This is a genomic window from Bacillus sp. MUM 13, from assembly GCF_001866725.1.
Taxonomy (GTDB): domain Bacteria; phylum Bacillota; class Bacilli; order Bacillales; family DSM-1321; genus Peribacillus.
This window is the reverse complement of the sequence record NZ_MLYQ01000027.1, coordinates 57,502-115,172: the sequence shown is the minus strand read 5'-3', so window position 1 is coordinate 115,172 and position 57,671 is coordinate 57,502. Positions and strand designations below refer to the sequence as shown.

Sequence of the window (57,671 nt, the reverse complement as noted above, 5' to 3'; positions counted from 1 at the left end):
ACAGAGAGCTGTAAACCCTCCCATTCTATATCCTTTGTTAGCATACAATAGCCGACATTTAATGTCAATGTGCGTATAGGGAAAATTGTCAGGCGTCAAGAATAATTAACTAAATGTTCACAATTAGTTTTTTGGTATACTATTGACTTTTTTGCAATGATAGTAATTCCCCCTCTCCCAGAGGCTATTCTATTATGATTGTCACTTCTATCCTGTCTTCCCTGCCGCTTTTTTTAGCGAATACAATGGCTCTGTATACCCCCGGTTCCGGAAGGTCTTTTTTCAGAATTTCCTTTTTTATCAGACCATGAGGAGCATTGACTGACCAATCCATATAACCTGCAAATCTGAAGCTGTCTGCATCATATAGGGCAATCCCGAATTCATCGGCTCCCCTCGGCAGGTACATTTCGTATCTGTATGTTCCCTCTTTATCTCCGGGCGAAAATTCAAAGCCCATAACACGCGGATAATTCGGCTCTTCTTTTACATACAAAAACGGCATACTGATTCTATTGGTTCCTTCAAGCATCGTTAAATAACCATCATAGATCCCTTTATTCAGCTGCCGGGGATTCACTTGAAGCCCTGCTTTAATTTCCTTCTTCTCACCCGGGCCCACTTCAAACGATGAAGGAAGATCCCAGGTCAGCCCTTTTTCTTTATGAGGAAGGATAAAGGAGTAATGCTTTTTTGTTTTCCCCGTATTTTCGATAACAATCGTTTCTTCATGTTCATCGGTTCCTTCAGACTTTGTGAACATCCCAAAGCTGAGCGAGCTCGGATAAAGCAGCGTGTCCGCCTTAATGGCCTGATCTATCCGTATTCTGCCCGCTCCCTGTTCATATGTGTGATATAGCTCTTTCCCCTTTTTATATAGCGGCATTGCCGTACTCATCAGTGCGGATTTCACCTGCTCTGGTGTCCACTCCGGGTGCTTTTGCAAAAGCAGTGCGCAAGCTCCGGCGACATGCGGGGCTGCCATGCTTGTTCCCTGCAGTGATTGATATCCCGAAGGAACTGTACTGTCAATGGCCACACCAGGTGCAAGCAAATCCGGCTTGATTCCCCACGTCACAGTAACAGGACCGCGGGATGAGAAATCAGCAAGTTTATCTTGTTCTTTCTTATATATAATACGTATCATTGCATTCTTATCTTTTTCTGTAAGGACTTTCAGCATTTCCCCGTCTCTTTTCGAAATGGCAGCAGCAGGGATACGGGATGGCTTTTCCAGGTTCCCCATGAAAAGGCCGCTTGTATTATTATAGACTAAAACAGCGGCAGCGCCTGATTGTTCAGCATTTCTCACTTTCTCCGAAAAAGTAAGAGTTCCCCTTTTGACTAAGACCACTTTTCCTTTTGCGTGCTTCAGATCCTCTTTTCTTCCAAGTCCTCCAAATAGAACGCTTTGTGAAGATGTAAGTTTCCATTTTTCCGAACCTTGAAGGGGGAGCATGGTCATTTCCTTTCTCCCGTTCCCAATGCCAGCCATTAATACAGGCGTTGTCAAAGGAGGTGTCGAAGCCCCGACAGATATGGCCTTTTCAGCTGTTCCGGGAGATCCGACTGTCCATATGTCGGGCCCGGAATTGCCATTAGAGGTAACTGCAACAATCCCTTTGTCCACAGCTTCATTTAAAGCAAGCGAAATAGGCAGGTCAGGACCGTTCACTTCATTTCCTAACGAGAGATTGATGACATCCATTTTATCTTCAATGGCAGCATCTATTGCAGCAAGCACCTGTTCCGTGTCTCCTGCTCCGCCAGGACCGAGTGCCCTGTATGCAGATATTTCAGCTTCAGGGGCAACACCTTTCATCTTTCCATTTGCCGCAATAATTCCTGCGACATGGGTGCCGTGAATAGTAGAGAGATCTCCCTGGTTTTTCGTTTCCATAGGATCTCTGTCACCATCGACCAGATCCCTGCCGCCCTTGTAGGATCTTTTCAAGTCGGGATGGGTATAGTCAATGCCTGTATCAATAACCCCCACCTTCACTCCACTGCCGGTAATTCTCCGGTTTTTATCATCAAAATAGTTCCGGACTTTATCTGCACCGATAAAAGGAATGCTTTCATCACCCTCTGCATGATAAATAGATACTTCCGTAACAAACTTGACCTTCATTTCTCTTTTAAGGCTTGAGATTTCCGAGGTCTTTCCTGAAACGGAAAAACCATTTATGGCATGTTTATAGACTTTACGTAAATGAAGGGAGGGATATTTTTTCAGTACAGAAGATATGTCTGATACAGTAGCCTTATTATCGAGCGCAACGATCGCTCTGATGACTTTGGACTGCGACGCAACCGGCAGCGGCGGCAGCTCAATTGCAGCGAGCGGACAGTAAGACGGCAGAAGAAATTGAACAGACAACAAAAGCAGTATGCATTTTTTCAGCACAGAAATAGTCCCCCTTTTCCCCTTATGTTTTCTCCTAGGCCAAAGGCTATGCATGGTAATTGAAATAAATCGTTCCAGGCAGGCACGCTTTTTAAGCGGTATTTTTGTTTGGTAGGGGAAAAACAGAAAAAAGAAGCTGTCTCATTAGCCTTGTTTGGACTTTCGAGACAGCTTCCTCTATATAATTATTGCCGAAACGGCTCAGGAGCCGTATCTGTTTTTTTGAAATAATAACGTATCGCTTCAGCTATGCGCCGAGAGGCATGCCCATCTCCATAGGGATTTGACGCCTTTGACATAGCACGGTGTTCATCGTCATCCGTCAGCAGGTCCATGGCCATACGGAAAATGGTATCCTCTTTGGTTCCGGCAAGCTTCAGTGTGCCCGCTTCAATTCCTTCCGGACGCTCAGTCGTATCCCGCAGCACGAGGACTGGAACTCCCAAAGACGGGGCTTCCTCCTGCACGCCGCCTGAATCGGTAAGAATTAAATAAGATCTGGCTGCAAAATTATGAAAATCAAGTACATCCAGCGGATCAATCAGGTGAATACGGGGATCATCCCCCAGTATTTCCCCGGCCAATTCCCTGACTGCCGGATTTAAATGCACAGGGTAAACAACCTGTACATCACTTTGTTCCGCCAGAATTCTCTTCACTGCACGGAAGATATTCCGCATCGGTTCTCCGAGATTTTCACGGCGGTGTGCTGTCAGAAGAATCAGGCGGTCACTGCCTATCTTGCTGAGAACAGGATGCGAATACTCTTCTCTGACAGTCGTTTTCAGGGCATCTGACGCTGTGTTGCCTGTTATGAAGATTTGGCCTTTTTTATTTTCATTACGAAGGTTGCCGGCGGCTTTATTTGTAGGGGCAAAATGAAGATCTGCCATTACCCCGGTAAGCTGGCGGTTCATCTCCTCAGGAAATGGAGAGTATTTATTCCAGGTCCTCAATCCCGCTTCCACGTGCCCCACTTCAATTTGGTTATAAAAAGCTGCAAGGCTTGCGGCAAATGTTGTGGTAGTATCTCCATGAACCAACACGATGTCAGGCTTGGCTTCCTTCATTACAGCATCAAGGCCCTCAAGTCCTTTTACGGTAATATCCACAAGTGTCTGCCTGTCCTTCATAATATTCAGGTCATAATCAGGCTCTATGGAAAAAAGGGTAAGAACCTGGTCCAGCATTTGCCTGTGCTGGGCTGTAACCGCAACAATAGGTGTAAATTCTTCCGGGTGCTTTTGGAATTCAAGGACAAGCGGAGCCATTTTCACAGCTTCAGGCCTTGTCCCAAAAATCGTCATAACCTTGATTGGCCCTGTCATCATATACACCTCAGCAAATGAATTTATTTTGTTCCGAACAATCTGTCTCCAGCATCCCCCAGGCCTGGAACGATGTAGCCATGGTCATTTAATTTTTCATCAAGTCCGGCAATGTAGATATCTACATCTGGATGTGCTTCGCTTAAGGCTTCAACGCCTTCAGGAGCTGCAATCAGGCACATGAATTTAATATTCACGGCACCGCGCTTTTTAATGGAATGAATGGCTTCAATGGCTGATCCGCCTGTAGCAAGCATCGGATCAACAACAATGCACTCTCTTTCAGCCAAATCGCTCGGAAGCTTCACATAATATTCAACCGGCTTCAATGTTTCCGGGTCGCGGTATAGACCGACATGGCCTACCTTTGCAGCAGGGATCAGTTTCAAAATTCCATCAACCATACCGATGCCGGCGCGAAGGATAGGAATGATGCCCAGTTTTTTTCCTGAAAGCATTTTGAATTTTGCTTTGCTTACCGGCGTTTCAATTTCAACATCCTCCAATGGAAGATCTCTCGTAATTTCAAATGCCATCAGCGTTGCCACTTCATCTACAAGCTCGCGGAATTCTTTTGTACCTGTATGTATATCACGTATATAGGCAAGTTTGTGCTGAATAAGCGGATGATCAAAAACATATACCTTAGCCATCAAGATCTCTCCTTCTACTTCCGAAATTTTGTGTGTGCCATTCTTGCGGTTTTCCTGCATGCCAAAACATCATGGTCCAGGGAAAATTCACTTCTACTCATTTTACAGAAAAACAATTCATACTTCAACAAAAGCTTCAGGAGATTTGTTTTCCATTTTTCTGTAAAAAAACCGCTCCCTAAAAAGGGAACGGCTGGGGTATCAATATTCAGGATATAAACTGTATTTGCCAGAAAGAGCAGAAACTCTTTCCTTAGCTTCTTCCAGCTTACTTTGGTCTTCAGGGTTCTTAAGCACAAGACCAATGATTGATGCGATTTCATCCATATCTTCAAGGCCAAATCCGCGCGTTGTTACGGCAGCTGTGCCAATCCTTATGCCGCTCGTTACAAACGGGCTTTCCTTATCAAATGGAATCGTATTCTTATTAACTGTGATACCGATATCATCCAAAGCCTTTTCTGCTACCTTTCCAGTCAGGGAAACTGAAGTCAGATCAAGAAGCAATAAGTGGTTATCCGTTCCGCCTGACACTAAAGTAAGCCCTTCTTTAACCAAAGAGCTGCCAAGGCGCTTGGCGTTATTAATGATATCCTGTGAATATTGTTTAAAATCATCCTGAAGCGCTTCTCCGAATGCCACCGCCTTAGCAGCAATAACATGCATAAGCGGGCCGCCCTGAATTCCAGGGAAGATGGATTTATCAATTTTCTTTGCAAACTCTTCCTTGCAGAGAATCATCCCGCCGCGCGGGCCGCGAAGTGTTTTATGGGTCGTTGTCGTAACAAAATCAGCGTATGGCACAGGGCTCTGGTGAAGGCCTGCAGCTACAAGTCCGGCGATGTGAGCCATATCTACCATTAAGTAGGCACCCACTTCATCCGCTATTTCCCTGAAGCGTTTGAAATCAATGGCGCGCGGATATGCACTTGCGCCTGCGACAATCAGCTTCGGCTTGTGCTGGCGCGCTTTTTCCAAAACATCGTCATAATTGATCTGCTGATTTTCCTGGTCGACTCCGTATTCAACAAAGTTATATTGGACGCCGCTGAAATTCACCGGGCTTCCATGTGTTAAATGGCCGCCATGTGATAAGTTCATTCCAAGAACCGTGTCGCCTTGCTCAAGAATGGTGAAGTATACTGCCATATTGGCCTGTGCGCCAGAATGCGGCTGGACATTGACATGCTCGGCACCGAAGATTTCTTTCGCGCGGTCACGGGCTAAATCTTCCACAACATCAACAAATTCACAGCCGCCATAATAGCGTTTGCCAGGATAGCCTTCTGCATATTTATTTGTCAATACAGACCCTTGAGCTTCCATTACAGCTTCACTTACGAAGTTTTCAGATGCAATTAATTCAATCTTGCTTCTTTGTCTTCCTAATTCTTCTTGAATCGCTTTAAAAACCTGCTCATCTTGCTTCGCTAAACGGTTCATTGGAAATCCTCCTCTTATAGGCCCATTCATTATGTATTATGTGTAAACAATTCCATAAGAAATGCCTTTTCTCATTTCTCTTTCAATCACTTTCATTTTAACATGTTCAATTCGGGAACGGTAGTATTACCTTCAGATAACTTCACCATAAACGAACAATTAAAGGAGCAAAATATTAAACGTTCGTTATTTTTTGCACTCTTTTTCTTTTTTTCCATTAAACATAAGGACAGTTGAAGATACCTCTGTTAAACTGATGTTTTGGCGCATTTTATTTACTGCATTTATATAAAGTGAAACTTCTGCCAAGCGGGGCTTTTCCTTCCCGCTGACAGATAGTGATTTAGAAACAGAAACAGGGGGCACGTCATGAGAAACAAGGTAATGATTGCATTAATGCTCGCCACTTCCCTGGCAGCAATGGAAGGAACGATTGTCAGCACAGCTGTTCCCAGCATCACTAACGACCTTTCGCGAATACATCTTGTAAGCTGGGTTTATGCTGCTTACATGCTGGCCACAGCCGTTTCCACTCCTATCTTCGGAAAGCTTGCCGATTTATTCGGCCGAAAAAAAATCATCATTTATGGAATCGGGATCTTTTTGCTGGGTTCGGCTCTGTGCGGCATGGCCCAGACGATGGAACAGCTCATTATCTGCCGCGCCATCCAAGGGATTGGAGCAGGCTCTGTTATGCCGGTTACCATGACAATTATCGGAGGGCTGTATACAGAACAAAAAGACCGGGCAAAAGGGCAGGGCTGGGTCAGCGCTGTTTGGGGAATTTCCGGAGTTGTCGGTCCTTTAATAGGCGGATTTCTCGTGGATCAATTATCCTGGCGCTATATCTTCTATTTAAATATTCCGTTTGGCATCAGCTCCATCATCATCATTCTGAAGTACTATAAGGAAAATATCAGCAAAACCAAACAGCATATTGACTATAAAGGAGCGTCTATCCTTTCGCTTGGCACAATCAGCATTTTGTACGCTTTATTAAACGGAAGCAGCAAGCAGGATTGGGGCAGCCCTCTTATCTTATTTCTGTTCATATTTTCAGCTTTGTCTTTCTTCCTTTTTTACAAAGTGGAGAAAAGCTCTCCAGAACCGATCATACCGCTTAATCTGCTGGGCAGCCGCAGTTTAATTCCTATCAACATGCTGACACTATTTGCCGGAATGATCGTCATCAGCATCACAGTCTACCTGCCTATATGGAGCCAGGGTGTACTCGGGAAGAATGCTACGCAAGCCGGGCTGATCCTGACACCAATGCCTGTAGCCTGGACGGCCGGCTCTTTCCTTGCAGGACATCTGGTAGGAAGAATCAGCAGCAGAACCATCATACGTATTGGAACAATCATCTTAATCGGAGCAACATTCCTGTTGTTTTCAATATCCAGCACCTCCCCAGATATTGCGATATACTGCGGAATGGGACTTCTTGGCTTGGGAATGGGTATTGTCACTCCAATCATTATGCTGCTGGTTCAGTCTGCTGTTGAACCGCAAAAGCTGGGTACAGCAATCGGGCTGAATTCCTTCATTAACACATTCAGCCAGACACTGGGATCTGCCATATTCGGCATGATCTTCAACCTGGCTACAGCAGGCATAGCAGGAGGGCAAAAGGGTGCCGGCCAACCGCATCTGTCCATTGACTCTCATCAGGAGAACGTGAGTGAAACATTCGCCTCAGGCATACATCTCATATTTCTCGGCACCTTCATTCTCGCGATATGCGCCTTTTGTATTTCATTGGTGATTTCGAAGAACAAGGCTGTTAAAACAGCTTCATAGTTCTTTACTGGAGAAGCAGCTCTCATTTCCTCAAAAGGGGATCGGGCACTTCTCCTTTTTGCTTTTTCTCTGGCACAAAAAAACCCCTTATAAAAGGAGTTTTTAGGTACAGCTATTATTATCAATGGATCGTTCATATACAGCACGCTGCCCGCCAATCAGCTTCGGCCTCGATTTTGCCATGGTTACATGGGCCTGCCCGATTTCCTTTAAGGATGCCCGGATCGGGACGGCCACATGCTTTAAATGCATGCCGATGAAGGTGTCCCCGATATCGATTCCCGCATCCGCCTTAATATGCTCCACAACGACAGCATCAGCAAGGTGCTGATGGGCATATGCGGCCATTGCCCCGCCTGCATGCCGGACAGGAATGACCGAAACCTCTTCATATCCATATTTCTGTGCCGTTTTCTTTGATAAAACAAGAGCCCGGTTTAGATGCTCGCAGCACTGAAAGGCCAGTAGTGCGCCAGTGCGCTGATGAAAGGACTCCAATTCACTAAAAAGCATTTCAGCCACATCGAGGGTTCCTTGGGTGCCAATTACATTTCCTGTTACTTCACTCGTGCTGCATCCGATGACAAGCAAATCATTTTCATTCAGCTTGGCCGCATCTTGAAACTCATTCAGCAGATCGTGAAATTGATTTCTCCAGATTTCCCGATTTCCAAGAGTATGGTTTTCCATAAAACACCCCTCCTTCTCCTAAATGCTCCGGTCTTCATATTCCTTAATTTTTCTGAGTCTATTGCTGTGGCGTCCGCCTTCTTCGAACTCAGAATCCAGCCAGGCAGCCGCTATTTCCCTGGCAAGTCCAGGCCCGACCACACGCTCTCCCATAGCCAGGACATTGCTGTCATTATGCTGCCGAGTCAGTTTCGCACTGTACACATCATGCACTAGAGCACAGCGGATCCCTTTTACTTTATTCGCAGCAATACTCATTCCAATGCCCGTTCCGCATATTAAAATGCCTTTATCAAAATCACCCCTGGCCACCTTTTCAGCTACGGGAAGCGCATAATCGGGATAATCCACCGATTCACAGCCGCTGCATCCAAAATCCTCAAATTGAATATTCATTTCAGCCATCAAGTTCTTTATTTCTTCCCGAATATGATTTCCGCCGTGATCTGAAGCGATTGCTACTTTCATGTTCTTCCCCCTGACTTTTCCATAAAGTGACATACTCCGCTAATGGCTAGCCCGATAAATCTTTTCGGACAGTTATCCCCTGTTTAGACTTCTTCTCCATCAAATCTTGAAATGACTCAGCCAATTATAGCGTGGCAATTTATTTTCCTGCCCTTATTTTGGCACAAAAAAAAGCAAAGATAAAGGTAATTGAAAACAAAAGAACCCCGCACAGCAGGGTTCACATTTTCTTCTATAGCTGGAACTGCGTGATTGTCTGCTTCAGCTTTTCCGCCTGTTGTTTCAGCTCAAAAGCCAGCCTGTCCACATCTTCAATAACACTTGTCTGATCTTGGGCTGAGCTTGTTACTTCGAGCGCACCGGCAGATGTTTCCTGTGCAATCGCAGCAACTTCCTGGGACTGGCGGGAAGTGGTTTGAATGTTTTCCATTTGCCTGTCCACTAATAGAGTGATATCCTGAACCGCTGATGCCACACTATGCACCGTTTCAGTCATTTCCTCAATTGCCCTGTTTGTTTTCGAACCTTTTTCGGCTTCTGTGTTAGCCGTTTCAACCTGCTCGCTGATTTGCGTGACAACGCTTTGGACATCATTTTGAATCGTCTGGATCAAGGCGGATATCCCCTGTACGGCTTTAGCGCTTTCATCTGCCAGAAGGCGAACCTCCTCAGCAACAACAGCAAACCCTTTTCCATGCTCCCCGGCCCTTGCCGCTTCAATGGACGCATTCAAGGCCAAAAGATTGGTCTGTCCTGCAATGTTTCCTACCAGCTGAATGATGCGCTCGATTTTTTGCGCATTTTCCTCCAGACGCCTAACCGCCTGGAGCGCGTCCTGATTTTCATGGGCAAGCTGCTGGATGCCTGTCACAAGAGAGTGAATAACTTCTTTGCTGCTTAAAAGATCTGACACCATTTCTCTTGAGGTTTCCGCTGAAGAGTTCGCTTTATTTTGAACCTCTTTTGCAATGGTAATCACATCTTCAACAGATTCTGCCGTATGCTGGATAGAAACGGCCGATTGATCTGCTCCCTTTGCAATTTCCTCAATGGTTCTGGAAATGCTTTCTGCTCGGGTTGATGCCTCTGCAGACTTATGCGAAATGGAAATAACTTTTTCATTTGTTTCCTGAAAATTTGTTTCTATATTTTGGACCATGTCTCTTAAGTTAAAAAGCATGTGATTAAATGCTTTTCCTAATGAACGGATTTCATCATCCGATTTTGGAAGCTCGGCATCTCTGCTAATATCCCCCTGGGATGCCCTAAGTGCTGCGGTTTCAAGCTTCTTCAATGGCTTTACAATGAGTGCCGCTGCAAAAAATGCAAGAATTCCAGACCAAATGACTCCCATGAAAAGAGTCAGGATGGTGAACATTCTTTCATCCATACTCTTAAAAAACATCGGATGTACATAATAAATGAATAATTCGCTCGTCGCATACGTAATTAACGCAAGTGAAGTAATAAACAATACTAACTGTTTTCTCAAACCAAACTTATAATGCTTTTTTTCCGGCACTGAAAGCTCCCCCTGCGGACATTCTACTCTTCAAGCTTATTAATCAGCCTGCTGATCGCTTCCTGAAGTTCTTCGAATGTTTCCCGATAAATTTTTTGCGATCCCCCATAAGGATCTGATATGTCTCTATCATATTTATCGTCATAAACAAATTCTTTTAAAGTAAAAGTTTTGTCCATCGCAGCCGGAAATGAATTTACAAGGATGGATTTATGTCCTTCAGTCATGGTAAAGATATGGGTTGCCCAGCTTATTGCATCTGCGGTAAGAGGCGAAGAGGAATGTCCCTGCCCCATTTCATTGTCTTCAAGCACCTGTTTTGCATGCATCGAGGCTTCCATTCCTTCAGTTGCATATACTCCTGCAGACTTCACTTCAATGCCAGGAATTCCTTTATTTTTCAAAATGGCTTCAGCCATCGGGCTTCTGCAGGTATTTCCTGTACAAACAAATAAAACACGGATCATGCCGGCATTCCTCCTTTTGGATTTATTATAATCCATAATGCTTCATCTTCAAAAGCTCGCGGTTTTATTCTAATTATCCTTTTGGTACTCCTGTCTGCGCGCCTCTTTTCATAATTATCAATGAACATTTTTGCACAATGATACCGTTTGGGCCAAAATTTGTGCACACTGACGTTGTAAACTTCCAGTTAATTGGATAAACACCCGAATTCACCTGTCATTCGAGCCAATTCAAAAATAGCTCTTAAAAAGGCTGTTTTCGTATACTTTGTTGCGTGAAACAAGGGGTTGATTTCCGCTCCAGGATGCTTCGCTTTCCGCGGGGCATGCGCTGAGCCTCCTCGACTTGCGTCTGCGGGGTCTCACCTGTCACGCTGATCCCGCAGGAGTCTCCGCACCTTCTGCTCCAATCAACCTGCTATAACAACGGAATTGCCTCGAGAACTATTTAAGTAACAACAATCTTTAAGAAAAGAGCCAAAATAAAAAAGCCCGGAGACTAAGCATTGCTTTGTCCCCAAGCTTTATACGTTTATAAATTTTAAATGGAAAATAGCAGTTTTAATCCAAATGCGCAAAGAATGCTGCCCCCAAGAATCTCGCTGTACACTCCCAAAAGGCCCTGAACCTTTCTGCCAACAAGCAGGCCGGCCCAGGTAAGAATGGTTGCGGCTGCACCAAAGCAGATAATGGTCAAAATTGTCCTTGCCCCGTAAATCCCAAGGGTCAGACCCACCGAAAAACTGTCCAGGCTCACACTCAGCGAGAATATAAATAAACCCACTCCTACAGGAGCAAGCAGACTGCCCTCACCCCCTCTTAATCCTGAAAAAAACATCTGGATTCCAAGGATTACAAGCAAAAGTCCGCCTGCATATGCAGCAATCGTGCCGAAATGACCGGAAATATACCGGCCTGCAACCATGCCGAGCATAGGCATCCATATATGAAAAAAGCCGACTGTCAAACCGATGAATAAGATTTGCTTCAGCCTAAGCTTAAACATTCCCATTCCTAAACCAACTGAAAAAGCGTCCATTCCCAGCGCAAATGCCATGATCAGCAATGTCAGTAATTCCCCTGATATTCCATTCAATCTTCCTACCCCCTTGGACGTGCCTATTTCATATTATGCATGTCCGGGAATAAAAAGAATTAAAAAAACAAGCCGCACTGGACAGCTTTGCTGGTCCAGGAGGCTTGCACGCAAGAGATAAAAAATCGATCAATATTTATCATTTTGTGAAATTACATGATGTCCCGCTGCCTTATAAAGCCTGTTCATGACTGCTTCGCCAATTCCCTGTTCAGGAAAAACCTCGCTTAAAATGATATCAGCATCCAGTTCATCGAATTTCCTTAAAGTATCATACAATCCTTGAGCTACCGTTCTTAAATCAGCAAGCTTTCCCGGAGAAAGAATATAGTCTGCATGATAGTATCCGATATGTTCAGCAGCAGCTATAATCCCAACCTTCAATCCCTCTGACTGTTTACGATCTGCGATGTTCTGCAGAAATTCCATATCCCCTTTTACCAGTTCAAGCGGTGCTTTTGGGGCATAGTGGGTATATTTCATTCCAGGTGCCTTCGGAGCGGCCGCTGCATCCTTCAGCGAAGAATCCAGAATCACAGTACCGATTGTTTCTTCAATCTCTTTCTTTGTAATGCCCCCTGGCCTTAAAATAACCGGAGTAGCTGACGTACAGTCAATCACGGTAGACTCGACCCCTACACCTGTAGGGCCGCCATCCACAATGCCGGCAATCTTTCCTATTAAATCAGATTCCACATGTCCCGCAGAGGTAGGACTTGGCTTTCCAGAGGTATTTGCACTAGGGGCAGCGATCGGCAGCCCGCTTTTTGCAATCAGGCTTAGTGCAACAGGATGGTCCGGCATTCTTACACCTACAGTATTCAATCCAGCTGTCACAATTTCCGAAAGGACACCTTGACGTTTTTCTAGAATAATAGTCAATGGTCCTGGCCAAAACTTATTCATTAACGTTTTAGCTGCCTCTGGTACGCTCGCTACGATTTCATTGAGCTGTTCTTTAGAAGCGATATGAACAATTAGCGGATTATCGCTTGGACGGCCTTTTGCCAGGAAAACTTTTTTCACAGCTTCATCGCTTTTTGCATTGGCTCCTAATCCGTAAACTGTTTCAGTAGGAAAGGCAACTACCTCATTTTTCTGCAGCAAAACAGCGGCATTTTTTAATTGTGGATAACTATCTGACTTGTCCACATTATTATCCACCGTCCAAATATTTGTTTTCATTGTTAACACCTTCACTTTATTTGTGCATTTCATCGGCAAAAATACTTACTAAAGTTAATTTCCCCTTTGAAATTCCGTATTTTTATCTTTTTGGTACTTTGAAAGTATAAAAGAAGAAAAAAAGGAATACAAGCGTTATCCACAAATTGTGCATAACTATGAGGATAATGTGGACAACTATGTGGATATTTGACAATTTTAAATCATTTGACACATATCCACAGCTTTTTCCTGTAGATAACTTTTTCCCGGCAAATATACATAGCATTTTAAAGGAAAATACACATACTGCCTTCTTACTCAAAAAATCAGCTGCAGATTTTGTTAGCTTGCCGCTTATTTTGTCACAAACGAAAGATTCAGGGAGCATTAGCCAAGCGTCCTTTGTTTCCCGCCTGCAACACTGCTCCCCAGCACAGAAATCAATAAATGTTTTAGAAAATGTCAGAGAATATTTCGGCAAAAAATGATTTGACTACAACAGGCTGTTCTTCACTGCTTGCAAAGACATCGTCATGCTTTTCATTTTCTTCCTGGTAATTGGCATTCAGCGGCGTGACTGACGATGATTCAGATTCTGCCTTGTCATCGGAAGCAGCTGTCTGTGAAGAATGCTTATCCGATTCCTTTAAATCCGGTACCCCGGCAGAATTACTTTTTTCTTCTGCTACAGGCGTCTTTACATCAGGCTCATTTTGATCTTCCTTCATCGGACTCTGGCTGACTGCTGTGCCGTTTGAAAAATCAAGGAAGCATAAAGGCGGGAACAGTACACACCACCAATTAGCTCCTTCACCGTCACCCAGCGTGATAACCACTGCCTCATAATCTCCAGCAGGATATAGATATTGGCCGTATAGTTTGGTCGGGAAATCCGCCTTGCCAAACCGTACCTTCACAGCTTGGTCCAAACCCTGTTTTTTCATCATTTCTTCTGCCCTTTTTTGAATATCGGGCAGATGTGAAACAATCACTTTCCTTGCCTCTTTAATGGAGGTTAACTGGCCCACCCAGCCTGTAATATCCTGGTTGACCTTGTCTCTGATAGACCTTTTGATCTCCTGGTCTTCTTCTTTATCACTGTTGGCTAAAATCCGGAGCCTGATTGCCTGATCTGGAATTACAACCGAATTCTTTGCCGATGCTGTTTCTGTTTTAGGCATATATAAACTTGAGATTGTTCCTAAAGTTAAGATTAATAGATAGATAATGGCTAAATGTTTTCTTTTCATGTTCTCTCCCCCTCAACAGCCAGTCTGTCCAGAAGAGGGATATCTTAAACTACTAAATTGATTCATTTAAGAATGTTTTCGTAAACGCAGCTGCTACCTGAACAAGGGGTCCATTTCCGCTTCAGGATGCTCGCTTTCCGCGGGGCGGGCGGTGAGCCTCCGCTGCGCCCGTTCCGCTCATCCCGCAGGAGTCTCACACCTCAATCAACCTAAGAGATCGCCTCTCTTAAAAAAATGAGCCTTTTTAAAAAAGAAAAAGGGGTCTGGCCCCTTTTCTTTCATCTTACTTTATTTCGGCGAAAACCATCCGGTCCTTGCCGTTAATATCATTGATGACTGAAACATCGGCAGCGGGGAAAGTTCCCTGCAAAAGTGCAGCTACAGCCTTTCCCTGGCCCGCTCCAATTTCAAAGCCAATGAGTCCCGGCTTTTTAATAGCTTTGGGAAGCTGCTCCATAAATCGCCGGTAAAAATCCAGACCATCCGCTCCTGCAAATAACGCACGGTGCGGCTCATGGCCCGTAACAACAATAGACATATCTTTCTTGTCTTCTATCGGAATATACGGCGGGTTTGACAGGATGATGTCAAACCTTCTCCCATCTGCAATCAGGGGCAATAGCATATCTCCTGAAACAAAGCTTACATCTGCCTTCAGCTCTTCGCTGTTCTTTCTTGCTGCCTCAAGGGAGGGCACTGCAATATCCGTTGCAGTAACATTCAATTCAGGAACTTCAAGCTTCATGGTGATGGCAATAGCACCGCTTCCAGTCCCGATATCTGCGAGCTCCAAATCGTTCCTGCCCGGAAAGATTCCAGGAATTTTCCCGATGGTATGATAAATCAGCTCTTCCGTTTCAGGTCTTGGGATAAGGACCTCTTCATTCACCATAAATGTCCTGCCGTAAAACTCCTCTGATCCTATTATATATTGAACAGGCTTGCCATCAGCATGTCGCTTTACAGCCTTTTCGAAGGATAAGCCAGCTTCTTTCGGCAGCAAGTCCTGCAGGCTGGCGAGCAATTGGGACCTGCTCATGCCCAGGATATGCTTCAGCAGGATTTCACCGGCATTTTCATCGCGTCCATTTTCTTTTAAAAAAGAAGAAGCCCAATTCAGGGCTTCATATACTTTCGTAAATGAATTAGTCATCCGAATTTTCCAGTCTTGAAGATTGATCTTCAAGGATCAGAGCATCAATCACTTCATCAAGCTTTCCTTCAATGATTTGATCAAGCTTCTGAATGGTTAATCCAATCCGGTGGTCCGTAACCCGGTTTTGAGGGAAATTATATGTTCTGATCCGTTCAGAACGGTCTCCTGTTCCAACCGCAAGCTTTCTGTTTTGATCATATTCTGCCTGTGCTTCACGCTGAAATTTGTCATACACGCGGGCACGAAGAACCTTCATCGCTTTTTCCTTATTTTTTATTTGAGATTTTTCATCCTGGATGGAAACGACAGTATTCGTCGGAAGATGGGTAAGGCGGACAGCCGACATGGTGGTATTAACGCTCTGCCCTCCAGGACCGCTTGATGCAAAGGTATCCACACGGATATCTTTATCATGTATCTCAATTTCAACCTCTTCAGCCTCAGGCAAAACCGCTACCGTTGCCGTTGAAGTATGGATACGGCCTCCTGACTCGGTTTCCGGAACACGCTGAACACGGTGGGCGCCATTTTCAAACTTCAGCTTGGAATATGCTCCTTTTCCGTTGATCATGAAGATAATTTCTTTAAAGCCGCCAAGTCCTGTGGGGCTCGATTCCATGACTTCCGTCTTCCAGCCCTGTACCTCCGCAAAACGGCTGTACATTCTGTAAAGGCTTCCTGCAAATAATGCAGCTTCATCCCCTCCTGCAGCTCCCCTTATTTCCATGATTACGTTTTTATCATCATTCGGGTCTTTTGGAATCAAGAGGATTTTCAGCTTTTCTTCCCAATCTGTCAATGAATCTTCAAGCTCACTGAGTTCTTCTTTTACCATTTCGCGCATTTCCGGATCAAGCTTTTCCTCAAGCATGGCCTTAGCGTCCCCATGCTGCTCTTTCACCTGCTTATATTCCTTGTATGCCATCACGGTGTCCTGAATGTCCGATTGCTCTTTTGAGTACTCTCTCAGCTTCTTCGAGTCATTAATGATTTCCGGATCGCTTAGCAATTCATTTAATCTTTCATATCTATCTTCAACAGCCTGTAATCGATCAAACACAATATTCACCTCATAATATTTCCGGCTTTTCTTCTGGCCGCTCACGATGAGTTAGGCCAAAAAAGGTGCCTGATTGGTCAATGGGCGTTCAAGGCATATGTTTTCCTATGCCATTTCAGTTTCTCCATATAGTGTCATTATAGTATAGGTGAAGAATACACGTCAAAGACAATCAAACACATCAATGGAGCAGAAAAGCCTGTTTCTGCCTAATTATGCGCTATTTGCTATATCGCTGTATGTTCTTTTTAGCTTTCCCATAAAAGAAATGAAAATTACCTGCTGCCTCATACGTCCTGTTCAGCCTTCAAACAGTCTCTATCAGAAAAAATGAAGCCAAAATGTTCTGCAGACTGCTTGTCATTGCAGGCATGGTCCTTAAAATAAAATAAAAAAAAACTGCACAAAGACATTCGTCTTCACGCAGTAATCTATAATTTTGTGCTTTTCCATTCTTTTTCCTTTAGCCTATCTGAACTTCCCGGCACTTCGTGATGATGTCTGCATCTCGGTTCATAGCTTTCCGATGCGCCAACAAGAATGACAGGATCATCATGGGAAGCAGGGGAACCATTAATAAGCCGCTGTGTTCTGCTTGCAGGGGATCCGCATACTGCACACACTGCCTGCAGCTTGGTAACTGATTCAGCCAAAGCCATTAAGTCCGGCACAGGGCCAAATGGTTCGCCGCGGAAATCCTGGTCAAGGCCTGCCAGAATGACGTGATAGCCGCTATCAGCAAGATGCTGCGCTACGTCCACAATTTCATCGTCAAAAAACTGCACTTCATCTATGGCCACAACATCCAGGTCTTCATGGATATATTGAAAAATTTCTGTAGAATGTGAAATTGGTTTTGCTATTACCGATGTACCGCTATGTGACACAACAGCTTCTTTTGCATAGCGATTATCCAAAACCGGCTTAAAGACAGCAATCTGCTGTTTAGCAAATTGAGCGCGGCTGACTCTTTTTATTAATTCCTCGGATTTTCCGGAAAACATGCTTCCGCAAATGAGCTCCATCCAGCCAGATTGTTTCATTACGTACATTGAAACAGCCTCTCCCTTCACACAGTAATAAACTTTCTGAAAAACCACGACCGGGCAGGCCGGAATAAGGCGGGAAAATCATGAGGACTGCCGTTTCTTCAAAAAGGGGGGTATAGGTCTTAAACTCCCCATTTTCGCCTCTTTTACCCGTGGTTTATGTAGCATATGTCTTCTATCTTGCATGAAAAAAACAGGCAAGAAATTGCACTTGCCTGTTTCTGAAGTTTCTTCTTATTACTTAAGGCCGTATTTTTTGTTGAAACGGTCAACACGTCCGCCAGCTTCAGCGAATTTTTGACGTCCAGTGTAGAATGGATGACATTCAGCGCAAGTTTCAACGCGGATATCTTCTTTTACTGAACCAGTTTCAAACTTGTTTCCGCAAGAGCATGTTACTGTTGCAGTTTTATAATTTGGATGAATTCCAGCTTTCATCTTTTTCAGCTCCTTCTGCCCTGAATCATTCGAAACAGAGTTATATAAGGCGAGGATTTATAACTCCTCACAGATATTGTAAAAACACATGAACTCATTATATCAACTATAAACTAGCTTTGCAACTGTTTAATAGAGAATACTAAGAACGTTTTGTTCCTTGAGGGCTCTTTTTCATTTCTTCCTCAAGCTTGGCAAAAAATTCTTCATTGCCCTTCGTTTGTCTCAAGCGGCGCAGAAACTTCTCAGCAAAGTCGGGTGTATCAGACATCGTTTTGCGGATGGCCCATAGTTTATCAAGACGATCCTTGGGAATGAGAAGCTCTTCCTTTCGGGTACCGGAACGGCGGATGTCAATGGCTGGGAAGATGCGTTTCTCTGCAAGAGAGCGATCCAGGTGAAGCTCCATATTTCCTGTTCCTTTAAACTCCTCATAAATCACATCGTCCATCCGTGAACCTGTGTCCACAAGGGCTGTAGCGAGAATGGTCAAGCTGCCGCCTTCTTCAATATTCCTCGCTGCCCCAAAGAAGCGTTTAGGACGATGGAAGGCTGCAGGGTCAATACCGCCTGACAGTGTACGTCCGCTCGGCGGAATGACAAGGTTATAAGCGCGCGCAAGACGAGTTATGCTATCCATTAAAATGATGACATCCCGCTTATGCTCAACAAGGCGCATGGCTCTTTCCAAAACAAGTTCCGCCACTTTAATGTGGTTTTCAGGAACTTCATCGAAAGTGGAACTGACCACATCCCCAGCAACAGAACGCTCAATATCCGTCACTTCCTCAGGGCGTTCATCAATCAGCAGAACGATCAATTCAGCTTCAGGGTGATTGGTTGTGATTGAGTTTGCAATTTCCTTGATCAGCATCGTTTTACCGGCTTTAGGAGGCGCAACGATTAATCCCCTCTGCCCGAATCCAACTGGTGCAAGAACATCCATAATCCTCGTCGATATATGTTTCGGCTCGGTTTCAAGCTTGATTTGGCGATCAGGGTAAAGAGGAGTCAATCCCGGAAAATGGACACGTTCTTTAGCCGATTCCGGGTTGTCCCCGTTCACAGCCTCTACATGCAGAAGCCCATAATACCGTTCATTCTCCTTAGGAGGCCTTACTTTCCCTGACACCTTATCTCCATTGCGAAGATCAAATCTTCGGATTTGCGATGCGGAAATGTAAATGTCCTCCGAGCTCGGAGAATAGTTGATTGGGCGCAGAAAACCAAAACCCTCAGAAGGGATGATTTCAAGAACGCCTTCCATGAAAAGCAGCCCGTCTTGTTCAGCCTGGGCTTTAAGTATTGCAAAGATAAGCTCTTTTTTTGATAGTTTACTGTAATAGGAAACTTTATACTGGCGGGCATGCTCGTATAAGTCCTTTAGCTTCATCGTCTCTAAATTAGAAATTGTTAAATTCATTATGACACCACACTTTATTTAATTAAAACGTTTACACCCGCTTCGCGAAAGAAGAATTTGGATAGTAAAAATTTATTTTTTATTTTGCCGGCAAGGCTTTTTTCTTTTGTAGAAGAGATATTTACTTTCTTACAAGTTAATGAAGAAGTTAATTGAAGGCTTCTTGAAGTTAGGAGTAGTAAGCAGAATTTCTTTTTAAGAAAACTTTTGAAAACAAAACCTATTTTACTTTTTTTGCTTTAATTATTCAACTTTTATTTTTTTACAGCGAAAGCGAGCGATAAAATCCGCCCGCTTTTTTTTGACAGGAGGCACAGCGCCCTTAATCGGCAGGAGCGCTTCCCGTCTTGATATATAAAGGATTCGCTGCAGGAACAAGTGACATCCCGCAGCAGCCAGGTGTATATTCAGGAAATCAGTAGTTGGAAAGATTTGGCTTTCTTTTAAGGCTATGCCTTCCATCAATGAAGCGAACCGTCCCGGATTTGGCACGCATGACAAGGGAATGTGTGATGCCGTGCTGGCCTTTAAACTGAACGCCTTTCAGAAGCTCACCGTCTGTTACACCTGTTGCAGCAAATATAGCATCATCACCGCGCACAAGGTCTTCCATCCTCAAGGTGCTGTTTACATCCAGTCCCATTTTGATGCATCGCTCTAACTCTGCATCGCTCTGCGGCAGCAGTTTCCCCTGTATTTCTCCGCCCAGGCACTTTAGGGCTACTGCAGCGATAACTCCCTCAGGAGCTCCGCCAGAGCCAAACAGAATATCTACGCCTGTCATGTCAAAGGCCGTATTGATGGCACCGGCAATATCACCTTCGTTAATGAGCTTGATGCGCGCTCCGGCCTCTCTTAACTCATGGACAATATCTGCATGGCGGTCCCTGTTCAATACAGTGGCCACTACATCTTCAATATCTTTATTTTTGGCCTTTGCCACTGCTTTAAGGTTGTCCAGAACCGAGGCATTAATATCGATTTGGCCAACTGCTTCAGGTCCGACTGCAATTTTATCCATATACATATCAGGGGCATGCAAAAGGTTTCCGTGATCTGCAATGGCAAGCACAGCCAGCGCATTCCACCCTCCTGCAGCTACGATGTTTGTACCTTCGAGCGGATCTACCGCAACATCAACAAGCGGCCCGGTGCCTAAGCCAAGCTTTTCTCCTATATACAGCATCGGCGCTTCGTCCATTTCCCCTTCGCCGATTACCACTGTGCCCTGCATTGGAATCGTGTTGAATACATCCCTCATGGCAGTAGTAGCTGCATCATCCGCTTCGTCTTTTTTGCCTCTTCCCATCCAGCGTGCTGAAGCCAATGCTGCCAGCTCAGTCACCCGGACAAGCTCCATTGATAGACTTCTTTCCATGTGAGAATCCCCCTAAGTATGTCTAATCTGATTTTTCACGTAAATTAGTATAACACAATAAAGCGAGTACTTTAACACAAATAGGTTTAGAGAAGTTAGGAGATAACGTGTACGCTTTAATGCTTGAGCTGCTCTACTTCCAGAGCAGTCATCTTCTCGCGCCAAATCGTGGCACCAAGTCCTGACAGCTTTTCTACGAGGTGGCTGTATCCGCGGTCAATATGTTCCACCCCTGTTACCTCGGTGATTCCTTCTGCCATAAGGCCGGCAATGACAAGAGCCGCACCTGCCCGCAAATCACTTGCTTTTACCTTTGCACCCTGCAGCTGTACGGGTCCATTTATAATGGCAGCCCTTCCTTCCACCTTAATGGAAGCGTTCATTCTTCTCAGCTCGTCAATATGTTTAAAGCGCGCTCCATATATTGTATCCGTTACGACACTTGAGCCTTCCGCCTTTGTCAGCAATGACGTGAACGGCTGCTGCAGATCAGTTGGAAATCCAGGGTATACAAGGGTCTTTATATCGACTGACTTGAATTTTTGCCCTGGTGAAACAAAAATCTGGTCATCCCCCGCTTCTATATTGACGCCCATTTCCCTAAGCTTTGCTGTCAATGATTCAAGATGCTGCGGAATGACATTATCAATCAGGATTCCATCTCCCGCTGCTGCTGCCAGGATCATGAAGGTTCCAGCTTCAATCCGGTCCGGAATGATTGTATGCTTGCACCCGCTTAGTGATTCGACACCATCAATTCTGATAATATCCGTGCCCGCTCCTTTGATTTTCGCTCCCATATTTGTCAGAAGGGTCGCTACATCAATGATTTCAGGTTCCTTCGCAGCATTCTCAATAACAGTGCGGCCTTTAGCCAGCACAGCAGCAAGCATGATATTGATGGTTGCGCCGACACTTACAACATCAAGATAAATCCTTGCCCCTCTTAACTCGTCCGCTCTCAGGTAAATCGCTCCCTGCTCATTGGTCACCTGTGCCCCAAGCGCTTCAAAGCCTTTGATATGCTGATCGATCGGGCGCGGTCCCAAGTGACAGCCTCCAGGCAGCCCAATCACTGCCTTTTTGAACTTGCCAAGCATGGCGCCCATAAGGTAGTAAGAAGCACGAAGCATCTTCACACGCCCATTTGGGAGCGGCATGGAAATCATTTTGCCCGGGTCGACTGTCATTTCTCCATCCTTAAATTCAACCTCTCCTCCTATTTCTTCAAGAAGAGACTTTAATGTCTGCACATCCGATATATCAGGAAGGCCCTCAATCGTAACTGGGGAATCTCCCAGGATTGTAGCTGGAATAAGAGCAACTGCACTGTTTTTAGCACCGCTGACGCGAATATTTCCTTTTAGAGGATATCCTCCGGCAATTTTAATTTTTTCCATGTTAATACTCCCTTCTACGCTATGCACTGAAGAAGATAGGCTAATGAAAGGCCTGAAACATCAGGCGTATTTTCCCAAAAACCTTTTTTCCAAAAACCGACATCATTCATGTTCTATTGTAATAGTTTACACAAAAATAGAAAAGTCATGTAAAAAAATGAAAAAATTTTACATTTTGCAGAATTTAAGGAAGAATATACAGAAGGGTTTAGGGAGAGTGCTAATCTCCTGAAAAGAAGTTGCCTTTTCACTCAAGGATTCATTAATAGTATCATTCGGCACACTAATGAAATTTCCTTTGCACCCTTTTGCATTCAGCAGAATACTTTTGCGGCAGCAGGAATCGCTGCAGTTGCTGCTCCAAAATCCATCTTAATCTTCTGATTCAGGCATTGATAAAAAATTCCTCTTCGTTTTCAAAAGCATTTTCAATTAAGTGTACAGGATGAGAAGCCGGATTTCCATTTTTCGGGATTGCATAAAATAAAAAAAGCCCTTCCCTTCCTGCCAGATGCGGAGCAATTGTGCAGAGGCTGCCAATAATTCCTAGGCTTGAAGGGAGAGGCTCTATATACGAGAATTGTAATAAAATGATTTACGCCTTGCCGTCAGAACCGAAGTCACGGATTTTCGCGATAACAGTTTCCTTGATCGCTTCACGGCCCGGCCCCATATACTTGCGGGGATCGTAAACCTTCACATCTTTGGTTAATATTTCTCTTACAGCATGTGTAAACACGAGCTGATTTTCCGTATTCACATTAATTTTTGAGGTGCCCAGGGAAATCGCCCTCTGGATGTCTTTAAGCGGGATGCCTGTTCCTCCATGAAGGACAAGCGGGGTATTAGTCAAGTCCCGCACTTCTTCCATTTCTTTAAAGCCCAGATTAGGATCACCCTTATATGGGCCATGAACAGATCCCAGGGCAGGAGCGAAACAGTCAACTCCGGTTTGTTTAACGAGCTCCTCACATTCTTTCGGATCCGCGTAAATGACTCCATCTGCAACAATGTCGTCTTCCTGTCCGCCAACCGTTCCTACCTCTGCTTCTACTGAAACATTCTTGGAATGTGCATATTCTACAACTTTTTTAGTCTCTTCGATATTCTCTTCAATTGGATGGTGGGAAGCATCTATCATTACTGAAGTAAAGCCTGCATCAATGGCCTTTTTGCAGTTTTCGAAGCTTGAACCATGATCTAGATGAATGGCAACAGGAACTGTGATTTCCATATCTTCAAGTAAGCCTTGAACCATCATGACCGTTGTTTTGAATCCGCCCATATGACGGGCAGCGCCTTCTGATACACCAAGGATTACAGGAGATTTTTCTTGTTGGGCAGCAGCTAATATTGCTTGTGTCCATTCAAGGTTATTAATATTGAATTGGCCTACAGCATATTTTTCTTCAAGAGCTTTGTTGAGCATTTCTTTCATGGATACTAAAGGCATGTAATTTCCTCCTACCAGTCATTAATCCTGCAAGTTAGCATTCTATCTAGATATTACATCCGGCTTTCTATCGGCACCGCCAATCGGCCGAGTAATACCGTTCCATATTAAGCATATCAAGATGATCCCAAAACAGCAACAAATTATCTGAACTGTTATATTAGAGGATAAATTCAGAAAAAAACCTTAAAAAACGGCAATCTTATAAAAAGAGAGCCGCGGGGTTTGAGCATACTTTCTATTTCCCGATGAATGGCAAAGATTAATTAGATTTGACAGGCAGATATTCCCTTACCGCTGCCCGGATATCATCAATGTCAAAAGGCTTGGCAAAGTGTGTCATTGCACCTAGATCCTTCGCTTCCTGTATCATATCCAGTTCACCATAAGCAGTCATGATGATTACCCGGATATCAGGATCGACTTGTTTCATACGCTTCAGAATTTCAATTCCATCCATCCCCGGTATTTTCATATCTAATAGCACCAAATCCGGAGAATGGGTATTCACAACATCCAGGGCCTGAATTCCATTTGCAGCCTGAAAGGTTTCGTAGCCCTCTTTATGAAGCACTTCATTGAGCAAAATTCTAATCCCGAATTGGTCGTCAACAATTAATATTTTTCCTTTCATTCTCTCACCTCTTTCTTATTTGAAGGCTCTGCTAAATTTTCCTGCTGATTCTTCGGCTCAAGACTTCAGGGGCTGCGCAAGCCAACTCACAGCCTGAGTCCTGCAGGGTCTCTCCTCCCGCGCTATTTTCACAGGAGTCAAACGAACCCACTTAATCAACAAATGTAACTTAACAAAGCCTATTTGAAAGAATTACGACCTCATTTGCAGCCTTAGCTTCAATTATTTACTTTTATGCATCAAATCCCGCTGCCGCAACGTGAAGCTAATTCCAGCTATTTACTTTTAATGTATTATTCCTTTATCAATAATTCGCCAATTGTCAGCAAATTCCTTCTTTCTCCTATTTCAAAGTGAAAAATTTAGCTATTTTTCACTTTCCATATTAATAGAGGCAGTAAACTCTCATTTTACATACATCAGAAAGGGGAAATCATGCAGATTTGTACTGCCGGCTGTTCTCCAGCCTCACTTTTTAGGCATCATAAAAACTGCTTTGCTTCCGTAAAGATTGCCTTTGTTCTATAATAATATCATCATTGAGATTAAAGGAGATTTTCTATGCTTAAAATGTTCTCCACCCAGCTTACAGGGGTATTTAAGAAATTAATGGATGAAGAAAGCTTTAGCTTTGAAGACAGTGCCCGTTTGCTCGCTCAAGCAGCCATCGGGGACGGTACCATTTATATACACGGAACGGGCGAAATGAAAGGAATCCTTGCAGAAGCCTTCGATGGACCTGAAATTTTCCCTCATGCCAAACCTTACGATACGGCATCCGGCAGCCCTGCCCTGACTATTGAAGACAGAGTACTCATCTTCACAAGATATGCCAATGATCCCGAAGCACTTTCACTGGCAGAAACCCTCAGGGAACAGCACATCCCAACTGCAGCCGTTTCTTCGATCATGGCTGATGAAGAGCGATCATTAGAAAAAATTACAGATGTTCATGTTGATCTAAGACTAAAAAAAGGGCTCCTCCCTGATGAAACAGGCGGCAGGTACGGCTACCCTTCACTAATGGCTGCCCTATTCGCCTATTACGGAATTAAATTCACGTTGGAAGAAATATTGCAAGAGTACGAATAAAAAAGCGCAAGCGCCTGTTCAGCCCGTGAAGCAAATAGGGTTTTGTCCTTAGAAGGCGCTCTTTGCCTTCAATTCTGATGTGGCTTATGACCTCGAGAGGCTAGGCGCTGGAGCTGGATTAATAAAAAAGCGAAAGCGCCTGTTCAGCCCGTGAAGCAAATAGGGTTTTGTTCTTAGAAGGCGCTCTTTGCCTTCTGAGGACAAAACATCTTTTGCACAGCGGGCTAGGCGCTGAAGCTGGATTAAAAAAGCGCAAGCGCCTGTTCAGCCTTGACCAGCATAAGACGCATCAGACTAGAAGGAGCTCTTTGCCTTCAATTCTGATGGGGCTTATGACCTCGAGAGGCCAGGTGCTGGATTACATAATAAGCGCAAGCGCCTTGCATAGCGGAACAAAAAAAATTACGCCATTTCCCGCGATCTGGAGCTTTTAACGCAAAAAACACCCCGCATCCAATGCCTGGATGCGGGGTGTTTTTAAACTGCTCAATCAGTTAGAATTATTTTTCACTGAATTGCAGGGATGCGTCAACAAAGTCGCGGAATAACGGCTGCGGGCGGGTTGGGCGTGAGATAAATTCCGGGTGGAATTGTGATGCCACAAACCATGGGTGATCCTTCAATTCGATAATTTCCACTAGTCTGCCGTCAGGGCTAGTTCCAGAGAAAATGAATCCAGCTGTTTCCATGGCCTGGCGATAGTGATTATTGAATTCAAAACGGTGGCGGTGGCGCTCATAAACCACTTCGTCCTGATAAGCAGCATGGGCTTTAGTGCCTTCTGTCAACTTACATGGATATAATCCAAGACGAAGGGTGCCTCCCAAGTCTTCAACATCCTTTTGTTCAGGAAGAAGATCGATGATCGGATCCGGTGTTTCCAGATTAATTTCCGCTGAATGGGCACCTTCAAGTCCGAGCACATGGCGGGCATATTCCACTGATGCCAGCTGCATGCCAAGGCAAATGCCAAGGAATGGAACCTGATTGATCCTAGCATACTCGATAGCTGAAATCTTCCCTTCAATTCCACGGTCGCCGAAGCCTCCAGGAACAAGGATGCCGTCAGCATCTCCAAGCAGTTCATTCACATTTTCTCTTGTCACTTCTTCTGCATTCACCCATTTGATGTCAATATCTGAATCAAACGTGTAACCAGCGTGTTTCAACGCTTCTACTACAGAAATGTATGCATCCTGCAGCTCAACGTATTTACCTACAAGAGCAATTTTAGTTGTCTTGGATAGGGAAGTCACTTTTTCAACTAGCGCCTTCCACTCTGTCATTTCAGCTTCCTGGCAATCCAGCTTCAAGTGGTCGCACACAATCTGGTCCATTTTCTGCTGCTGAAGCGCAAGCGGGATGGAATAAAGAGTATCAGCATCTTCACATTCAATAACTGAATTTGTGTCTATATCACAGAATAGGGCAATTTTATCCTTCATGTCCTGTGAAATCGGCATTTCTGTACGAACTACAATGATATTTGGCTGAATGCCAAGGCTGCGAAGCTCTTTAACACTATGCTGGGTCGGCTTTGTTTTCAGCTCTCCTGCAGCTTTAATATAAGGAACAAGCGTACAATGGATGTACATAACATTATCGCGGCCAATATCACTCTTGATCTGGCGGATAGCTTCAAGGAATGGCAGTGATTCGATATCTCCGACTGTTCCGCCGATTTCTGTGATTACAACGTCTGCATTTGTTTCATGTCCAGCACGGAAAACCCGGTCTTTGATTTCATTTGTAATGTGGGGGATAACCTGGACCGTTCCTCCCAGATAATCTCCTCTGCGCTCTTTTCTAAGAACTGTAGAGTAGATTTTACCTGTCGTTACATTGCTGTGCTTACCAAGGTTGATATCGATAAACCTTTCATAATGGCCAAGATCCAAATCTGTTTCAGCGCCATCATCGGTTACGAATACCTCTCCATGCTGATAAGGGCTCATTGTCCCAGGGTCTACGTTAATGTATGGATCGAATTTCTGAATTGTAACATTCAGCCCTCTATTTTTTAATAATCTTCCTAATGAAGCTGCTGTAATTCCTTTTCCCAGGGAAGAAACTACTCCGCCTGTAACAAAAATATATTTTGTCATCATATATCCCCCTTCAAGTTTTTCCATGATTGCCTGTCCCAAAAAAAGACTGTCCTAAAGAACCAATTATGAATTCTCAAATAGTTTTTCCATAAAAAGAGAATTCATTTCTAAAAAACAAAAAAATGATGTTTTTTGAATGTATCAGTCATTCATCCATCATTTGATTAGCCCTGCTATTTCTGCTTATCTTATTTTGAAAAACAAAAACGCTCCGCTTACAAAAGTAAGGGAGCGGTATAATTTATCAACGTGTCCTTTTTTAAGGAGCCCAAAAATGATTCTACAAATTTCGATGATAAAAGTCAAGCACTTCTTATTTTTCTTTTTCCTCATCATCATCCAAATCTTCTTCATCTTCATCTTCTTCATCATCTTCGTCGATATCAAACTCTTCATCTTCAATAATGTCTTCGTCAAGATCTTCTTCATCTTCATCATCTTCTAAAAGATCGTCATCTTCATCCTCATCGAGACCATCATCCAGAAGATCATCTTCATCTTCGTCTAAATCATCAATATCTTCTTCAAAGTCCAGATCTTCATCCTCAAGCTCATCGAAGTCATCATCTGCAACAGCAGCTTTTTTGCCTTTTTTCTTCTTAGGCTTAGCTGTATGAACTACTTCCTCTTCAATCTGGTCGAATGGATACCAGGTTTTCAATCCCCAGCGGTAGTCTCCAAGTGATGTAAAGCGGCCATCCACATTCAAATCTGTATAAAACTGTGAAATTTTGCGTTCTTTCTCCGCTTTGCTCATTCCTTGAAGAGCAGTCAGCTCTGCCATAATATCTGAAAAAGATAATGGTTCATTTCTTTCAACAAGCAATTCATAGGTCATTTCTATTAAAGACATTTCTTTTATTTGCTCTTTTGTGAAATTTTTCAAACTCAAAACCAGCACGTCCTTTCTCTATTCCAACAGCCTATATGTTTTCTGCATAAAAAATAATATACAAGATATAATTTCTGCCATTCTTCGCCCATTTTCAAGGCATATTTATCATTATAAACAATATAATCGTGTTTATGCTAGTTCTATCTTAATCTTTCAGTGATTTTCCGCACCTTTAAACGGGGACAATACCCTTCATTCCATCCAAATTGTTTATGCCGAATCTTCATTCTTGCCTCATCGCCCGGTTTTTATAAGTGAGGCTCCGCACCTCTTGAAATTATTTCGGCTTCAGGCGCCTGCAAACAATGCAGGCAGATCAGCAATGGGCAAACAAACACATAGAACATTAATAGAGTCTAAAAAAAGCAATGGAAGTCAATTTCCACTGCTTTTTCTATCGATATCGTTTACTTGGAATTACCTGCTGATTTTAGCTGCAGGTGTCCGTTTTCTGCTTCAAGCCGGACTCCGCACTTTTTTAGCCGGCACTTACATGGCTTTTTACATATTCCTTCTGTACTGGCCGCCAACCTCATAGAGTGCATGCGTGATTTGGCCAAGGCTTGCTGTTTTTACGCAATCCATCAATTCGGCAAAGATATTTTCACCCTGTACGGCAGCTGCTTTCAATCTTTTTATCGACTCTTCATACTGGCTGCTGTTTGCATTTTGGAAATTACGCAAATTGGTGATTTGCATTTCCTTTTCCTCCCTAGTCGCACGGGCAATTTCCATTGAGTTCATCGCTTCTTCAGAAGGAGGGTTTGGATTAAGATAGGTGTTCACTCCGATGATCGGAAGTTCTCCGGAATGCTTTTTCATTTCATAATGCATGGATTCATCCTGAATTTTTCCGCGCTGATATTGGGTTTCCATTGCCCCAAGAACTCCGCCTCTGTCATTGATCCGGTCAAACTCCTGAAGCACGGCCTCCTCCACCAGATCTGTCAGTTCTTCCACGATAAATGCTCCCTGAAGCGGGTTTTCGTTCTTGGACAGGCCATGCTCTTTTGTAATAATCATCTGGATGGCCATCGCCCGCCGCACTGATTCCTCTGTAGGAGTTGTTATGGCTTCATCATAAGCATTTGTATGAAGTGAATTACAATTGTCCTGCAGGGCCATCAGAGCCTGCAGAGTGGTTCTGATATCGTTGAAATCAATCTCCTGGGCATGCAGAGAACGCCCAGAGGTCTGGATATGATATTTCAGCTTCTGGCTCCGCTCATTGGCTCCGTATTTATTCTTCATCACTGTAGCCCAGATTCGGCGCGCCACACGGCCGATTACACTGTATTCCGGGTCAAGGCCATTTGAAAAGAAGAATGATAGATTTGGAGCAAAGTCATCAATATTCATGCCTCTGCTTAAGTAATATTCCACATACGTAAATCCATTTGCCAGGGTAAAGGCCAATTGGGATATCGGGTTTGCACCTGCTTCCGCAATATGATAGCCGGAAATAGAGACAGAATAATAATTCCGCACTTTATGATTGATAAAGTATTCCTGGATATCTCCCATCATCCTCAGCGCAAATTCAGTAGAGAAGATACACGTGTTCTGCCCTTGATCCTCCTTCAGGATATCTGCCTGGACTGTCCCTCTGACTGTTTGAAGCGTGAAGGCCTTCACCTCTGCAAATTCCGTTTCCGTCAGCTTCCGTCCAAGCTCGGCCTCTTTCTTCTCCGCCTGCTGCTCAATAGCTGTGTTCATATACATGGCCAGAATGATTGGCGCCGGGCCATTGATGGTCATGGATACCGAAGTTGAAGGATGGCAGAGGTCAAATCCTGCATAGAGCTTTTTCATATCATCCAGTGTACAAATGCTGACGCCGCTTTCTCCAACCTTTCCGTAAATATCCGGCCTGTAATCCGGGTCCTCTCCGTAAAGCGTTACAGAATCAAATGCTGTGCTCAGCCTTTTTGCATTGTCATCCTTTGAAAGATAGTGGAACCGTTTGTTGGTCCGGTCCGGAGAGCCTTCGCCGGCAAACTGCCTCTTCGGATCCTCTCCCTCTCGTTTAAACGGAAATACACCCGCTGTATAAGGGAAATAGCCCGGCACATTTTCACGGTACACCCAGCTCAGAATTTCGCCATAATCTGCATAGCGCGGAAGAGAAACCTTTGGAATAAGGAGGCCTGAAAGGCTTTTTGTTTTTAGCTCTGTGACAATCTCCTTGTCACGAACCTTTGTAACCAGACGGTCACCGGAATACTTTTCTTTAAACGCTGTCCACTCCTCCAGGATTCTCCTTGATTCTGCACTCAGTCCGGAAGCCGTCTCTTCTTTTAGTGATTCCAGAGATTGAATGATACTTTCACTGTTTCCCTGCTCTCTAACCGCAGCAATGGCACCCTCCAGCTGAAAGATCCGTCTCGCCACTTGTGACTGCTGCTGTGACTGCTTATGATAGTTCCTTACCGCTTCAGCAATTTCACGCAGATAATATCTTCGGTCATTCGGAATAATCATGTTCTGCTTTTGAACATCAGCATCCTTGGAGAAAGATGTGCCCCAATTTGTTCCCGTTTTTTCATTTACCTTTTCCACCAATGCAGCAAATAGTGCGTTGGTGCCTGCATCATTAAACTGTGAAGCAATGGTCCCATAAACAGGCATCCGGCCAGGATCTTCATCAAAAAGTACATGGCTTCTCTGGTATTGCTTTTGCACCTGGCTTTTCGCATCTTCAGATCCTTTGCGCTCGTACTTATTAATGACAATCAAATCGGCATAATCAATCATGTCGATTTTTTCAAGCTGAGAAGGAGCCCCAAACTCACTTGTCATCACATACAATGAAACATCGCAGATATCTGCTATTTCCGCGTCACCCTGGCCAATACCGCTCGTCTCTACGATAACCAGATCATAGCCTGCAGCTTTTACTACTGAAATGGCATCCCTGATGGCAAGGGAAAGCTCGCTTTTGGAATGGCGTGTTGCAAGACTTCTCATATAAACCCGGTTTGAGAAAATAGCATTCATTCGAATGCGGTCGCCAAGGAGTGCTCCGCCGGTTTTTTGCTTGGTTGGATCAATGGAGAGGATGGCTACGGTTTTCTCGGGAATCTCATTAATGAACCTGCGGATCAGTTCATCCGTTAATGAACTTTTTCCGGCACCGCCTGTTCCTGTAATACCGATAACGGGCACTTGATTAGCTGCATTCTTAATTTGCTCAAGAAGACCTTCAGCAGCAGCTGCTGTTTCATCAGCGGCATCCAGCCGGTTTTCAGCTAGTGTTATAAATCTGGCTACAGCACCTGTATTGCCTGATTTAAGTTCATCGAGCTGTCCAGAAATAGAAGGATTGACTGTCGGGAAGTCGCATTCCTCAAGCATTTTATTAATCATGCCCTGAAGCCCGTTTGTCCTTCCATCCTCCGGCGAAAAAATACGGGCAATCCCATATTCATGAAGTTCCTGGATTTCACGCGGAATGATAACGCCTCCGCCTCCTCCATAGATGCGGATATGCGAGGCGCCCCGCTCTTTTAGAAGGTCATACATATATTTAAAATACTCAACATGCCCGCCTTGATAGGAAGACATGGCAATGCCCTGCACATCTTCCTGGATGGCGGCGCTGACCACCTCTTCAACAGAACGGTTATGTCCAAGATGGATGACCTCCGCCCCGCTTGATTGAAGGATTCTTCTCATAATGTTAATTGAAGCATCATGACCATCAAATAAACTCGAGGCCGTGACAAAACGAATATGATTTTTTGGTTTATAAGCTTCCACTGTGCTCATTTTGCCCCTCCTTAGGGTAAAAGTCAGAATCTGCATTTTTTAAAAATAAACCCCTGATCAGCATTTCAGTCTGAAGTTCAATGTACTCCTCTAACGAAAACAGTTTATGGAGAGCCCATCTCCGGAAACTCCACATTTGGCCCTGCACAAATATGTTGTGGGAAACGATTTTTATTTGCTGGTCTGATAATTGAAGCTCGCCATTTTCCACACATCGGGTAATGACCTTCTCAAACATCCCCACCATCTCAAGCTCCTTATTCAGAACATATGGCAGCGCATCCCTTGTTAAGGATTTAACCTCCTGATACATCACAAGCACTTCATCCTGCATATCATCCATCACTTGAAAAAAATAAGAAATTGTCCGCTTCAGGCTTTCAATGGTGCCGCTATTATATTCCAATTCCTTCTGCAGCCTTTCTTTGACCTCATCGTAGATGAAATCGCATACAAGATACAGCACATCTTCCTTTGTACGTATGTACTCGTAAAGAGTGCCGATGCTAAAACCGGATGCTTTTGCAATTTCGCGCGTTGTGGTCCTGTGAAATCCTTTTTCCTTAAACAGAGTTACGGCGCCCTTGATCATTTGATTTCGTCTCATACTGACGAGGCGCTCATCTTTGACAGAGGCATGAACTTCTCTCTTTTTCATACAGCACCACCTTCAGCCTTGATAGATGCCTCTTTCTCTAAAAACGGCCTTTAATGAATCTCCAAGGCGTTAAACATGCAACATTAGCTAAACAGTGAAACTTCCGCTTGCAGAAGTTTCACTTAAAATGGATGTTATTTTGTGATCATTCTTGAGATAACAAGCTTTTGGATTTCTTGAGTGCCTTCATAGATTTGTGTGATTTTTGCATCTCTCATATAGCGTTCTACCGGATAGTCTTTCGTATAGCCATAGCCACCGAACACCTGAACCGCTTCCGTGGTCACTTTCATGGCCGCATCACCGGCGAATAATTTAGACATAGCCGATTCCTTTCCGTAAGGAAGCCCTTCGGATTCAAGCCATGCTGCCTGATACGTCAATAGCCTTGACGCTTCAACGCTCGTGGCCATTTCTGCAAGCTTAAAGCCAATCCCCTGCTGTGCTGCAATCGGCTTGCCGAATTGCTCGCGTTCCTTTGCATAATCTATGGCTGCATCTAATGCACCTTGAGCAATTCCTACCGCTTGGGCCGCAATTCCGTTTCTTCCGCCGTCAAGAGTCATCATTGCAATTTTAAAGCCTTCACCTTCTTTTCCAAGAAGGTTTTCTTTCGGCACTCTGCAATCTTCAAAAATAATCTCAGTTGTCGGTGATGAACGGATGCCGAGTTTCTTTTCTTTTTTGCCGACACTGAATCCTGCAAAATCTTTTTCCACGATAAAAGCACTCGTGCCTTTTTGTTTGGATTCCGGATCAGTAAGGGCAAACACCACATAGGTATCGGCAATGCCGCCATTTGTGATAAAAATTTTCGATCCATTTAGGATATAATGATCTCCATCCAGTCTGGCAGTCGTTCTCATGCCGCCTGCATCCGAGCCTGAGCCCGGTTCTGTCAGTCCGTAAGCACCGATTTTTTCTCCCTGTGCCATAGGACGGAGATATTTTTGTTTTTGTTCTTCAGAACCAAATTTAAAGATTGGCCATCCAGCAAGCGACGTGTGTGCTGATAGAGTCACCCCTGTAGAGGCACATACGCGTGAAAGTTCTTCAACTGCAATGCAATAGGCAAGAAAGTCACTGCCTATGCCGCCGTATTCCTCCGGCCATGGAATGCCTGTCAATCCCAGTTCGGCCATTTTATCGAAAATTTCACGATCGAATCTTTCTTCTTCATCACGTTCCGCCGCTGTCGGGGCCACTTCATTCCTTGCAAAATCGCGTACCATTTTACGAATCATTTCATGTTCTTCTGTTAGTTTGAATTGCATCTATAAGTCCCCCATTATCATATTTTAGCTTTAGTCACCGTTCTACAGATGCTTGCTGATCACAATCCGCTGTATTTCACTGGTGCCTTCATAGATTTCTGTGATTTTAGCGTCCCGGAAGTACCTTTCAACCGGATAATCCTTTGTATATCCGTAACCTCCATATACCTGAACAGCTTCGCTTGTAACCTCCACTGCTGTTCTTGAGGCAAAAAGCTTGGCCATGGAGGCCTCTTTTCCGCACGGCAAACCTTGGGATCTTAAATATGCCGCATGATATACAAGCAGCCTTGCAGCTTCAACACTTGTGGCCATTTCTGCAAGCTTAAAGCCCACTCCCTGAAGATAGGAAATTGGTTTTCCGAACTGCACACGCTCTTTCGCATACTGAACTGCATATTCGTATGCCCCCTCGGCAATGCCGAGTGCCTGGGTGGCAATGCCTATTCTCCCTGCATTCAGATTGGCCATGGCAATCTTATAGCCGTCGCCTTCATCTCCAAGCATATTCCCAGCAGGCACTCTCATATCTTCAAATGTAAGCTGGACAGTCCTTGAGCCAAGCAATCCCATTTTATGTTCATCTTTTCCGATGATTAGCCCTGGTGTGTCTTTTTCTACAATGAACGCTGAAATTCCCCTGCTTTTATCTGAAGGGCTTGTTGAGGCAAAAACAATGTAAATGTCAGCTTCCCCGCCATTTGTAATAAATACCTTGGAGCCGTTAAGCCTGTAATGGCCGTCTTCTTTTATTGCCCTCGTCTTCAGGTTGGCTGCATCTGATCCGGCACTTGGCTCAGTCAAAGCAAACGCGCCTAGATATTTCCCTGAAGCAAGCTTTGGAACAAACCTTTTCTTTTGTTCGTCTGTGCCAAAGTAAAGAATCGGGTTCGTTCCTACAGAGGTATGGACGGAAAGAATAACACCGACTGTAGGGCTTACCTTCGAGATTTCATGAATCGCAATGATGTACGACATATAATCCATTCCTGCTCCGCCATACTCTTCTGGAACTGGAATCCCCATCAGGCCTAACTCACCCATTCTTTTAACGATTGATCTTGGAAACACACCCGCTTCCATTTCCCCTATAAACGGCTCGATTTCCTTCTTAGCAAAATCCCGCACCATTTTCCGCATCATGTTTTGTTCTTCATTTAATTGAAAGTTCATACGTGCCTCCCTCAGATGCAAACTCTATGCCTGTTCGTCATAGTTATAAAAACCGCGGCCAGTTTTTTTGCCAAGCCATCCTGCTTTTACATATTTCCTCAGCAGCGGGCAAGGACGGTATTTGTCATCCCCAAACCCCTCATGTAAAGTCTCCATGATATATAAACAGGTATCCAATCCGATAAAGTCAGCTAGTGTAAGCGGTCCCATCGGGTGGTTCATTCCAAGCTTCATCACATCATCGATCGCCTCTTTTGATGCGACGCCTTCATATAGGGTGTAAACCGCTTCATTGATCATCGGCATTAAGATCCTGTTGGAAACAAATCCCGGAAAGTCATTTACTTCAACAGGAACCTTTTTTAGCGATAGAGCTGTTTCATGAATAAGCGTGTAGACATCATCCGCAGTAGCCAGGCCGCGGATGATTTCCACGAGCTTCATAACAGGAACAGGATTCATGAAATGCATGCCGATTACCTTCTCCGGCCTTGTTGTGGCAGCAGCAATTTCAGTAATTGGAAGGGATGATGTATTAGTAGCTAAAATCGCATGCTCTGGAGCAATTTTGTCCAGTTCTGAGAAAAGCTTTGACTTGATGTCCATATTCTCAATGGCTGCCTCTATGACCAGATCAGCATGCTGCGCATTTTGCAGATCTGAGGACAGTTCAAGACGGGATAGCGCCTTATCTCGGTCTTCCTCTGTCATTTTTCCTTTTGAGGTTTGGCGAATCAGGTTTTTTTCTATAACTGATAAGCCTTTTTCTGCAAACTCAGGCTTCAGGTCATGCAGAATCACTTGATAGCCGCTCATGGCAAAGACCTGGGCAATTCCCGATCCCATTTGCCCTGCCCCTATCACCATAACTTTATTAATATTCATGGATATGCCTCCTTAAAGACGAGTGGATTTACATCATGCAGCTTTATAGTCGTTCAATTATGCTTACAATCAGCCTTTTGGGACCTCAATCATAATGGCATCTCCCTGCCCGCCTCCGCTGCAGATTGCCGCTATTCCAACTCCGCCGCCCCGGCGCTTTAATTCATGCATCAAGGTAATGATAATTCTTGCTCCGCTTGCTCCGATTGGATGCCCGAGCGCAACTGCCCCGCCATTCACATTGACTTTTTCAGGATCTGTGCTTGCCAGCTTTCCGCTTGCAAGAGCCACTGCGGCAAACGCTTCATTTATTTCAAAAAGGTCAATTTCCTCTAATTTCTTCCCTGTTTTTTCTAAAATGGCGTTAATAACCAGCCCAGGAGTTTTCGGGAAATCCTTCGCTTCAACAGCTACCTCCGCATGCCCGATAATATATGCCTCTGGCTTTTTCCCTTCTTTTTGGGCACGTTCCTCACTCATCAATACAAGCGCCCCGGCACCATCATTCACTCCCGGAGCATTTCCGGCTGTTATGCTGCCTTCGTTATTAAATGCTGGTCCAAGCTTCGCAAGCTTTTCAACTGAAGTGTCTCTGCGGGGTGCTTCATCATGCTCGACGATAACCGGCTCTCCCTTTCGGACAGGAACGGTTACAGGGACAATTTCCTCTGCAAAAATCCCTCCTTCTATTGCAGAAATGGCCCTTTGATGGCTTCTGTATGACCAATCATCCTGTTCCTCTCTTGTCAGTCCAAGTTCTTCTGCCGTGCTGTTTCCATAGGTTCCCATGTGGGCACCCGTAAAGCTGCAGCTAAGGCCGTCATGAATCATCAAATCCTTCAAAGGAGCATCTCCCATACGAAGTCCCCATCTGGCTTTCGGAAGGAAATACGGCGCATTGCTCATAGATTCCATGCCGCCTGCCACGATAACCTCTTCATCTCCAAGGCGGATAATCTGATCCGCAAGCGTCACGCTTCTTAGCCCTGATGCACACACCTTATTGATCGTTTCTGTTTTAACTTCCCAAGGAATGCCTGCATGCCTGGCTGCCTGCCTGGAAGGAATTTGCCCCTGTCCTGCCTGAAGAACATTCCCCATGATTACTTCATCTACCTGGCTGCCTGAAATTCCGGCACGCTCCAATGCCTCTTTAATGGCAAATCCTCCAAGCTCTGATGCTGTAAAACTGCTTAATCCTCCGCCAAACTTTCCAAATGGTGTTCTCACTCCGCTGACAATAACTGTTTTAGCCATAATGGGTTCCTCCTCTAATTTCAATCCAGTTTTTCTCTCATCCAGCCGAAAATCCTAAGATTTGCCGATTAGCAAGCGTTGACTGAACGCTCGCTCGAAATCCAGCCAAAAAAACATCATCCAATGTAAGCGCTTTACTATAGTTTACACAATATAAAGAAAAATTTAAATAATAAAGTAACAAAAAGCGGAAGCGCCTTGGTCAGCTTGCGAAGCTAGAATTACATGAAAGGCCTGCTTCCAAAATAAAAATATTATTTTTAGAAACAGGCCTTCATCCTTTATTCAAATCTATTGGTTGTGCGGTATTTAAGACGCCAGGTTTTTGCCTTCGCCAATTACGGATTTCTCCAATAATTCTGCGACATCATACGTTTTTACGTCTTCTTCTACTTCCTTCGCTTTTGTACCATCTGTTATCATTGTCAGGCAGTAAGGGCAGCCAGAGCTGATGACGGATGGGTTCACTTGGAGTGCCTGCTCAGTCCTGGCTACATTGATGCGGTTGCCGGTTTCCTCTTCCATCCACATCAAGCCGCCGCCCGCTCCGCAGCACATTCCTTTTTCACGGTTTCGTTCCATTTCGACAAGCTTAACTCCTGGTATGGATTTCAAGATATCCCTCGGGGCATCATAAACCTCATTGTAGCGGCCAAGGTAACACGAATCATGGAACGTGATGGTTTCATTTACCGCGTGCTTTGGAGTAAGAAGACCGTCCTTGACAAGCTGTGCCAAAAGCTCGGTATGGTGATACACTTCAGCCTCAAGTCCAAAGTCAGGATATTCATTTTTAAATATATTATAAGCATGAGGATCGATGGTTACGATCTTCTTCACTTCATTCTTCTGGAACTCCTCGATGTTTTTGGCAGCAAGCTCCTGGAAGATGAATTCATTGCCCAGCCGTCGAGGCGTATCTCCAGAGTTTTTCTCCTTGTTGCCGAGAATGGCAAACTTCACACCCGCCTCATTGAGCAATTTTGCAAAGGACAAGGCAATCTTTTGGCTGCGGTTGTCGTAAGATCCCATGGAACCAACCCAGAACAGGTATTCAAACTCCTCATCAGCCTTTTTCATCTCTTTGACCGTCGGAATATGGACATCGTCTCTTATTTCTCTCCAGTCTTCTTTTTCCTTGCGGTTCAATCCCCATGGGTTGCCCTGGCGCTCAATATTCTGCATGGCGCGCTGTGCATCAGGGTTCATTTTTCCTTCCGTAAGCACCAGATAGCGGCGCATATCGATGATTTTATCAACATGCTCGTTCATGACCGGACACTGATCTTCGCAATTCCGGCAGGTCGTGCATGCCCAAAGCTCTTCTTCGGTAATGACTTCTCCTATCAGGCTCGGGTTATAAATCTCTGTCGCAGCAGCAGACTCCTGGACACCCTCATGGGCACCGGCAAGAGCCAGCTGATTTCCCTTTGTATGTCCGAATACAAAGGACGGAACCCATGGCTGCTTAGCTGTAACCACTGCTCCTGTGTTGGTTAAATGGTCACGCATTTTAATAATGATATCCATCGGCGACAGCATTTTTCCTGTGCCGGTTGCCGGACACATATTTGTACAGCGTCCGCATTCCACACAAGCATAAAGATCAATTAGTTGGTATTGAGTAAAATCTTCAATTCTTCCGGCACCAAATGACTCCTGTGACTCATCTTCAAAATCTACCGCCTTTAACTTGCCCGGGTTATCCATGCGATTCAGATAAACATTCGCCGGTCCGGCAATTAAATGCGCGTGTTTGGACTGAGGTACATAAACCAGGAAGGATAATAAAAAGATTAAATGCATCCACCAGGCTATATAGAAAACCGTAATAGCCGCTGAATGTCCCATCCATCTGGTTAAAGATGCAATGCCAGAGGCAACAGGTTCAGACCAGGAAGCAGCTTCATTGTGCCAGATTAGGCCCATTCCGTTCCCAAGCAGGACAGATACCATAAGCCCTCCGATGAAAATCAATACTAGACCTGCCTTAAAGCCCCTTTTCAAGCGGACTAGCTTTTCGATATATCTGCGGTAAAAAGCCCATACTACTGCAACAAGAATGACAAGTGTTACAATTTCCTGAAAAAATGTAAAAGCTGGATATACTGGCCCAAATGGCAAATGCGAGCCTGGGGAAATTCCCTTGATAATGAAATCAATCGCACCAAACTGAACCAAAATGAATCCGTAGAAAAACATCACATGAATCGCTCCGCTTTTCTTATCCTTCAAGAGCTTCTTTTGGCCAAATACATATACCCATATTTTCTCCAGTCTTTCTTTGACACGGTTATCGAATTCCACTTTTTTCCCCAGCTTAATATAAGCAATTCTCGTTTTGATCAAGTAAACAAACAAGCTGATTGCGTAAGCGGTTACAATAATGAATGCGATTAAGTTGATCCAAAGCAATGTATTCAATGTTTGCGCCCTCCTTTGTTGAATGTTGGCACTCCTGCCGCCACAATAGTTGAAACAGTAAAATTTTTCTGATATTGGTTACTTCCATTATATAATGAATGAGCATTCAGTCAACGAATTCTTTTCACTTTTACATACTTTTTTTCAAAATCTTATCATGGCTGATCACCTTCATCCTGCCAATTCTCTACTGAGTTTATTTAACGGGGATTAGGCATCATGCGGCAGAGCAAACTAACCTCATAATATTCCGGGATTGAAGGAGATGTTTTCATGAAAAAACTTGGAAAGGCCCTGCTTTTCCTAATAGGAATCTTCAGCTGGATGGCTGCAGATTTTAATTTGGGCAGAAAAAAGCATGCTGCATGCGGCAAAACGGCGGAAAAGTTCCCTTTCCGCCACAGCAGTATTTCCATATTTACAAATGGCCCCTCTTTTTTCGGCGATTTCTTTGAAGATATCAGGCAAGCCCAAAAAAGCATTCATATTCTTTTTTTTACGGTCAAAAGGGATGCATTCAGCATGGATTTCCTCCGGCTGCTTATGGAAAAAGCGAAAGCCGGCATCGAGGTCCGTCTATTGCTTGACCGTATCGGAAGCAAGGATATCAGCCATCTTCTTATTCGTGATCTGCGGATAATGGGCGTCCATGTTTCTTTCGCAGCGGTTCCGCAATTTCCGTTCTTTTTTTACTCATCACAGACCCGCAATCACAGGAAAATCACCATTATTGACGGAAAAACCGGCTACCTTGGGGGATTTAACATCGGCAAGGAGTACATGAACGGCAATCCCAAATTATCCCCTTGGCGTGATTATCATATAAAGGTCACTGGGGAGGGCGTGCAAGATCTGCAGACACAATTTCTGAAGGACTGGGAAATTTCCGCCAAAGAGAACATAACAAAACCCCAAGCATACTTTCCCATGCTTGCCAAAGGAGAATGCCTGCAGCAGTTTGTTTCAACCAATGGAGCTGGGCTTGAAGAGATGATGCTGAAAATTTTCAACTCTGCAAAAAAGCACATAATAATCGGCACTCCTTACTTTATACCGAGCAAAAGAGTATTAACAGGTTTAAGAGAAGTCCTTGCTAAGGGTATAAAGATAACAATCATCGTGCCCAAAAACGCAGATCATCTTTTTGTAAAAGAAGCCGCCTACCGCTATTTTAGAGTGCTGCTGAAGGAAGGAGCATACATTTATCAATATCAGAGAGGGTTTTACCATTCAAAAATCCTGTTAGCTGATGATACAATCTGTGATATCGGCACCGCGAATTTCGATAAAAGGAGCCTGTTTCTCAATCAGGAAACGAACTGCCTTATTTACGATAAGTCATTGATTGCCCTCGTTCAAAATCTGCTTGAAGAAGATATACAGCATTCACGGCCATTGACTGAAGATATGCTCGCGAATATGGGGATTTTTATTAAAATTAAGGAAAGAATTGCGGCACTGCTCTCCCCATTTCTGTGACAGCTGCTGCTGCCTGTAAGGAGGGCAACATGAAGATACGATTTGGATACGTTGCAAATGCAACATTGCTATGGGATGCTTCACCGGCAAAATCCCTTACCTTTAAACGATTCAGCGAGCTTGGAAAAGGTGAAAGAATAAATAAACTGCATGAAGTGACGCTGCAGAACATTGAGAATACACGAAGAATCCTTCTCTATAATGCCGCACATCAAATAGAAGTGTATCGCCTTTCCAGCTCGATTGTTCCTCTTGCCACACATCCCGAGGTACAATGGGATTTTGTGGAACCTTTTAAAAAAGAATGGGAAGAGCTTGGAAGCCTCATCAAACAGTATGGCATGCGTGTCAGCTTCCATCCTAACCAATTCACCCTGTTTACAAGTTCAAATCCTGTCATAACGGCTAATGCTGTAAAGGATATGGTATTTCATTATGAAATGCTGAGTGCCATGGGTGTGGAGAAGGAATCTGTCATCAATATCCATGTTGGCGGTGCCTATGGTGACAAAGCGAAGGCAACAACACGCTTTTATGAAAATATTGCGGCACTGCCCCTTCATGTCAAACAGCAGATGACTCTGGAAAACGACGATAAAACTTATACTGCAGATGAAACATTGAAGGTCTGCCAAAATGAAAACATCCCAATGGTTTTTGATTATCATCACTATATGGCTAATCAGGGAGAGAAACCTTTCGAGGACCTGCTTCCAGATATTTTTGCAACCTGGGAGCATACTGGCCTTATACCTAAAATACATGTTTCATCACCTAAAAACGAAAAAGAATTCCGCTCCCATTCCGACTTTGTCGATTTGGAGTTTCTTATGCCTTTAATAAAGGCACTGAGGACACTAAACCAGGATGTTGATTTCATGATTGAAGCGAAAAAAAAGGACCAGGCCATGCTGAAGCTTGTTGAAGACATATCCAAAATCAGAGGCGTAAAACGAATCTCGGGCGGATCTGCTGAGTGGAAATGACAGGGACCCGGGGACCTGAGTCATATGCAAAAAGGCAGCCAGACTCTTCTAGAGCCTTGGCTGCCTTTAATTATGATTTTACATTTTTTCCGGTGCGGAAACTCCGATAAGAGCAAGCGCGTTTTTAAGTGTAATCTGTACAGATTTTACCAATGAAAGACGAGCTTTGCTTCTATCCATGTTTTCGGGATCAAGCACTTTGTCTGCATTGTAGAAGCTGTGGAATACAGAAGCCAGATCAAAGATATAATTCGTCATTCGATGCGGCATGCGTTTTTCTGCAGCTTCTGCAATAGCCTGCGGGAATTCTCCAAGTTTTTTCAGAAGCTCTACTTCTTTTTCAGATGAAAGAAGCGAGAAGTCTGCTGTTTTATCATATTGGATGCTCTGCTCCTCACCTTGGCGCAGGATGCTGGAGATACGGGCATGTGCGTACTGGGCATAATAAACTGGATTGTCATTTGACTGGGAAACAGCAAGATCCAAATCAAAATCCATATGTGTATCGGCGCTTCTCATTGCAAAGAAATAACGGACAGAATCCAATCCTACTTCTTCAATCAAATCGCGCATTGTCACTGCTTTACCAGTCCGTTTGCTCATTTTCATTTTCTCGCCGTTTTTATATAAGTGGACAAGCTGAATGATTTCGACCTCAAGCTGGTCACGGCTGTAGCCAAGTGCTTCAATTGCCGCCTTCATGCGGGGAATATAGCCGTGGTGGTCGGCACCCCAGATGTTAATAAGCTTATCAAATCCGCGTTCCAATTTATTGCGGTGATAGGCAATATCCGGAGTCAGGTAGGTATAGGAGCCATCCTGCTTGATTAAAACCCGGTCTTTGTCATCGCCTAATTCTGTAGAACGGAACCAGGTTGCGCCGTCCTGTTCATAGATATGGCCTCTTTCCTTAAGTTCAGCCAGAGCTTCATCGATTTTGCCGTCTTGGTAAAGAGATGTTTCCGAATACCAGACATCAAAAGGAACACGGAAGTTTTCAAGATCCGTCTTCAGTTTGCCCATTTCATATTTAAGCCCATATTCTCTGAAAAAGGCAAAACGGCTATTTTCATCTTCATGAACATATTTATCGCCGAATTCTTCTGCAAGTTTTTTGCCGATATTGATAATATCCGCACCATGATATCCATCCTCAGGCATTTCTTTATCCATCCCTAGCGCCTGGAAATAGCGGGCCTCTACAGAATAGGCAAGGTTATTGATCTGATTGCCTGCGTCATTGATATAATATTCGCGGGAAACATCGTAACCTGCTTTGTCCAGCACATTGCAAAGCGAATCGCCTACCGCTGCTCCGCGGGCATGGCCAAGGTGAAGATCTCCTGTCGGATTAGCCGAAACAAACTCAACCTGGATTTTTTCCCCTTTCCCGAAATCACTTTCCCCATAAGTATCGCCAGCTTGTAAGATAACAGGAATCAGCTCAGTCAGGTACTGATTATTCATATAAAAATTGATAAATCCCGGTCCTGCAATTTCAATTTTTTCAATGGAGGCTTTTGAATGGTCAAAGTTTTCAATAATCGCTTCAGCAATTGCACGGGGTGCTTTCTTGGCCACACGAGCGAGCTGCATGGCCATATTTGTAGAATAATCTCCATGAGTTTTATCTTTCGGAAGCTCCAGAATGACACCTGGAATTTGTTCCTCTGCCGCCAAGCCAGCCTTGATGGCGGCATTTTTAATTTCCTGCTTTAATTTACTCTGAACCTGTTCAACTATGTTCATTTCATGCTTCCTCCCTGAATGCAATCGTCATTTCATAATATCCTTTTTCACTGCCCTGCATGGTTAATTCATAATTCAGGACCAGCTTGCCTTCCTTTTCATCTTCATTCCACTGGTATTCAAGGGAATTTGTATGAGTGATCATCCCCAATGTTCCATATACGCTTTCATAATGGCCATGTGCAGTTTCTTCCGGCACAAATGACTGCCTCATCTTGACCGCGCCATTTCTCAGCAGAAGTGCTTCGTGCCCTTTGTATTTAATGGTGGTCTGCGTTTTTCCGTACTCATTTTCTTCACCATATTGAAGGTAAAGAGATCCTGCTTTGAAAAACATTGCTCCAAAGGTGATTAATTCATACGATTCCGTTCCCGATCCATTTCTGATTTTTGTTTGCAATGTAACCTTTATATTCTTTTTTTCGCTATCCTGAAGAGTCAATTTTACACTTCCTCACTACACTTATAACCCTATAAGTATAAATATTCTTTGGGCAAGTTTCAACACCTGAAAAATAAGCATGCCGCCTGCCTTTTAAAAAGGAGGAAAAATAGCTATATCAAAAACGCGCATCAGAGAATTATTGTTAACAAAATGTCACCTCTATAAACGTTTCTGCTAACTACTAAAAATCCCCTCTGAAATATGGACTATTTTTATAAAAAAATGTTTTCGTAATCTTTGCTGCTATCGGACAAGGCGGCTGATTTCCGCTCCAGGATGCTCGCTCCAATCAACCTGACTTAACAACGGGATCCCCTCACAGAACACATTAAAAAACAACAACCTTTAAGAAAAGAGCCTTAAAAAAAATCAGGCTAGGCTGTTTTATCTTCCATTTTAATGGATATTCGATTCTATTTGGGCTTTATTCGAGCCAATTCAAGCGAAATGCAGAAAACGGCTAGTTAAAAGTAAAAGCGGTCCCAGCTCTAAGCTGAAACCGCTATTCATCCTCTGTTATCGTTTTTGCACCCAGCCCAGAATCATTTCACGAATCAGTTTGCTGGCTGTATTCGCTGTTTGTTCGGAAGAATCATATATAGGAGCTACTTCGACTAAGTCACAGCCCACTACCTTTACCTCAGAACGGGCAATTTCATGGATAGATGCTAAAAGCTCTTTCGATGTGATTCCGCCTGCATCCACTGTGCCTGTGCCAGGAGCATGGGCAGGATCCAGTACATCAATATCAATCGTGACATATACAGGACGTCCAGCCAGTTTAGGAAGCACTTCTTTCAATGGCTCCAAAACTTCAAACTTAGAGATCTGCATGCCATTTTCCTTGGCCCACTGGAACTCTTCCTTCATGCCGGAGCGGATTCCGAAAGAATATACGTTTTTCGGGCCGATATGCTCGGCAATTTTACGGATTGGCGTAGAATGTGAAAGCGGCTCGCCTTCATACTCTTCACGAAGATCGGTATGGGCATCCATATGGATAATGGCTAGATCCGGATACTTCTTGTACATAGCCTTCATAACAGGCCAGGCAACCAAATGCTCCCCGCCCATGCCAAGCGGAAATTTCCCTGCCTCTAATACGCTGTCTACAAACTCTTCGATCATATCTATGCTTCGCTGCGGATTGCCGAACGGAAGCGGAATATCGCCTGCATCAAAATACTTTACTTCCTCAAGCTCACGGTCCAAATATGGACTGTATTCTTCAAGGCCGATAGAAACCTCCCTGATTCTTGTCGGTCCAAACCTTGAGCCTGGACGGTAGCTGACTGTCCAATCCATAGGCATTCCATAAATGACTGCTTCCGCTTCATCAAAATTAGAATGGCTTTTAATAAATACATTGCCTGAGTATGCTTCATCAAAACGCATCATTTTTCCTCCTTCATTTCAAAATGAAAGGGAGAGTATGCTCTCCCTTTCATCAGAGTTTTCTTTATTTAATCCAGCTTCAGCACCTAGCCCTTCGAGGTCATAAGTCACTCAAGAATTGAAGGCAAAGAGCGCCTTCTATTCTTGCGCGTCTTATGCTATTCAGGGCTAAACAGGCGCTTGCGCTTTTTATTTAATCCAGCTTCAGCACCTAGCCCTTCGAGGTCATAAGTCACTCAAGAACTGAAGGCAAAGAGCGCCTTCTATTCTTGCGCGTCTTATGCTATTCAGGGCTAAACAGGCGCTTGCGCTTTTTATTTAATTAAGTCTTGTACAAATTTCGGTAAAACAAATGCAGCTTTGTGAAGTTCTTTTGTGTAGTATTTTGTTTCGATTTCATGGAAACGCTCTTCGCTTACTTGAAGCGGGTCATGTTTTTTAGAACCGATTGTGAATGTCCACAGGCCGCTTGGGTAAGTCGGGATGTTCGCTGTGTAAAGGCTTGTGATCAGGAAGATTTCCTTCACGTCTCTTTGTACGTCTCTGATCAGGTCCGCTTTGAACCAAGGGTTGTCGGTCTGTGCAACAAAAATCCCATCTTCCTTCAATGCTTTTGAAATCCCTGCATAGAAGCCTTTTGAGAATAAGTTGACAGCAGGGCCAACTGGTTCAGTGGAGTCAACCATGATGACATCATATTCGTTCTCGCTTTGGGCAATATGCATAAATCCATCATCCACTTGGACGTCCACTCTTGGATCATCAAGCATTCCCGCAATTTCCGGAAGGTACTTTTTAGAGTACTCTATTACTTTTCCGTCAATATCCACAAGTGTTGCTTTCTTCACGCTTGGGTGCTTTAGGACTTCACGGATCACACCGCCGTCTCCTCCGCCCACTACTAATACATTTTCAGGATTAGGATGCGTAAACAATGGCACATGGGCCACCATCTCATGGTATACAAATTCATCGCGTGTCGATGTCATGACCATGTCATCAAGAAGAAGCATATTGCCCCACTCTTCAGTTTCGACCATATCCAGTTTTTGGAAATCTGTTTGTTCCGTATGTAAAGTGCGGTTAATTTTCATTGTAATTCCAAAATTCTCTGTTTGTTTCTCTGTAAACCAAATGCTCATTATTCCGCTTCCTTTCTTGAATCCGTTTTTATTTTATCCCGTTTTAACAGGCAATTGTTCATCATAAAGGATGAAAGAAAATCCCCTGATGGAAGTTTCACTATATTTTACACGAACATTATTAATATTCCCTAACAATACTATAACAATGACTTTAATTCTGTCCGGTAATTCGACACGATTTTCATCATGATTAGCTAGAAAAAGTATAGACGAATTCAGCAAAATTGCAAGATTTTTTTTGTCTGCTGCTTCCTTATGTTTAAAAAAGGAAGTTTTTTTTCATACTTACTAATAAGTTCTTTTCTTAAATGGCATGACGTCTATTCAGCATGCTTTGCAAGAAAGGAGATTGATGTTTTTTAGGCTCCGTTAAAGTCCATGCAGATTTTAACCCGTATGAATGAGCCGGGCGGGGCCTGCAGTGAACACGATATTATTATAGCCAAAAAAAGAGGTGGAAACAGTGGAGCTAATTACTGAGCGTTTCAAGAGATCTACCAAATACATACGCGCGTTCATCATCGTGACAGCACTCTCTGCTCTGTTGCTGTTTTTAATGTTTCTTGCTCTTTTCATGTATGCAAAAGTTCTGGGGCCGCCTCCAGTCGCGGTGCCGCAGTCTACCTTGTATTATAGCGAAAGCGGCAAGGTAATCGGCGAAACCAGCCATGGACAAAAACGGTATTGGGTCCCGATCCAAGAGATATCTCCGGATTTGATCAATGCCACAGTAGCTGTTGAAGACCGCCAGTTTTATACACATCGGGGATTTGATTTAAAAAGGATTGCGGGCGCTGTTTTGGCGGATATGCGCTCCATGTCCAAGGTGCAGGGTGCAAGCACCATCACCCAGCAGTATGCCCGGAACCTTTACCTTGGACATGATAAAACATGGAAAAGAAAGTTAAGTGAAGCCTTTTACACGATCCGCCTTGAAATGAATTACTCGAAAAGAGATATTCTTGAAGGCTATTTAAATACCATTTACTACGGGCACGGAGCTTATGGAGCCCAGGCAGCGAGCCTTTATTATTATGGAAAAAACGCAAAAGACCTGACACTTGCCGAATCCAGCATGCTTGCCGGTGTTCCAAAGGGGCCTTCACGGTACTCGCCACTGGCCAACTTGGAAAAAGCAAAGCTGCGCCAGCAAGTGGTTCTGTCCTCCATGGTTCAAAAGAAATATATCAGCACAAAACAAAAGCTTGCAGCAATCCGCGCCCCCCTCTCCTTTAATGGAGAAAAAGAAACCGTACATGGCAGGATTGCTCCCTACTTTCAGGATGCGGTGAAACAGGCTTTAAAAACGCAGCTGCATTTGGACGACAGGACGATTGAGCTTGGCGGGCTCCGGGTTTATACCACCCTAAACGAAAAAACGCAGGCTGCCGCAGAAAAATCTTTTTCTGATATTATATCAAGCGAGTCCAATGTCCAGGCAGCACTTGTGGCTATGAATCCTAAAACAGGCGCTGTAACGGCGCTTGCAGGCGGAAGGGATTATGATAAATCGCCATTTAACCGGGCAACGCAGGCTATCCGCCAGCCAGGCTCAACCATTAAGCCGATCCTATATTATTCTGCGCTGGAGAAGGGATTCACTCCTTCTACCACACTGAAAAGCGAGGCAACGACATTTAAATATGACGGTGGCCAATCGACATATACCCCTCATAATTACAATAGCCAATATGCCAACGGGGACATTACCATGGCACAGGCCATCGCGCTTTCGGATAATATATTTGCGGTAAAAACCAATCTTTTTCTCGGTGAGAAATCTCTGGTCCAAAACATCCGGAAGTTTGGACTGACAACGAAAATGCATGCTTCGCCTTCACTTGCACTCGGCACCTCTGGCGTACGGGTGATTGAGATGGTCAACGCCTACAGCCTGCTGGCTAACGGCGGGAAGCATGTTACACCTATTTTCATTAAAAGGGTGGAAAATCAAAAGGGCGATGTTATTTTCGAACAAAAAACCGACCATGAACAATTACTTGACCGGAATAAAGCCTTTGTCATGACCGAAATGCTTACAGGTGTCTTTGATAAAAAGCTCAATGGATACACAAAAGTAACCGGCAGTACAATAGCTCCAGAGCTTACAAGACCGTATGCCGGAAAATCCGGATCGACCACAACAGATAGCTGGATGATTGGTTATGCACCGCAGCAGGCAGCGGGAGTCTGGGTAGGTTATGACCAGGCTAAGAAAATGGAGAATCCGGCTGAGAACGTATATGCCAAGAAAATTTGGGCTGATTTTATGGAAACCAGCCTTGAAGATACACCCGTAAAGCCTTTCAAAAAACCCAGCGGTGTTGTCGGGGTATATGTGAATCCTCAAAACGGCAAACTGGCAACAAAAGACTGCCCTGTCAAAAGGAAAACATATTTTGTCAAAGGCACTGAGCCTGAAGAATACTGCACAGAGCACCTTCCGAATAGCCAAAATACAATACTGGCATCTCCCGAAAAACATAAAAAAAGCTGGTATAAACGGATCCTGCATTTCTGGGGGCATTAACTCCATACAGACAAAAAACCTCGAAGCCATCTTAAGCTTCGAGGTTTTTCGTGTCCTAGCTATATAGCGCTTTAAACGCTTTCTATCAGTTTACTGATATTCCTTTCATTTCACAAGATACCAGCAGCCATTTTTCGAAATTTCACAAAAATGACACAAAGTGATTTATTGTACGGTTAGTCCCTGTTTTAATTCCTCTGATGACCGTTCCCACATACCTGCATCATGATTCATCAAGAATGTCGCCAGGATTTCCTTCGAACGATCATCCATGTGATCGACAATGATCTTTCTTTTAAGAGATTTATCCATGCGGTTCACGTGCTCTGGAAGCGATTTGTATCCCCTCCGGATTTCACGGTCTACTGTCATCTCGCATGCCGTCACACCTGCATACATAGGGCCTGCCTGAGTTAGTTCAATGGTTACCCATACAAGCCAGTATGGTTTGGCGTTTGGCACTTCTTCTTTTGTTTTCAAAAATTTAATTCCGCGCTCCACTGTACTTCTTGCGTGCATGGCGCCAATATCTACAGCAGCCTCTCCTGCTTCAATATCAATGATGACTGGAGCAATATTATCCAGTGTCAGTACACCGGCTCCATATCCGCCATGGCCTTCTGTCGGATCATTTTTAATAATATTAAAACCCAGTTTCTTTTTTGGCTGTTCTTCCACGACTATTCCTCCTTATATCAGAAGCTATAAAAATAAAGATGCGAAGAAATTATTTAATCCATCCATAAAAAACGGCAGCACCGCATTGAAAATCGGCTGAATGGTGTAGCTGTTCAGCTGCGGAATCAAAATCAGGATCAGAAAAATCAATGAGCCGTATCCTTCATATTGCGTCATCTTTGCCCGTATATCCCTTGGTGCAAGGTCCTGCAGGATGCGATATCCGTCAAGCGGAGGCAGCGGCAGCATATTAAAGACAAACAGCACAATATTCAGCTGATAAAATGTATTGAAAAATGAAGTAACATAAAACGGCATGTCAGCATCCGCCCCTGAAGCCACAAGAATATACCAGATAAGCAGGGCAAAAACAGCAAGAAGCAGATTGCTTAAAGGGCCAGCAAAGGACACCAGAATGCCTGCAAGCCTTGGCCTTTTAAAATTAAAATGGTTAACGGGCACCGGACGCGCCCAGCCGAATCCGGCAACCAGAAGCAGCAGAGTCCCAAAGGGATCAAGATGCGAAACAGGATTGAGCGTCACCCTCCCCTGATTCTTAGCCGTAGGGTCACCAAATTTAAACGCTACATAAGCATGCGAAAATTCATGAAATGTAAATGCAATCAGCAAAGTCAAAACAACATATGGAATTTGATCAAGACTAAATGCTAAATATTGATTTAAAAAATCCAATCAGCTTCTCCTCCATCTTTTACTAAACAATAGTATACATGAAAATCATGCAGAAAGTAAAAAGCTCAAGCCCCTTAATTGATAGCAACAAAGACTTATCACACAACACCATGCGCGGCTGCGTATTTGCTGCCCCGTCCAGCACAAAATAAGCCGTATAAGAATGGACCGCCTAGATTCTATCTAACTTTTCTTGCAATTCATATATGAGTATGAAACACTACAATCATAGAATATGAAAGGAGGGCTTTGTACATGCCATTTGTAACTGTCAAGATGCTTGAAGGACGCACGGAGGAACAGAAAAAAGCATTGGTTGAAAAAGTAACAGAAGCCGTTATCGAAACAACCGGAGCATCCAAAGAAAAAGTGACTGTCTTCATCGAAGAAATGTCCAAAAACCACTACGCAACCGGCGGAGTCCGCCTAAGCGACCAGTAATTTAAAAAGCGCAAGCGCCTTGGTCAGCTTGCGAAGCAAATAGGGTTTCGGCCATGGAAGGCGCTTTTTGCCTTCCGGGGCCGAAACATCTTTTGCGCAGCAAGCTAGGCGCTGGAGCTGGACTACCCAAAAAGCGCAAGCGCCTGTTCATAGGATCAAAGACTAAGAACGCCGCGTCCTGCGGCAACGTCTTCGTGACCCCCGTCCTGGGGGCCCCCGACAAGCATAAGGCGCGTAAGAATAGAAGGCGCTCTTTGCCTTCAATTCTTATGTGACTTATGACCTCGAGGGGCTAGGCGCTGGAGCTGGACTACCCATAAAGCGCAAGCGCCTGTTAATAGGATCAAAGACTAAGAACGCCGCGTCCTGCGGCAGCGTCTTTGTAACCCCCATCTTGAGGGCCTCAGCAGATGCAGATATCAAAAAGAAAAGCTAAGCCCTATTGCGGCTTAGCTTTTCCTTTTAATTGTTCTATATAAAGATAGGCCTCGTCAACTTCTTCAAGGGTATACTTCTGTTTGCTTTTCAGGGTAAAGATCTTTTCAGCTACTTCTTCCCTCTCCAGCTCCTCAAAGTACAATACGGTCGACACCAGTTCCAAAAAACGGGCACTTTGGTCATTCATATCCACCAGGCAGACCTCCATGGATGGAATCTCCATATCGTGCATTTTCATAAATTCTTTGCCCGAATCTGTAATTGAATAACAATATTGATAATATCCTGCCTTTTTTTCTTTTACTTCATTCAGGTAACCCATATTGCACAGCTCTTCAATTCTGAGAGTCAGTTCTTCTGAATAGGGCCCGTAAAAATGAAAATGGAATTTTTCATGAAAAGGAAAGGACAGTTTTTTTGCTATATATATAATTTTCTGCAGCTTTTTCCTTCCAGAAATTTCTCCCGCAGCAAAAACAGCATGCATAATCTTGGCATGATCCTTAAACAAGGCTCATCACTCCTCACCCAAAATGTTCCCAAAGCAAAGCATCATTCTCATTCCGGCAGTTCCAGCAGCTCCCGGATCTGCCTTTTTATATTCTTTTTCGATGACTCGTCCCTCAGCAAATCTGCGGGGAAATACAGCTTGTGGTCTGTACGCCTTTTCCCCGAAATGGAATCGACTATCTCCGATTCACGCGATAATTCTCGGACTTCACCGTTATTCTTCAGCAGGTGTATGGGCAGTCGCTCTTCCTCCTCGCCCGGCCTGTAGAAATCATAGGGCAAATCAGAGGAAGAATCGACCTCCAGATAATAATCCGGATCGATTCCTGCCTTCTTGAACAACCTGTTTAGTTCCATTAACTTATTCATTTGATCATTTGATGGATGGAACTCCGTGTACTTGAAAAGCCTGCGATTCATAAAACGGTCGCACAAATCGCTCAGCACCGGATCCTCTTCCTCCTCCCACATCTGAAAATAATACAGCATTACAGCTTCATCCAGCTTTAAATAATCCTCAAGCGTGACGTTTCCTTTGAAAAGAGAGTAGAAGTGCACCGGGTCTTGCCTAAAGGAATAGCCTGCCTCGAATAAGTGCTTTGCTCTATGCAGGATCTTCGTAAGAATGACTTCTGCACTTCGGGTAACAGGATGAAAGTAAATCTGCCAATACATCTGATAGCGGCTCATGATATAATCCTCCACCGCATGCATGCCGCTTTGTTTGATGACAGCGCCGTCCTCGCGCGGCCTCATGACGCGCAAAATCCGCTCCATATCAAACTGGCCATAGCTTACCCCTGTGAAATATGCATCACGCTGCAGATAATCCATGCGGTCGGCATCTATTTGACTAGAAATCAGGCTGACTACTAGTTTGCTTCCGTAAGTCTTGGCAATAACCTCTGCAACTTTTTTCGGAAAATCCTTCGAAACCCTTTGCAGGACCTGATTTACTTCAGTATCGCCCAAAACGATTTCACGTGTGAAATGTTCATGATCTGTGTCGAAAACCTTTTCGAAAGAATGGGAAAACGGGCCGTGCCCCAAATCATGCAGAAGTGCCGCACACAGGGAAAGCAGCCGCTCGTCTCCATTCCATTCCGGCCTTCCTTCAAAAACATCATCAATGATTCTGCGGACGATTTCATACACGCCCAGCGAATGACTCAGCCTGCTGTGCTCAGCTCCATGAAAGGTCAAGTAAGTCGTTCCCAGCTGCTTGACCCGGCGGAGACGCTGAAACTCCCTTGTTCCTATCAAATCCCAAATGACCCTGTCACGCACGTGAATATAACGGTGGACCGGATCCTTAAACACTTTTTCTTCGCTTAATTTTTCGCGGGAATATGCCATGGACGACCCTCTTTTTTATAGATTCAAAATTTATATAGGTGAACTGAAATGTATGTTGTTTTGTTCTCTTTGTATAGCTCACGGCTTTTCAAGCTGCACATGGTTTTTTATTCTATCATGCTGTTATTATAGCTCGTTTCATACAAAAAAAATATGCCCAAACCTTTCTCCTTTTCAATCAAAAACAGGTGAAAACCAGATGGCTGCAGCAAAAATAGACATTTTTCGCCCATAAGAATTTTTTTCTCTAACATTCTACCCTGCCTGCACTGTTTGAAAACAATGCTGCCCAAACATTTGCGGCTGAAAAGTCTTCTGAAATAAAAACTATTATCCTTTTAGTTTTCTGTATAAAAAGTCCAATAGGTGTCAAACATGTAGATAAGCAAATACATTACAGGCAAACGCAAAAACGAATTTAGTATGTTACCAATTTTGTTTTTGGATGCTAGAGGAAAGGGAGTTGGCAGTATGAAAGTCCGTCAAGATGCTTGGACCGAAGAAGATGATTTATTGTTGGCAGAAACAGTTCTGAGACATGTCCGTGAAGGCAGCACTCAATTGAATGCATTTGAAGAAGTCGGAGATAAACTGAACAGAACCTCGGCAGCCTGCGGATTCCGCTGGAATGCCGTTGTCCGCCATACCTACGACAAAGCGCTTCAATTGGCAAAAAAACAGCGAAAGCAGCGCCAGCGCATTTTAGGTAAAGATCAGGGGGGAAAGAAACGCCTCCTGTATACCCCTCCTGCACCGACCATCCAGGATATCGTCACTGTGCAGCCGGATATAGACGAACAGGAAGAATCCGAAACTATCAATTATCAGGCTGAAGAGCTGGTTTATCCAGAACCTGGGCCTGAACCGAAAGCCGCTGCTCAAAGCCGCCCTTATGCAGCTGCAGGCAGCCCGCTGTCACTTGATCTTGTTATTTCTTATCTTCAATCCATGAACGGTGCAGTGCTTCAGGCAGAGGTCCTGAAATCCGAAAACGAACGGCTTCACCTGGAAATTCAGGAGCTTAAAGCAAGAAATCAGGAACTGGCAAAGAAGGTATCAAGTCTAGAGCAAAATACAGGACTTATCCAGGAAGATTATGAAACTTTAATGAAAATCATGAACCGGGCCAGAAAGTTAGTTTTACTGGAGGAAGATGATCGTCCTGCCACTAAGTTCAAAATGGACCGAAATGGAAATCTTGAAAAACTGGCAGAATAATGGACAAGGTATATGATATACAAGGGCTCTGTTAGCGTAAGCTTTAACATAGCCTTTTTCTTATGGGCAGCGGGACGATTTGAGGCAGTAAAATTCCAAAAATCACGCATCGGCTCGAATGGGTCGGGATTTGGCTCTAATCATAGCGTATTTCGCTCTAATCAGAGAGGATTTGGCTCTAATCCCCGCTGATTTAGAATCATTATCCAAATAAATGGTAATTTCCCCCTTGTGAACTGATGCCGTTCACCTCAAGATCCTATTGAAAATGGGTTATTTTCGTTATACTTCACCAATTAACCGTTATTTCAACTGAAACATTAATATCCTTAGCTATAAATATAAAAAAATCTGTTTTTGAACCCAGGTCGGGATCAAAAACAGATTTTTTCCGGACATCAAAGTGACTGAAAGACTTTTTCGTTTCTTTCCGTCACTCTTGTCAAATATGCTTCATATAGCGGCCATTCTTCTCCTGATAATTGAGAGGATTCTACCGGGCCCCCCATTTCCTTTAAAGATCTCAGAAACCTCAGCATGACATCGCCAATGGTCAAAGGTACAGAAAGCAGCTCTGTTAATGATGCCATGACTGAAGGCTTAATTTCAGGATAGGAAAACCTCGTTTCCTCATTTTCTTTAGCAGCTTTGTAGAAGCCTTTAATGAGGGAAGCCCTGTCTGATCCGCTGCCATTTACGCACAAATAAATCTGCACAGCCACACCATTGCGGATGCGCCGCTGTGAAATACCTGCGAATTTTTTCCCGCCAATGCTTAAATCATAGCTTCCCGGACAATAGGAACCTGTAATTTCCCTGGCTTCAATATTTGCGCCAAAATCGGAAAACATGCATTTGACCAGCTCAAACATCGCATCATAGCCCCTGTTGATTTCTATCTTCCGTTCCGTCTCAGGGAATATTAAAGATATATTCAATACCCCTTCATCAAGGACCACTGCCAGTCCGCCGGAATTTCTGACAATCACCTGATATCCTTGTTCTCCAAGTGTTTTCAGGCCATTTTGCAGAAAAGGGAGCTTAGTATCCTGAATCCCAAGTACTATGGTCCGATGGTGAACCCATGCTCTAGCGGCTGCAGAGGAATTCCCCCCGCCAACAGAAGCACAAAGTGTATCATCCATGGCAAAGGACTGCAGGGCGTGAAAACCCTCCCCCAGCGATGATTGATCAATAATCCGCCATTGCGGCTGTTTGAGCAATGAACTTGTATCATTCATAAGTATTCTTCCTTTAGCGATGTAATTTAAATATTGATCTATAGAACGCTTTTTATTATAGCATGGGCAATCCGCCGCTTCGAGATGAGCAGGAGAAGACCACAATGAAAAAAGAAGAAAGCAGGCTGCCCGTTAACCTGCAGCCTGCTTTCTTCTTTTAATGATGCAAAGCCTGTGCAGCGGTAATCAGAGCCAGCTTATAGACATCTTCTTCGCTGCAGCCTCTTGACAGATCATTTACAGGACGGTTCAGCCCCTGCAGAATTGGTCCTACCGCTTCAAAATTCCCAAAACGCTGAGCAATTTTGTATCCGATATTTCCCGCTTCCAGACTTGGGAAAACAAATACATTTGCATCTCCCTGAATAAGGGAATCCGGTGCTTTTTTCTGTGCAACGGAAGGTACAAACGCTGCGTCAAACTGGAATTCTCCATCAAGAATCAAGCTTGGGTCCTTAGCCTGTGCTTCCCTAACAGCATGTGACACCTTTTCGGTTTCCGGCGATACGGCTGACCCCTTCGTCGAAAAGCTAAGCATTGCTACACGCGGCTCAATATCGAACATGCGGGCAGTTTTAGCACTTTCTATGGCAATTTCAGCAAGATCATGGCTGTCCGGAGAAATATTGATGGCACAATCTGCAAACACATAACGTTCATCATCACGGACCATTATAAACACACCAGAGGTTTTATTCACTTCCGGCTTGGTCTTGATAATCTGAAGTGCCGGCCTTACTGTATCAGCAGTAGAGTGCGCGGCCCCGCTTACCAGCCCGTCTGCTTTGTTTGTATGAACCAGCATCGTGCCAAAGTAATTTTCATCTAATAGGATTGAACGGGCAGATTCTGCGGTTGCCTTGCCATTGCGGCATTCCACAAAGGCAGCTACCAGCTCGTCCGCCATTATATAGTTGGAGGGATCATAAATTTCACAGGCCTCCACTGAAATTCCCAGTTCCTTTGCTTTGTCCATTACCCCTTCGATTGGACCGATTAAAATAGGAGTAAGCAGTTTTTCCTCCGCAAGCCTTCCTGCTGCCCTGAGCACTCTTTCATCCATGCTTTCCGGAAAAACAATCCTTAAATTGTTGCCGGTGATTTTTTCTTTTAAAACGTCAAATAAATCTCTCATATACACATCTCCTCTATTTTCAAAAAAGTATAACAGCTATATTCAGAAGCAAAAAGAAGAATTTGGCTTTACCTTGCCTTAACCGGCCGCAAACAATCCTTCTTCAAATACTTTATTGCAGTTAATAGTATCCATTTGAACAAATTTGTTTACCTGACCAGAATAGTGAAATATGGCAGGTTCCCTAAATTGATAATTTCCTTTTTAACAGCATCTTAATCCTTTTATATGAATTCCTTTGAACCCAAAACACAAGAATGAGAGTTTTTCTGATTTTAAACATCCCTCAAACATGGTTGAAATTTTTAACGTAATCCATCAACTTTATCCTGCAGCAATCTTCCATGATGAAATAAAACGAATATGAATAGGCTCTTTTCTTAAAGATTGTTGTTACTTAAATAGTTCTCGAGGCA

At 44.0% G+C, this 57,671-nt stretch carries 47 protein-coding genes and 1 pseudogene; 8 read left to right on the top strand and 40 right to left on the bottom strand.

Features of this window, described 5'->3' with window-relative positions:
- Positions 1-184 precede the first annotated feature (184 nt).
- The 4 genes from BIV59_RS24230 to glyA form a co-directional block, all read right to left on the bottom strand.
- Positions 185-2,407 (bottom strand): S8 family serine peptidase, encoded by a 2,223-nt coding sequence (locus BIV59_RS24230; protein WP_276205135.1) that lies wholly within the window; start codon positions 2,405-2,407, stop codon positions 185-187.
- Positions 2,408-2,592: 185 nt separating this feature from the next.
- Positions 2,593-3,735 carry a non-hydrolyzing UDP-N-acetylglucosamine 2-epimerase gene (wecB, locus tag BIV59_RS08720; RefSeq protein ID WP_071351085.1) on the bottom strand — a complete coding sequence of 381 codons (1,143 nt, stop codon included), beginning with the start codon at positions 3,733-3,735 and terminating at the stop codon, positions 2,593-2,595.
- A gap of 23 nt (positions 3,736-3,758) precedes the next feature.
- The gene (gene upp / locus BIV59_RS08715) at positions 3,759-4,388 is read right to left on the bottom strand and encodes a uracil phosphoribosyltransferase (RefSeq protein ID WP_071351084.1); all 630 of its coding nucleotides are present in this window, start codon (positions 4,386-4,388) and stop codon (positions 3,759-3,761) included.
- A gap of 201 nt (positions 4,389-4,589) precedes the next feature.
- Positions 4,590-5,831 carry a serine hydroxymethyltransferase gene (gene glyA, locus BIV59_RS08710; RefSeq protein ID WP_071351083.1) on the bottom strand — a complete coding sequence of 414 codons (1,242 nt, stop codon included), beginning with the start codon at positions 5,829-5,831 and terminating at the stop codon, positions 4,590-4,592.
- A 369-nt stretch (positions 5,832-6,200) separates the two neighbouring features.
- Here glyA and BIV59_RS08705 point away from each other — a divergent pair, with 369 nt between their 5' ends.
- Entirely contained in the window at positions 6,201-7,631 is a 1,431-nt protein-coding gene (locus tag BIV59_RS08705; protein WP_071351082.1) for an MFS transporter, read from the top strand.
- A gap of 102 nt (positions 7,632-7,733) precedes the next feature.
- On the opposite strand, the gene BIV59_RS08700 is transcribed toward BIV59_RS08705, so the two are convergent.
- The 7 genes and pseudogenes from BIV59_RS08700 to BIV59_RS08675 form a co-directional block, all read right to left on the bottom strand.
- Positions 7,734-8,321, bottom strand: coding sequence for a TIGR01440 family protein (locus BIV59_RS08700; protein ID WP_071351081.1), 588 nt, complete (start codon positions 8,319-8,321; stop codon positions 7,734-7,736).
- A gap of 18 nt (positions 8,322-8,339) precedes the next feature.
- A complete protein-coding gene (rpiB, locus tag BIV59_RS08695; protein WP_071351080.1) occupies positions 8,340-8,789 on the bottom strand; it encodes a ribose 5-phosphate isomerase B in 450 nt (149 codons plus the stop codon).
- A 232-nt stretch (positions 8,790-9,021) separates the two neighbouring features.
- Positions 9,022-9,948, bottom strand: a complete 927-nt coding sequence (locus tag BIV59_RS08690; protein WP_481747422.1) for a methyl-accepting chemotaxis protein — start codon at positions 9,946-9,948, stop codon at positions 9,022-9,024.
- A 12-nt stretch (positions 9,949-9,960) separates the two neighbouring features.
- A pseudogene (locus BIV59_RS24385) lies at positions 9,961-10,143 on the bottom strand (HAMP domain-containing protein); the annotation flags it as partial.
- Positions 10,144-10,334: 191 nt separating this feature from the next.
- Complete coding sequence (locus tag BIV59_RS08685; protein ID WP_071351078.1) at positions 10,335-10,778, bottom strand: low molecular weight protein arginine phosphatase; 444 nt, start codon at positions 10,776-10,778, stop codon at positions 10,335-10,337.
- A gap of 541 nt (positions 10,779-11,319) precedes the next feature.
- Positions 11,320-11,835 carry a manganese efflux pump MntP gene (locus tag BIV59_RS08680; protein ID WP_481747421.1) on the bottom strand — a complete coding sequence of 172 codons (516 nt, stop codon included), beginning with the start codon at positions 11,833-11,835 and terminating at the stop codon, positions 11,320-11,322.
- A 168-nt stretch (positions 11,836-12,003) separates the two neighbouring features.
- Positions 12,004-13,059, bottom strand: a complete 1,056-nt coding sequence (locus tag BIV59_RS08675; RefSeq protein WP_071351076.1) for an L-threonylcarbamoyladenylate synthase — start codon at positions 13,057-13,059, stop codon at positions 12,004-12,006.
- Between the two features lie 179 nt (positions 13,060-13,238).
- On the opposite strand from BIV59_RS08675, the gene BIV59_RS08670 reads away from it, so the two are divergent.
- On the top strand, positions 13,239-13,529 hold the full coding sequence (locus BIV59_RS08670) for a hypothetical protein (RefSeq protein ID WP_071351075.1): 291 nt from the start codon (positions 13,239-13,241) through the stop codon (positions 13,527-13,529).
- On the opposite strand, the gene spoIIR is transcribed toward BIV59_RS08670, so the two are convergent.
- From spoIIR to BIV59_RS08615, 10 genes are all read right to left on the bottom strand, one after another.
- Positions 13,494-14,291, bottom strand: coding sequence for a stage II sporulation protein R (gene spoIIR, locus BIV59_RS08665; RefSeq protein WP_071351074.1), 798 nt, complete (start codon positions 14,289-14,291; stop codon positions 13,494-13,496). The two genes, BIV59_RS08670 and spoIIR, sit on opposite strands and share 36 nt — an antisense overlap.
- A 283-nt stretch (positions 14,292-14,574) precedes the next feature.
- Positions 14,575-15,444: a peptide chain release factor N(5)-glutamine methyltransferase gene (gene prmC, locus BIV59_RS08660; RefSeq protein ID WP_071351073.1), complete on the bottom strand. Its 870-nt coding sequence runs from the start codon at positions 15,442-15,444 to the stop codon at positions 14,575-14,577.
- Positions 15,437-16,507: a peptide chain release factor 1 gene (gene prfA, locus BIV59_RS08655; RefSeq protein WP_071351072.1), complete on the bottom strand. Its 1,071-nt coding sequence runs from the start codon at positions 16,505-16,507 to the stop codon at positions 15,437-15,439. Before prfA ends, prmC begins: the two co-directional genes overlap by 8 nt.
- 431 nt (positions 16,508-16,938) lie before the next feature.
- Entirely contained in the window at positions 16,939-17,559 is a 621-nt protein-coding gene (locus BIV59_RS08650; RefSeq protein ID WP_071351071.1) for a thymidine kinase, read from the bottom strand.
- 234 nt (positions 17,560-17,793) lie between these two features.
- Positions 17,794-17,994: a 50S ribosomal protein L31 gene (gene rpmE / locus BIV59_RS08645; protein ID WP_071351070.1), complete on the bottom strand. Its 201-nt coding sequence runs from the start codon at positions 17,992-17,994 to the stop codon at positions 17,794-17,796.
- A gap of 142 nt (positions 17,995-18,136) precedes the next feature.
- Positions 18,137-19,417, bottom strand: coding sequence for a transcription termination factor Rho (rho, locus tag BIV59_RS08640; protein ID WP_071351069.1), 1,281 nt, complete (start codon positions 19,415-19,417; stop codon positions 18,137-18,139).
- Positions 19,418-19,832: 415 nt separating this feature from the next.
- Positions 19,833-20,795 (bottom strand): class II fructose-bisphosphatase, encoded by a 963-nt coding sequence (gene glpX / locus BIV59_RS08635; protein ID WP_071351068.1) that lies wholly within the window; start codon positions 20,793-20,795, stop codon positions 19,833-19,835.
- 116 nt (positions 20,796-20,911) lie between these two features.
- A complete protein-coding gene (locus BIV59_RS08630; RefSeq protein ID WP_071351067.1) occupies positions 20,912-22,195 on the bottom strand; it encodes a UDP-N-acetylglucosamine 1-carboxyvinyltransferase in 1,284 nt (427 codons plus the stop codon).
- A gap of 595 nt (positions 22,196-22,790) precedes the next feature.
- On the bottom strand, positions 22,791-23,648 hold the full coding sequence (locus tag BIV59_RS08620) for a class II fructose-bisphosphate aldolase (RefSeq protein ID WP_071351065.1): 858 nt from the start codon (positions 23,646-23,648) through the stop codon (positions 22,791-22,793).
- A 262-nt stretch (positions 23,649-23,910) separates the two neighbouring features.
- Positions 23,911-24,282 carry a response regulator gene (locus BIV59_RS08615; RefSeq protein ID WP_071351064.1) on the bottom strand — a complete coding sequence of 124 codons (372 nt, stop codon included), beginning with the start codon at positions 24,280-24,282 and terminating at the stop codon, positions 23,911-23,913.
- Between the two features lie 561 nt (positions 24,283-24,843).
- Between BIV59_RS08615 and BIV59_RS08610 the strand changes: the two genes are divergently transcribed.
- Complete coding sequence (locus BIV59_RS08610) at positions 24,844-25,374, top strand: DUF2529 domain-containing protein (protein WP_071351063.1); 531 nt, start codon at positions 24,844-24,846, stop codon at positions 25,372-25,374.
- A 500-nt stretch (positions 25,375-25,874) separates the two neighbouring features.
- Here the strand turns inward: BIV59_RS08610 and BIV59_RS08600 are convergent, their stop codons facing one another.
- The 9 genes from BIV59_RS08600 to BIV59_RS08555 form a co-directional block, all read right to left on the bottom strand.
- Positions 25,875-27,479, bottom strand: coding sequence for a CTP synthase (locus BIV59_RS08600; protein WP_071351061.1), 1,605 nt, complete (start codon positions 27,477-27,479; stop codon positions 25,875-25,877).
- Positions 27,480-27,795: 316 nt separating this feature from the next.
- The gene (gene rpoE / locus BIV59_RS08595) at positions 27,796-28,383 is read right to left on the bottom strand and encodes a DNA-directed RNA polymerase subunit delta (protein ID WP_346417320.1); all 588 of its coding nucleotides are present in this window, start codon (positions 28,381-28,383) and stop codon (positions 27,796-27,798) included.
- A gap of 495 nt (positions 28,384-28,878) precedes the next feature.
- On the bottom strand, positions 28,879-32,145 hold the full coding sequence (gene icmF / locus BIV59_RS08585; RefSeq protein WP_071351059.1) for a fused isobutyryl-CoA mutase/GTPase IcmF: 3,267 nt from the start codon (positions 32,143-32,145) through the stop codon (positions 28,879-28,881).
- Positions 32,123-32,803 carry a TetR/AcrR family transcriptional regulator gene (locus BIV59_RS08580; protein ID WP_071351058.1) on the bottom strand — a complete coding sequence of 227 codons (681 nt, stop codon included), beginning with the start codon at positions 32,801-32,803 and terminating at the stop codon, positions 32,123-32,125. The genes icmF and BIV59_RS08580 overlap by 23 nt, the downstream gene beginning before the upstream one ends.
- A gap of 134 nt (positions 32,804-32,937) precedes the next feature.
- On the bottom strand, positions 32,938-34,077 hold the full coding sequence (locus tag BIV59_RS08575; protein WP_071351057.1) for an acyl-CoA dehydrogenase: 1,140 nt from the start codon (positions 34,075-34,077) through the stop codon (positions 32,938-32,940).
- Between the two features lie 42 nt (positions 34,078-34,119).
- On the bottom strand, positions 34,120-35,250 hold the full coding sequence (locus BIV59_RS08570) for an acyl-CoA dehydrogenase (protein ID WP_071351056.1): 1,131 nt from the start codon (positions 35,248-35,250) through the stop codon (positions 34,120-34,122).
- A gap of 24 nt (positions 35,251-35,274) precedes the next feature.
- A complete protein-coding gene (locus BIV59_RS08565; protein WP_071351055.1) occupies positions 35,275-36,135 on the bottom strand; it encodes a 3-hydroxybutyryl-CoA dehydrogenase in 861 nt (286 codons plus the stop codon).
- Positions 36,136-36,204: 69 nt separating this feature from the next.
- Positions 36,205-37,392 carry an acetyl-CoA C-acetyltransferase gene (locus BIV59_RS08560; protein ID WP_071351054.1) on the bottom strand — a complete coding sequence of 396 codons (1,188 nt, stop codon included), beginning with the start codon at positions 37,390-37,392 and terminating at the stop codon, positions 36,205-36,207.
- 309 nt (positions 37,393-37,701) lie between these two features.
- The gene (locus BIV59_RS08555; RefSeq protein WP_071351053.1) at positions 37,702-39,816 is read right to left on the bottom strand and encodes a (Fe-S)-binding protein; all 2,115 of its coding nucleotides are present in this window, start codon (positions 39,814-39,816) and stop codon (positions 37,702-37,704) included.
- Positions 39,817-40,089: 273 nt separating this feature from the next.
- Between BIV59_RS08555 and cls the strand changes: the two genes are divergently transcribed.
- Both cls and uvsE read left to right on the top strand, forming a co-directional pair.
- Positions 40,090-41,295 (top strand): cardiolipin synthase, encoded by a 1,206-nt coding sequence (gene cls / locus BIV59_RS08550; RefSeq protein ID WP_071351052.1) that lies wholly within the window; start codon positions 40,090-40,092, stop codon positions 41,293-41,295.
- Positions 41,296-41,324: 29 nt separating this feature from the next.
- Positions 41,325-42,281 carry a UV DNA damage repair endonuclease UvsE gene (gene uvsE, locus BIV59_RS08545; RefSeq protein ID WP_071351051.1) on the top strand — a complete coding sequence of 319 codons (957 nt, stop codon included), beginning with the start codon at positions 41,325-41,327 and terminating at the stop codon, positions 42,279-42,281.
- A 78-nt stretch (positions 42,282-42,359) separates the two neighbouring features.
- Here the strand turns inward: uvsE and argS are convergent, their stop codons facing one another.
- From argS to speE, 4 genes are all read right to left on the bottom strand, one after another.
- Positions 42,360-44,030: an arginine--tRNA ligase gene (argS, locus tag BIV59_RS08540; RefSeq protein ID WP_071351050.1), complete on the bottom strand. Its 1,671-nt coding sequence runs from the start codon at positions 44,028-44,030 to the stop codon at positions 42,360-42,362.
- Position 44,031: 1 nt separating this feature from the next.
- Positions 44,032-44,472: a YwiB family protein gene (locus BIV59_RS08535; protein WP_071351049.1), complete on the bottom strand. Its 441-nt coding sequence runs from the start codon at positions 44,470-44,472 to the stop codon at positions 44,032-44,034.
- A 519-nt stretch (positions 44,473-44,991) separates the two neighbouring features.
- Positions 44,992-45,870 (bottom strand): agmatinase, encoded by an 879-nt coding sequence (speB, locus tag BIV59_RS08530; protein ID WP_071351048.1) that lies wholly within the window; start codon positions 45,868-45,870, stop codon positions 44,992-44,994.
- 314 nt (positions 45,871-46,184) lie between these two features.
- Entirely contained in the window at positions 46,185-47,012 is an 828-nt protein-coding gene (speE, locus tag BIV59_RS08525; RefSeq protein ID WP_071351047.1) for a spermidine synthase, read from the bottom strand.
- Positions 47,013-47,478: 466 nt separating this feature from the next.
- Between speE and BIV59_RS08520 the strand changes: the two genes are divergently transcribed.
- Positions 47,479-49,545: a transglycosylase domain-containing protein gene (locus tag BIV59_RS08520; RefSeq protein WP_071351046.1), complete on the top strand. Its 2,067-nt coding sequence runs from the start codon at positions 47,479-47,481 to the stop codon at positions 49,543-49,545.
- A gap of 165 nt (positions 49,546-49,710) precedes the next feature.
- Here the strand turns inward: BIV59_RS08520 and BIV59_RS08515 are convergent, their stop codons facing one another.
- Both BIV59_RS08515 and BIV59_RS08510 read right to left on the bottom strand, forming a co-directional pair.
- The gene (locus BIV59_RS08515) at positions 49,711-50,223 is read right to left on the bottom strand and encodes a YwhD family protein (RefSeq protein ID WP_071351045.1); all 513 of its coding nucleotides are present in this window, start codon (positions 50,221-50,223) and stop codon (positions 49,711-49,713) included.
- Between the two features lie 24 nt (positions 50,224-50,247).
- Positions 50,248-50,916 carry a site-2 protease family protein gene (locus BIV59_RS08510; RefSeq protein WP_071351044.1) on the bottom strand — a complete coding sequence of 223 codons (669 nt, stop codon included), beginning with the start codon at positions 50,914-50,916 and terminating at the stop codon, positions 50,248-50,250.
- A 255-nt stretch (positions 50,917-51,171) separates the two neighbouring features.
- On the opposite strand from BIV59_RS08510, the gene BIV59_RS08505 reads away from it, so the two are divergent.
- Entirely contained in the window at positions 51,172-51,357 is a 186-nt protein-coding gene (locus tag BIV59_RS08505) for a 2-hydroxymuconate tautomerase (RefSeq protein WP_071351043.1), read from the top strand.
- Positions 51,358-51,796: 439 nt separating this feature from the next.
- On the opposite strand, the gene BIV59_RS08495 is transcribed toward BIV59_RS08505, so the two are convergent.
- Together BIV59_RS08495 and BIV59_RS08490 are read right to left on the bottom strand one after the other, a co-directional pair.
- The gene (locus BIV59_RS08495; RefSeq protein ID WP_071351041.1) at positions 51,797-52,306 is read right to left on the bottom strand and encodes a YwgA family protein; all 510 of its coding nucleotides are present in this window, start codon (positions 52,304-52,306) and stop codon (positions 51,797-51,799) included.
- 47 nt (positions 52,307-52,353) lie between these two features.
- Positions 52,354-53,661, bottom strand: a complete 1,308-nt coding sequence (locus tag BIV59_RS08490; RefSeq protein WP_071351040.1) for an HD domain-containing protein — start codon at positions 53,659-53,661, stop codon at positions 52,354-52,356.
- 471 nt (positions 53,662-54,132) lie between these two features.
- Between BIV59_RS08490 and BIV59_RS08485 the strand changes: the two genes are divergently transcribed.
- The gene (locus tag BIV59_RS08485; protein WP_071351039.1) at positions 54,133-54,879 is read left to right on the top strand and encodes an RsfA family transcriptional regulator; all 747 of its coding nucleotides are present in this window, start codon (positions 54,133-54,135) and stop codon (positions 54,877-54,879) included.
- A 398-nt stretch (positions 54,880-55,277) separates the two neighbouring features.
- Here BIV59_RS08485 and lipL read toward each other — a convergent pair whose 3' ends face one another.
- Positions 55,278-56,120, bottom strand: a complete 843-nt coding sequence (gene lipL / locus BIV59_RS08480) for an octanoyl-[GcvH]:protein N-octanoyltransferase (protein ID WP_071351038.1) — start codon at positions 56,118-56,120, stop codon at positions 55,278-55,280.
- Positions 56,121-56,277: 157 nt separating this feature from the next.
- Complete coding sequence (pta, locus tag BIV59_RS08475) at positions 56,278-57,255, bottom strand: phosphate acetyltransferase (protein ID WP_071351037.1); 978 nt, start codon at positions 57,253-57,255, stop codon at positions 56,278-56,280.
- Positions 57,256-57,671 lie beyond the last annotated feature (416 nt).

What these genes read in the sequence shown, in the direction of transcription:
- prmC (WP_071351073.1), bottom strand. Translation starts at nt 15,444, where the DNA reads ATGACTAATTCATTTACGAAAGTATATGAAGCCCTGAATTGGGCTTCT.
- BIV59_RS08670 (WP_071351075.1), top strand. Translation starts at nt 13,239, where the DNA reads ATGTGGATATTTGACAATTTTAAATCATTTGACACATATCCACAGCTT.
- BIV59_RS08575 (WP_071351057.1), bottom strand. Translation starts at nt 34,077, where the DNA reads ATGCAATTCAAACTAACAGAAGAACATGAAATGATTCGTAAAATGGTA.
- BIV59_RS08580 (WP_071351058.1), bottom strand. Translation starts at nt 32,803, where the DNA reads ATGAAAAAGAGAGAAGTTCATGCCTCTGTCAAAGATGAGCGCCTCGTC.
- BIV59_RS08610 (WP_071351063.1), top strand. Translation starts at nt 24,844, where the DNA reads ATGCTTAAAATGTTCTCCACCCAGCTTACAGGGGTATTTAAGAAATTA.
- BIV59_RS08570 (WP_071351056.1), bottom strand. Translation starts at nt 35,250, where the DNA reads ATGAACTTTCAATTAAATGAAGAACAAAACATGATGCGGAAAATGGTG.
- BIV59_RS08505 (WP_071351043.1), top strand. Translation starts at nt 51,172, where the DNA reads ATGCCATTTGTAACTGTCAAGATGCTTGAAGGACGCACGGAGGAACAG.
- BIV59_RS08700 (WP_071351081.1), bottom strand. Translation starts at nt 8,321, where the DNA reads ATGGAAAACCATACTCTTGGAAATCGGGAAATCTGGAGAAATCAATTT.
- speE (WP_071351047.1), bottom strand. Translation starts at nt 47,012, where the DNA reads ATGAGCATTTGGTTTACAGAGAAACAAACAGAGAATTTTGGAATTACA.
- lipL (WP_071351038.1), bottom strand. Translation starts at nt 56,120, where the DNA reads ATGAATGATACAAGTTCATTGCTCAAACAGCCGCAATGGCGGATTATT.
- uvsE (WP_071351051.1), top strand. Translation starts at nt 41,325, where the DNA reads ATGAAGATACGATTTGGATACGTTGCAAATGCAACATTGCTATGGGAT.
- glyA (WP_071351083.1), bottom strand. Translation starts at nt 5,831, where the DNA reads ATGAACCGTTTAGCGAAGCAAGATGAGCAGGTTTTTAAAGCGATTCAA.
- wecB (WP_071351085.1), bottom strand. Translation starts at nt 3,735, where the DNA reads ATGACAGGGCCAATCAAGGTTATGACGATTTTTGGGACAAGGCCTGAA.
- BIV59_RS08565 (WP_071351055.1), bottom strand. Translation starts at nt 36,135, where the DNA reads ATGAATATTAATAAAGTTATGGTGATAGGGGCAGGGCAAATGGGATCG.
- glpX (WP_071351068.1), bottom strand. Translation starts at nt 20,795, where the DNA reads ATGGAAAGAAGTCTATCAATGGAGCTTGTCCGGGTGACTGAGCTGGCA.
- rpmE (WP_071351070.1), bottom strand. Translation starts at nt 17,994, where the DNA reads ATGAAAGCTGGAATTCATCCAAATTATAAAACTGCAACAGTAACATGC.
- BIV59_RS08705 (WP_071351082.1), top strand. Translation starts at nt 6,201, where the DNA reads ATGAGAAACAAGGTAATGATTGCATTAATGCTCGCCACTTCCCTGGCA.
- speB (WP_071351048.1), bottom strand. Translation starts at nt 45,870, where the DNA reads ATGCGTTTTGATGAAGCATACTCAGGCAATGTATTTATTAAAAGCCAT.
- BIV59_RS08685 (WP_071351078.1), bottom strand. Translation starts at nt 10,778, where the DNA reads ATGATCCGTGTTTTATTTGTTTGTACAGGAAATACCTGCAGAAGCCCG.
- BIV59_RS08620 (WP_071351065.1), bottom strand. Translation starts at nt 23,648, where the DNA reads ATGCCTTTAGTATCCATGAAAGAAATGCTCAACAAAGCTCTTGAAGAA.
- BIV59_RS08675 (WP_071351076.1), bottom strand. Translation starts at nt 13,059, where the DNA reads ATGAAAACAAATATTTGGACGGTGGATAATAATGTGGACAAGTCAGAT.
- BIV59_RS08650 (WP_071351071.1), bottom strand. Translation starts at nt 17,559, where the DNA reads ATGTACGTAATGAAACAATCTGGCTGGATGGAGCTCATTTGCGGAAGC.
- BIV59_RS08680 (WP_481747421.1), bottom strand. Translation starts at nt 11,835, where the DNA reads ATGGCATTTGCGCTGGGAATGGACGCTTTTTCAGTTGGTTTAGGAATG.
- BIV59_RS08615 (WP_071351064.1), bottom strand. Translation starts at nt 24,282, where the DNA reads ATGAAAGGAAAAATATTAATTGTTGACGACCAATTCGGGATTAGAATT.
- BIV59_RS08485 (WP_071351039.1), top strand. Translation starts at nt 54,133, where the DNA reads ATGAAAGTCCGTCAAGATGCTTGGACCGAAGAAGATGATTTATTGTTG.
- BIV59_RS08560 (WP_071351054.1), bottom strand. Translation starts at nt 37,392, where the DNA reads ATGGCTAAAACAGTTATTGTCAGCGGAGTGAGAACACCATTTGGAAAG.
- icmF (WP_071351059.1), bottom strand. Translation starts at nt 32,145, where the DNA reads ATGAGCACAGTGGAAGCTTATAAACCAAAAAATCATATTCGTTTTGTC.
- pta (WP_071351037.1), bottom strand. Translation starts at nt 57,255, where the DNA reads ATGAGAGATTTATTTGACGTTTTAAAAGAAAAAATCACCGGCAACAAT.
- rho (WP_071351069.1), bottom strand. Translation starts at nt 19,417, where the DNA reads ATGAATTTAACAATTTCTAATTTAGAGACGATGAAGCTAAAGGACTTA.
- upp (WP_071351084.1), bottom strand. Translation starts at nt 4,388, where the DNA reads ATGGCTAAGGTATATGTTTTTGATCATCCGCTTATTCAGCACAAACTT.
- rpiB (WP_071351080.1), bottom strand. Translation starts at nt 8,789, where the DNA reads ATGAAAGTAGCAATCGCTTCAGATCACGGCGGAAATCATATTCGGGAA.
- BIV59_RS08600 (WP_071351061.1), bottom strand. Translation starts at nt 27,479, where the DNA reads ATGACAAAATATATTTTTGTTACAGGCGGAGTAGTTTCTTCCCTGGGA.
- spoIIR (WP_071351074.1), bottom strand. Translation starts at nt 14,291, where the DNA reads ATGAAAAGAAAACATTTAGCCATTATCTATCTATTAATCTTAACTTTA.
- BIV59_RS08630 (WP_071351067.1), bottom strand. Translation starts at nt 22,195, where the DNA reads ATGGAAAAAATTAAAATTGCCGGAGGATATCCTCTAAAAGGAAATATT.
- BIV59_RS08690 (WP_481747422.1), bottom strand. Translation starts at nt 9,948, where the DNA reads ATGGTCCAAAATATAGAAACAAATTTTCAGGAAACAAATGAAAAAGTT.
- cls (WP_071351052.1), top strand. Translation starts at nt 40,090, where the DNA reads ATGAAAAAACTTGGAAAGGCCCTGCTTTTCCTAATAGGAATCTTCAGC.
- argS (WP_071351050.1), bottom strand. Translation starts at nt 44,030, where the DNA reads ATGAACATAGTTGAACAGGTTCAGAGTAAATTAAAGCAGGAAATTAAA.
- BIV59_RS08490 (WP_071351040.1), bottom strand. Translation starts at nt 53,661, where the DNA reads ATGGCATATTCCCGCGAAAAATTAAGCGAAGAAAAAGTGTTTAAGGAT.